The organism is Streptococcus oralis, from assembly GCF_016028255.1.
Classification (GTDB): domain Bacteria; phylum Bacillota; class Bacilli; order Lactobacillales; family Streptococcaceae; genus Streptococcus; species Streptococcus oralis_AC.
Genome location: NZ_CP065707.1, coordinates 115,343 through 173,013, shown reverse-complemented (window position 1 = coordinate 173,013; position 57,671 = coordinate 115,343). Strand labels below are relative to the sequence as shown.

Sequence of the window (57,671 nt, the reverse complement as noted above, 5' to 3'; positions counted from 1 at the left end):
GTCTTAGACAAGTCAGTTGCCTCCTTTGACGAAATTCCTGCAGAAGTGCAAGAAGAAATCAAGGCAGAATTGCTTAAATGGATGGTTTCTGGTGAAGATACCATTGCCTACTCAAGTGAGTCTAGCTATGCAGCTAACTTAGAAATGGCAACAAACGAGTACAAACCAAGCAACCGTGTCGTTGCGGAAGAAGAAGTGACTCGAGTGGAAACTCCAAGTGTTAAATCCATCGATGAAGTCGCAGTCTTCCTAAATGTCCCAGAAGAACAAACAATCAAAACCCTCTTCTACATGGCAGATGGTGAGCTTGTTGCAGCCCTTCTAGTTGGAAATGACCAACTCAATGAAGTCAAGTTGAAAAACCACTTGGGTGCAGATTTCTTTGATGTTGCGAGCGAGGAAGAAGTAGCAAATGTTATCTCAGCTGGCTTTGGTTCGCTTGGCCCAGTTGGTTTGCCAGAAAATGTGAAAATCATTGCAGACCGTAAGGTACAAGATGTTCGCAATGCTGTTGTGGGGGCCAACGAAGATGGTTACCACTTGACGGGTGTGAACCCAGGTCGTGATTTCACTGCAGAATACGTAGATATCCGCGAAGTTCGTGAGGGTGAAATTTCCCCAGACGGACAAGGAGTGCTTAACTTTGCGCGTGGTATCGAAATTGGTCACATCTTTAAACTCGGAACTCGTTATTCAGCAAGTATGGGCGCAGATGTTTTGGATGAAAATGGCCGTGCTGTGCCAATCATCATGGGTTGTTACGGTATCGGTGTTAGCCGTCTTCTCTCAGCAGTTATGGAGCAACACGCTCGCCTTTTTGTCAATAAAACACCAAAAGGTGAATACCGTTATGCTTGGGGAATCAACTTCCCTAAAGAATTGGCACCATTTGATGTCCACTTGATCACTGTCAATGTCAAAGACGAAGAAGCGCAAGCCTTGACAGATAAACTGGAAGCTAACTTGATGGATGCTGGTTACGAAGTCTTGACAGACGACCGTAACGAACGTGTCGGAGTGAAGTTTAGCGATAGCGACTTGATTGGTCTGCCAATCCGTATCACTGTTGGGAAGAAAGCAGCCGATGGCATCGTAGAAGTTAAGATTAAGGCGACTGGTGACACCATCGAAGTTCATGCAGACAACTTGCTCGAAACCCTTGAAATCCTCAGCAAGAAATAAAAACTATAATCAGAAGAAAAACAAGGCAAAAATGTAACTAGTTTTTACCTTGTTTTTTCTATATAATGGGAAAAATGAATAAACGAAGAGGTAAAGCTATGCTAAAATTTCCAAAGGATTTTGTCTGGGGTTCCTCCACTTCTGGACCACAGACAGAAGGGCGAGTGCCAGGTGACGGCAAGGGAGATAATCTCTGGGATTATTGGTATCAAGTAGAGCCAAACCGCTACTACAATGGAATTGGACCTGATAAAACATCGACCTTCTATGAAAACTGGGAAAAGGATATTGAGCTTTTGGTAGAGACTGGGCATACAGCCTTCCGAACTTCTATTCAGTGGTCTCGTATTTTCCCGCAAGGTCGTGGAGAGGTCAATCCGCAAGGGGTGGCTTTCTACCGTCAGGTTTTTGAGGCTATTAAGGCCAAGGGGATTCGTCTCTTAGTCAATCTCTATCACTTCGACCTGCCATTTGCCCTCCAAGAAGACGGCGATGGTTGGGAAAATAAGGAAACTGTCAAGGCTTATGAAGACTATGCTCGTTTTTGTTTTGAGACTTACGGTGACTTGGTAGACCAATGGATTACCTTCAATGAACCCATTGTACCCGTAGAGTTTGGTTATTTCTATGATGCCCACTATCCTCACAAGGTAGATGCCAATGCGGCGGTTAAGGTTGCCTATCATACGCAACTGGCTAGTAGTCTTGCGGTGAAGGCCTGTCATGAGATTTTGCCGGGTTCGAAGATTGGGGTTGTTCTTAACTTGACACCAGCTTACCCACGTAGCCAGCATCCTGCAGATGTCAAGGCCGCTCGCATTGCCGATCTCTTTCAAGCTCAATCTTTCCTAGATCCGTCTGTCTTGGGGACTTATCCAGAGGAATTGGTGGAAATTTTGTCTGAGCATGATTTGCTACCAGAGTACACTGTTGAAGAGTTAGAGCTTATTCGTGACCATACAGTGGACTTTCTTGGAGTCAACTATTACCAACCTTTGCGTGTCATGGCGCCACGTTTTGCCAAGCATCCAGACAGTCCGCTCTTGCCAGAACATTTTTACGAGCCTTATGTTATGCCTGGTCGTAAGATCAATCCCCACCGCGGTTGGGAAATCTATGAGCAAGGGATTTATGATATTGCCCAAAATATCAAGGAAAATTATGGTAATATTGAGTGGATGTTGACAGAGAATGGCATGGGTGTTGAAGGTGAAGACAAGTTCCGTGAGAATGGCATGATTCAAGACGACTATCGTATCGACTTTGTCAAAGGGCATCTGCGTGAACTTCACCGTGCCATTGAAGACGGGGCCAACTGTAAGGGTTACTTGATTTGGACCTTTCTTGATTGTTGGTCATGGCTCAATAGCTATAAAAACCGCTATGGTCTAGTTGAGCTTGACTTGGAAACGCAGGAACGCCACCTGAAGAAATCAGGCCACTGGTTCAAAGAGCTCAGCGACAATAATGGATTTTAAGAATAAAAGTGAGATGAAAATCATCTCACTTTTTAATATGTGACTACGAGTCAGTATAGTTTTATCTATTACAAGTATGATAAAATCTTTCCATCTAAGTCGCGAGGGAGATGGTACTGGCTATATATTTTCTTTAATTATGGTAAAATAGTAAGAGAATAATGTGAGGAAATTGAATGTCAAGTAAGTTTGAAATTTTAATGAATCAACTGGGAATCTCTGATCAGCTGCGACAGGATCCTGCTCTTGTTGATGCAAGTATTGAGCGTGTTGTGGTTCATAAAATTAGTAAGATTTGGGAATTTCATTTTGTATTTTCTAAAATTTTACCTATCGAAATATTTCTAGAGTTAAAGAAAGGGCTTAGTGAAGAATTTTCTAAGACTGGGAATAAAGCTGTTTTCGAAATCAAGGTGCTCTCTCAGGAATTTTCAAATGAACTCTTGCAGGCCTACTATAGGGAGGCTTTTTCTGAAGGTCCATGTGCTAGCCAAGGATTTAAGTCTCTTTATCAGAATTTGCAAGTTCGTGCGGAAGGAAATCAACTCTTTATTGAAGGTTCAGAGGCGATTGATAAGGAACACTTTAAGAAAAATCATCTTCCTAATTTAGCAAAGCAACTTGAAAAGTTTGGTTTTCCAGCTTTTGTATGCCAAATAGAAAAGAATGATGCCCTTACACAAGAGCAGGAGAAAGCCTTCCATACGGAGAATGAACAAATTGTACAGGCTGCCAATGAAGAGGCTTTGCGGGCTATGGAACAACTAGAACAAATGGCTCCTCCTCCAGTAGAAGAGAAACCAGCCTTCGATTTTCAGGCTAAAAAAGCTGCGGCTAAGCCAAAACTAGATAAGGCAGAAGTTACCCAGATGATCGACGTGACAACTGAGGAAAATCGTCTAGTCTTTGAAGGGGTCGTTTTTGATGTGGAACATAAAGTGACCAGAACTGGTCGCGTTTTGATCAATTTTAAAATGACGGACTACACTTCAAGTTTTTCAATGCAAAAATGGGTTAAGAATGAAGAAGAGGCTCAGAAGTTTGACATCATTAAGAAGAATTCTTGGCTCCGAGTTCGTGGAAATGTAGAGATGAATAACTTCACACGCGATTTGACCATGAACGTGCAGGATGTGCAGGAAGTTGTTCACTATGAGCGGAAGGATTTGATGCCAGAAGGTGAGCGTCGGATTGAGTTTCATGCTCATACCAATATGTCAACCATGGATGCTTTACCAGAGGTTGAAGAAATCGTTGCGACAGCTGCTAAGTGGGGACACAAGGCGGTTGCCATCACGGACCATGGGAATGTCCAGTCCTTCCCACATGGCTACAAGGCAGCTAAGAAAGCTGGAATTCAACTTATCTATGGAATGGAAGCCAATATCGTGGAGGACCGTGTCCCTATCGTTTACAACGAAGTGGAGATGGACTTGTCAGAAGCGACCTATGTAGTTTTTGACGTGGAAACGACGGGACTTTCAGCCATCTATAATGACTTGATTCAGGTTGCGGCCTCTAAGATGTACAAGGGGAATGTTATTGCCGAATTTGATGAATTTATCAATCCTGGGCATCCCTTGTCAGCCTTTACTACTGAGTTAACAGGTATTACAGATGATCATGTCAAAAATGCCAAACCACTGGAACAAGTTTTACAAGAATTCCAAGAGTTTTGCAAGGATACAGTCTTAGTTGCTCACAATGCGACCTTTGACGTTGGCTTTATGAATGCTAACTATGAGCGTCATGGTCTGCCTAAGATTAGCCAGCCAGTCATCGATACGCTGGAGTTTGCTAGAAATCTCTATCCTGAGTATAAACGCCATGGTTTGGGGCCTTTGACCAAGCGTTTTGGTGTAGCACTTGAACACCACCACATGGCTAATTACGATGCGGAAGCTACAGGTCGTCTGCTTTTCATCTTTATCAAAGAGGTAGCAGAAAAACATGGTGTGACCGATCTGGCTAGGTTAAATATTGATCTAATCAGTCCAGACTCTTATAAAAAAGCTCGAATCAAGCATGCGACTATTTATGTCAAGAATCAAGTTGGTTTAAAAAATATTTTTAAGCTGGTTTCTTTGTCTAACACCAAGTATTTTGAAGGGGTGCCACGGATTCCGAGAACGGTTCTAGATGCCCATCGGGAGGGTTTGATTTTGGGGTCGGCTTGCTCGGAGGGTGAAGTTTTTGACGCAGTCGTTTCCCAAGGTGTGGACGCGGCGGTTGAAGTGGCCAAGTATTATGACTTTATCGAGGTCATGCCACCAGCTATCTATGCTCCCTTGATTGCCAAGGAGCAGGTCAAGGATATGGAGGAACTCCAGACTATTATCAAAAGTTTGATAGAGGTTGGAGACCGTCTTGGTAAGCCTGTTCTAGCTACGGGAAATGTCCATTATATCGAACCGGAAGAAGAGATTTACCGTGAAATTATCGTACGTAGTTTGGGGCAAGGGGCTATGATTAACCGAACCATCGGTCATGGTGAACATGCCCAACCAGCTCCTCTTCCGAAAGCTCATTTTCGAACGACTAATGAGATGTTGGATGAATTTGCCTTCTTAGGCGAGGAACTGGCTCGTAAACTGGTTATTGAAAATACCAATGCCTTGGCAGATATCTTTGAACCCGTTGAGGTTGTAAAAGGTGACTTGTACACACCTTTCATCGATAAGGCTGAAGAAACGGTTGCTGAGTTGACCTATAAGAAAGCTTTTGAAATTTATGGAAATCCGTTGCCAGATATCGTTGATTTGCGGATTGAAAAAGAATTGACTTCTATTCTGGGGAATGGATTTGCCGTGATTTATCTGGCATCGCAGATGCTGGTGCAACGTTCCAATGAACGAGGCTACTTGGTTGGTTCTCGTGGGTCTGTTGGGTCCAGTTTTGTTGCGACTATGATTGGGATTACGGAGGTTAATCCTCTCTCTCCTCATTATATTTGTGGTCAGTGTCAGTACAGCGAGTTTATCACGGATGGTTCTTACGGTTCAGGTTTTGATATGCCCAATAAGGACTGTCCAAACTGTGGTCATAAACTCAGCAAAAATGGGCAGGATATTCCGTTTGAGACCTTCCTTGGTTTTGATGGGGACAAGGTTCCCGATATTGACTTGAACTTCTCGGGAGAAGACCAGCCTAGCGCCCACTTGGATGTGCGTGATATCTTTGGTGAGGAATATGCCTTCCGTGCAGGAACGGTTGGTACGGTAGCTGCTAAGACTGCCTATGGCTTTGTCAAGGGCTATGAGAGAGATTATGGCAAGTTCTATCGTGATGCAGAGGTGGAGCGGCTAGCTCAAGGTGCTGCTGGTGTCAAGCGGACAACGGGACAACACCCAGGGGGAATCGTTGTTATCCCTAACTACATGGATGTTTACGACTTTACGCCAGTCCAGTATCCAGCGGATGACGTGACGGCTGAATGGCAGACCACCCACTTTAACTTCCACGATATCGATGAGAATGTCCTCAAACTCGATGTGCTGGGGCATGATGATCCGACCATGATTCGAAAATTGCAGGACTTGTCTGGTATTGATCCTAATGAAATTCCTATGGATGATGAAGGTGTGATGGCCCTCTTTTCAGGGACTGATGTGCTAGGGGTGACTCCTGAACAAATCGGAACACCGACGGGTATGCTGGGGATTCCAGAGTTTGGAACCAACTTCGTACGTGGGATGGTAGATGAGACGCATCCGACAACTTTTGCAGAGTTGCTTCAGCTGTCTGGGTTGTCTCACGGTACCGATGTGTGGTTAGGAAATGCACAAGATTTGATCAAGCAAGGAATTGCAGACCTATCAACCGTTATTGGTTGTCGGGATGACATCATGGTTTACCTCATGCATGCTGGTCTCGAACCTAAGATGGCCTTTACCATCATGGAACGGGTACGTAAGGGTTTGTGGTTGAAGATTTCCGAAGAGGAGCGAAATGGCTATATCGAAGCTATGAAGGCCAATAAGGTGCCCGAGTGGTATATCGAGTCTTGTGGGAAAATCAAGTATATGTTCCCCAAAGCCCATGCGGCAGCCTACGTTATGATGGCCTTGCGTGTGGCCTACTTCAAGGTTCACCATCCGATTTATTATTACTGTGCTTACTTCTCTATCCGCGCCAAGGCCTTTGATATCAAGACCATGGGTGCCGGCTTGGATGCTATTAAGCGCAGAATGGAAGAAATCGCTGAAAAACGGAAGAACAATGAAGCCTCTAATGTGGAAATTGACCTCTATACAACTCTTGAGATTGTCAATGAAATGTGGGAACGTGGCTTTAAGTTTGGCAAACTCGATCTTTATCGTAGTCAGGCGACAGAGTTCCTCATTGATGGGGATACCCTCATTCCACCATTTGTAGCAATGGATGGTCTGGGAGAGAACGTTGCTAAGCAGTTGGTGCGTGCGCGTGAAGAGGGTGAGTTCCTCTCTAAGACAGAACTACGCAAGCGCGGTGGACTCTCATCAACCTTGGTTGAAAAGATGGATGAAATGGGGATTCTCGGAAATATGCCAGAGGATAACCAGTTGAGTTTGTTTGATGAGTTGTTTTAAAGGAGATGAGGAATAGTAAAATGAAACTAAGAATTTTTGCAGAAGATAAACCAGCTGAAAAGGTTTTTGACTATCAGTTAGAGCTGGCAGATGAAACAATTATTCTATCGACAGCACTCTTGTCTGGTGCCATTGCTTTAGCAGGATTGTTTTCTGCTTTGAAAGAAAAATAGAAAAGGAAGAATAGAATGGTTTTACCAAATTTTAAAGAAAATCTAGAAAAATATGCGAAATTGTTGGTTGCGAACGGAATTAACGTACAACCTGGTCACACCTTGGCTCTCTCTATCGATGTGGAGCAACGCGAGTTGGCTCACTTGATCGTCAAAGAAGCTTATGCTTTGGGTGCGCATGAGGTCATCGTTCAGTGGACAGATGATGTCATCAACCGTGAGAAATTCCTCCACGCGCCGATGGAGCGTCTAGACAATGTGCCAGAATACAAGATTGCTGAGATGAACTACCTCTTGGAAAACAAGGCTAGCCGTCTTGGTGTCCGTTCTTCTGATCCAGGTGCCTTGAACGGAGTAGACGCTGACAAGCTTTCGGCTTCTGCCAAAGCTATGGGACTTGCCATGAAGCCAATGCGTATCGCAACGCAATCCAACAAAGTTAGCTGGACTGTAGCAGCCGCTGCTGGACTTGAATGGGCTAAGAAAGTCTTTCCAAATGCCACAAGCGACGAAGAAGCAGTTGACCTCCTCTGGGACCAAATCTTCAAAACTTGCCGTGTCTACGAAGAAGATCCCGTTAAGGCTTGGGAAGAGCATGCAGCTATCCTCAAGAGCAAGGCAGAAATGCTAAATAAAGAACAATTCTCAGCCCTTCACTACACAGCGCCAGGGACAGATTTGACTCTTGGCTTGCCAAAGAACCACGTTTGGGAATCAGCTGGTGCTGTCAATGCACAGGACGAAGGATTCTTGCCAAATATGCCGACAGAAGAAGTCTTTACGGCCCCTGACTTCCGTCGTGCAGATGGTTATGTAACTTCTACAAAACCACTTAGCTATAACGGCAATATCATCGAAGGGATTAAAGTAACCTTCAAGGATGGTCAAATCGTGGATATTTCAGCTGAGAAGGGTGATCAGGTCATGAAAGACCTTGTCTTTGAAAATGCGGGCGCGCGTGCCTTGGGTGAATGTGCCTTGGTACCAGATCCAAGTCCAATTTCTCAATCAGGCATTACCTTCTTCAACACCCTTTTCGATGAGAATGCTTCAAACCACTTGGCTATCGGTGCAGCCTATGCGACTAGCGTCGTTGGTGGCGCAGAGATGAGCGAAGAAGAACTTGAAGCTGCGGGACTTAACCGTTCAGATGTTCACGTGGACTTTATGATTGGTTCTAATCAGATGGATATCGATGGTATCCGTGAGGATGGAACACGCGTACCCCTTTTCCGCAATGGAGATTGGGCAATTTAAGGAGTTACAATGCTAGGAAGTATGTTTGTTGGTCTCCTAGTGGGACTCTTGGCAGGTGCTTTGACCAATCGCGGAGAAAGTATGGGATGCTTTGGGAAGATGTTTCTCGGCTGGATTGGTGCCTTTCTGGGGCATCTGCTCTTTGGAACTTGGGGACCAATTTTAGCGGGAACAGCTGTTATTCCTGCCGTTTTGGGAGCCATGCTTGTCTTAGCTATCTTCTGGAGACGAGGAAGTTAAGTTCCTAAATCTGAAAAGAAAAGGAGGTTGGTCATTGTACCAGCCTCCTTTTGAGTATGATATAATAGTTCTATGAGATTAGATAAATTTTTAGTTGCCTGTGCTGTGGGGAGTCGGACAGAAGTCAAAAACTTGCTCAAGGCTGGACGCGTGACAGTAAATGGTAAAAAAGAAAAGTCAGCTAAATTGCAGATTAATGAAGAAAGAGATGAGATTCGCTTTGATGGCCAAGTGCTGGAGTATGAAGAGTTTGTCTACTACATGATGAACAAGCCCCAAGGAGTCATTTCAGCGACTGAGGATTCTAAACACAGAACAGTGTTGGACTTGTTGGATGATATTGCTCGGACCAAGGAAGTTTTTCCAGTAGGGCGCTTGGATATTGACACGCATGGCCTCCTGCTTTTGACCAATGACGGCCAGCTTGCCCATGCTCTTCTTTCGCCTAAACGTCATGTGGATAAGACTTATCTAGCTCAAGTCAAAGGTATTATGACCCAAGAAGATGTGGAGACATTTGCCAAGGGCATTCCGCTCAAGGACTTTACCTGCCAGCCGGCTAAGCTGGAGCTTGTGTCTATTGATAGAGAAAAGAATCAAAGTCTGGTTCGTGTGACCATTGCTGAAGGGAAGTTTCATCAAGTCAAACGCATGGTAGCTTACTGTGGCAAGGAAGTAATAGACCTGCAACGTTTGACGATGGGGACTCTAGTTTTGGATGAGAATTTGAAACGGGGAGAATGGCGTCGTTTGAGCAAGGAGGAAGTAGAAAACCTACTTGCAAGCGTAGGCTAGTTCAATATATGTTAGTAAAAAGGCGAGGAGAATGTCCCTGCCTTTTTCGTTTTTCAGTTGCTTCATTTGTGAAAAGAGTTATAATAGACAGTAGAATAAAAGGAGGAATCTATGAACGCGATTCAAGAATCATTTACTGATAAATTATTTGCCAACTATGAAGCAAATGTCAAATACCAAGCGATCGAAAACGCAGCTAGCCACAACGGAATTTTTGCAGCTCTAGAACGCCGTCAAAGCCATGTAGACAATACACCTGTTTTCTCGCTTGATTTGACCAAGGACAAGGTTACCAACCAGAAAGCCTCTGGTCGTTGCTGGATGTTTGCAGCCCTTAATACCTTCCGTCACAAACTCATCTCTCAATACAAGCTCGAAAACTTTGAACTGTCACAAGCCCACACCTTCTTCTGGGACAAGTATGAGAAATCAAACTGGTTCTTGGAGCAAGTCATTGCGACTGCAGACCAAGAATTGACGAGCCGCAAGGTTAGCTTCCTACTCCAAACACCTCAACAAGACGGTGGACAGTGGGATATGGTCGTTGCCCTCTTTGAGAAATACGGTGTCGTGCCTAAGTCTGTTTATCCCGAGTCTATCTCATCTAGCAACAGCCGTGAGCTAAATGCTATTCTCAACAAATTGCTTCGCCAAGATGCTCAAATCTTGCGTGATTTGTTGGCTTCTGGTGCAGACCAAGCGACTGTTCAAGCTAAGAAAGAAGACCTCTTGCAAGAAATCTTTAACTTCCTTGCCATGTCCTTGGGTCTTCCACCACGTCAGTTTGACTTTGCTTATCGTGACAAGGATGATAACTACCAAAGTGAAAAGGGCATCACACCACAAGAGTTTTACAAGAAATATGTCAATCTTCCTCTAGAAGATTATGTTTCGGTTATCAATGCTCCAACTACCGACAAACCTTACGGTAAATCTTATACAGTTGAGATGTTGGGAAATGTCGTCGGTAGCCGTGCAGTTCGTTATATCAACGTTCCAATGGAGCGCTTGAAAGAATTGGCGATTGCCCAAATGCAGACAGGAGAAACTGTTTGGTTTGGTTCAGATGTCGGCCAACTCAGCAACCGTAAAGCTGGAATCCTTGCGACAGATGTTTATGACTTTGAATCAAGCATGGACATTCAACTCACTCAAGACAAGGCTGGACGCTTGGACTACAGCGAAAGCTTGATGACCCACGCCATGGTCTTGACAGGTGTGGACTTGGATGAAAACGGCAAGTCAACCAAGTGGAAGGTTGAGAACTCTTGGGGAGACAAGGTCGGTACAGATGGTTACTTTGTTGCCTCAGACGCTTGGATGGACGAATACACTTACCAAATCGTTGTTCGTAAGGAATTGTTGACAGCAGAAGAACGAGCTGCCTATGAAGCAGAACCAATCGTGTTAGCACCATGGGATCCAATGGGTGCCTTGGCAGAATAAATCATAAAGAAAAGAGGTTAGGGAAATCCTAGCCTCTTTTTAAGTTCTTCTTAAAGTGGCGATAGATGATGCTTACCAAGGGAGTTCTTCTTATTTTAAGTCTTTAAGTGACAGAGGAAAGGATATGTGTTATTATAGTAGTACAAAAGGATATCGGAGTAGAAATGAAGTATTTAAGCAGTCAAGACATCAAGGATCGTCAACGAAATATTAGTGACATTAAACCTTATAAAACAACAAAGGAAATCGTCGTTTCAAATATCTTTACCTTCTTTAATGCCATGAACTTGGCTCTGGCAGTTCTGGTAGCCACAACCTTGCGATTTGAAAATATGCTCTTTTTAGGTGTGATTGCTATCAATACAGCCATCGGTATTTTCCAAGAAGTGCGTTCAAAAAATGCTCTGGAAAAGCTAAGTTTGCTTGGTAAAAGTAAGTATAGGGTCAACCGAGATGGTCAAACGATTGAGATTGATCCGGAGGACATAGTTCTAGGGGAGTATCTGCATCTCAATCTGGGTGATCAGGTGCCTGTCGATGCAGAAGTGCTTGAAGGGAATATTGAAGTGGATGAGTCTTTGCTGACTGGTGAGAGTGATTCGATCTTTAAAACGGTTGGTGATAAGCTGATGAGCGGAAGCAATGTCGTCAGCGGTACTTGTCTGGTTACGGCAACGGCTGTGGGTCCCGATAGCTACATCAATAAACTCGCAAAATCCAGCAAGGAATTTAAAAAATATCCTTCTCAACTACGCGATTACATGGATAAGATTCTAAAAATCGTCTCTATCTTGCTGGTGCCAGTTGCCATTCTGCTCTATGTCAGAGGTTTTAGTCTAGGGCGGTCTTATGTTGAGATTGTCTTAGGAAGTTCTGGAGCCTTGGTCGGCATGATTCCAGAGGGATTGATTCTCCTGGTCAGTGTGTCTCTGGCGGTAGCGGCCATGAAGCTGGCTAAAAAGAAGGTTCTGGTGCAGGAACTATACTGTGTGGAGACCTTGGCGCGTGTAGATGTTCTTTGTTTTGATAAGACAGGAACCATCACGACTGGTAATATGAAGGTCCGAGAAATGGATGCTAATTTAGCAGAGAAACTGTCTTCGTATCTGGCTTATTTTGAGGATGAAAATGCGACGTCGCGGGCTCTGAAGACTTACTTAACCTGTGAGAAAAAGTGGGACGTTCAAGAAGTTGGTGCCTTTTCAAGTAAAAACAAGTATTCCTTTGTTCAAGTAAAAGACGGTGGAACCTATTTCTTCGGGGCTTATGAGTTTCTCGGCTTTACCCAAGCGATGGATCCTTACTATGAACATCTAAAACAGCAAGGTTTTCGAATCTTATCGCTTGCTCATAGCAAGGACCAGATTACAAGCCCAGACGATATGGAACTATTAGGGCATGTCGTTCTGTCAGATGAGATCAAGGATAATACCAAGGAAACCTTTGACTATTTCGAGTCACAAGGTGTTGAAGTGAAGATTATCAGTGGGGATAATCATGTGGCTGTATATGGGGTTGCTCGTAAGGCAGGATTTAAAGAATCAGCGCGAGCAATTGATATGACCAAGGTGAGTGATGAGGACTTTGAAAGAGTGGTCTTGGAACATGACATCTTTGGTCGGGTGACACCTGAACAGAAAGAAAAGATGGTGACCGTTTTGCAAAATGCTGGTAAAACAGTTGCTATGAGTGGCGACGGGGTCAATGATGTTCTGGCTCTCAAGAAAGCAGATATTAGTTTTGCCATGAATGGTGCTACTAGCGCAGCTAAAAGCGTCTCCAATATCGTCTTTCTCACTGATGATTTTGCAGTATTTTATGATATCTTGATGGAAGGCCGCCGTGTCATCAATAACATCCAAAAAGTCGCCTCCCTCTTTCTAACAAAGACTTTCTTTTCCATTGTATTTGCGATTCTAAGTGTGATATTTGGTTTGGAATTTGCCTTTATCCCCATTCAGTTTACAATCATTTCAGCCATTACGATTGGGATTCCATCCTTCTTCCTGACTTTTGAGTCCAATAAAGAAAAGGTTAGCACACATTTTATGAGAGATATTCTAACCAACGCGGCGATTGGTGGTGGCATTCTAGTCGCTAGTGTTCTCTTGACGAACTTCTTTATCACTGTCCCAGGTCAGGTCAAATTTATTTGCTTCCTCCTTGCTTTGATCAATGGTCTGTGCCTGGTTGCCAAGGTCAGCCTTCCCTTTAATCGATACAAGCTACTCTTGCTCACGTTTTTGAGCCTTGCAGCCCTTGTTGGCGTACTTGCCAATACTTTTATCCTGCAAGGAGCTTTTGTGCCTTTAGAAGCCAATCAGATGCTCTATGTTGCCATTCTAGCAGTGGCGATTGGAGGTTTTCATTATCTGACTAGGAGAAAAAGTTGACACACAAAAAGAATCAGGGTTTAATCCTGATTCTTTTTATCTATATTCTCGATGGCTTGGATTACATGATACCGAAGAAACGAGCTGCGATACCTACTGCAAAGAGAGCAAGGATGATTGTGATTGGTGATACTTTTTTCTTAAGCAACCACATGCAGAGGAAAGTAAGGAGAAGTCCCATCAATCCTGGAATCAATGAGTTCAACTGGCCTTGGAGAGTTTGTGGTTGAATCTTATCTAGGCTCAATCCACCAAGTGCTTGACCAAGGATTCCTTTCAATTCAGCACCTGATACAGGTCCTTCTGGGAAGTTGATGTAAGCTCCTTCAGCCAATTGTTTACCTGGAAGGTTAACAGTAAAGTTGATAGATACCCAACGTTGTACAAGAACGGCAAGGATGAACATACCGAGGATAGAAGCTCCTTTGGTGATGTCCTTCAAGATACCACCAGACATGTCTTTAGTGATTTCAGATCCAGCTTTGTAACCGAACTCTTGTGTGTACCATAGGAAGGCCATACGGATAGCATTCCATCCGAAGAAGAAGAGAAGGGGACCAACAAGGTTACCAGATGCAGCAAGTGAAGCACCAAGGGCTCCAAGGATAGGACGAACTGTAAACCAGAAGACTGGGTCACCGATACCAGCAAGAGGTCCCATCATACCGATTTTAACCCCTTGGATAGCCGCGTCGTCGATTTCAACACCGTTAGCGCGTTCTTCTTCAAGAGCAAGAGTAACCCCCATGATTGGAGCAGCTACGTATGGATGAGTGTTAAAGAACTCAAGGTGACGCTCAAGAGCAGCCGCTTGGTCTTCTTTTTTAGTGTACAATTTTTTGATAGCTGGGATCAATGAGTAAGCCCAACCCAAGTTTTGCATACGTTCATAGTTCCAAGAACCTTGAAGGAATTGTGAACGCCACCAAACTTTTTGACGATCTGATTTTGATAATTGAATTTTTTCAGCCATGATTGTTCCCCTTTCTAGTAGTCTTCTAGGATATCACCGATTGGGTCGTTAGAAGTTGCAGCTCCGCCGCCACCGTTTCCACCTTGTTTTGAAAGGTTAAGGTAGATGAAGGCAAGGGCAACACCGATGACACCAAGGGCAATCAAAGTCAATTGAGAAATAGCTGCAAGAGCGAAACCGATAGCGAAGAATGGCCATACTTCACGAGTTGCCATCATGTTGATAACCATAGCGTAACCAACGGCAACGACCATAGCACCACCGACAGCCATACCACCATTCAACCATTCTGGCATTAGGCCAAGAGCGTCTTTAACAGCAGAAGCTGGGATAGCGATAAGGAAGGCTGCAGGGATCGCGATACGAAGACCCTGAAGAATAAGGGCAAAGTAGTGAGCGCGTTCAACAGCCGCAATGTTTCCATCTTTAGCAGCAGCGTCAGCAGAGTGAACCAAGGCAACTGAGATTGTACGAACAATCATTGTCAAGAATAGTCCAGCTACGGCAAGAGGGATAGCTGTTGCCGTTGCAACGGCGATACCTTCAGTAGTAAAGTTACCACCTTTGATCAAGATAATCGCTGCAGCAACAGATGCAAGAGCAGCGTCAGGAGCTACGGCAGCTCCGATGTTAGCCCAACCAAGGGCGATCATTTGAAGAGATCCACCAAGCATAACACCTGCTTCGAGGTTACCTGTTGCAAGTCCGATAAGGGTACATGCGACGATTGGTTGATGGAATTGGAATTGGTCGAGGATACCTTCAAGACCTGCAAGGAAGGCAACAACTACAACCAAGATAGCAGAAATGATTGAAATATCTGACATGGTTTTATTCCTTTTCTATTTAATTTTAATAAAGTGTAAAATCTTTCTTCCAAGAGTTCGAAAGAAGAAGATTCTAATTATTGAACGTTTGCTTTGTTAATCAAGTCAAACAAATCTTTTTTCGTGTCGTTTGGTACTTTACGTACGTCAAATTCAACACCGAGGTCACGCATTTTTTCAAAGGTTGCAACGTCTTCTTTGTCCATAGACAAAACGTTGTTAATCATTGTTTTACCTGTTGAGTGAGCCATAGAACCAACGTTAAGGGTCTTGATTGGCACGCCACCTTCGATAGCACGAAGTGCATCTTGCGGAGTTTCAAACAAGATAAGGGCATGAGTGTCACCGAAACGTGGGTCTTTTGCAACGTCAATCAATTTTTGGATTGGAACAACGTTGGCTTTTACTCCGTTAGGAGCTGCTTGTTTGATCAATTCTTTACGAAGATCGTCGTTTGCGACGTTGTCTGAAGCAACGATGATACGATTTGCTTTTGAATCTGGAGTCCAAGCAGTCGCAACCTGACCGTGAAGGAGACGAGTGTCAAGACGGGCAAGATTGATTTTCAGTTTACCGTCACCGATAACAGTTCCTTCTGGAATAGCAGCTTGGGCAGCAGGAGCAGCTGCAGCAGTGGCAACTTCCTCAACTGGGTTAAGCTCTTCTGGAAGAGCCTTGATGCCATCTTTGGCTTCTTTAATGATATTCGCAGCGACTTTTTCCACACCTGCATTAGCGTCCATAAGGCGCTCAGTGTAGGCTTGGATCAACATCGGCAAGTTAAGTCCAGTGATGATGGCAAACTTACGTTCTGGATTTTCTCCCATCACGCGGCTAGCTTGGTTGAATGGAGATCCACTCCAAAGGTCAGCCAATACTAGAACCTCATCTTCTGCGTCAAATGCAGCCACAGCGTTGTTGAATTTAGCGTAAAGATCATCTGGACCTTCATTTGGCATAAAGGTTACAACTTGAACCTTTTCTTGTTCACCAAAGATCATAGATCCAGACTGATGAATACCCGCAGCAAATTCGCCGTGGCTCGCAATAATGATTCCGATACTCATTATTGTCATTCCTCCTTTAAAATGTTTGACTATTTGTTTAAGAAAACTTTAAGCCTAACTTTAAGTATAAACCGTTTTCAAACAAAAATCAACCATTTCTTATAAATATGTATTGGTTTTCAATGAAAACTCGCTTACAAAATGTTAATATATAAACCTTTTGTAGAAATGTTTAAAAAGATAAGGGAGTAATTTAATATAAAAAAATGAAAACAGGCCGATTAATTGAAAAATTGTGAAAATCAAAAAAGCTAGCACAAGCTAACTTTTTGAGTGTCATAGGAACAAATCTTGTAGGGTATGGGCAACACCATCTTCATCGTTTGTCAGAGAGAGTTGTTCATCTGCATATGGTAGCAAATCGGGATTGGCATTTTTCATGGCATATCCCTTGCCTGCAAATGCCAACATTTCGGTATCATTATGCTCATCACCAAAGGCAATCAAATCTTGTCTGTCACGGTTCATAACATTGAGTAAGTATTCTAAGGCAAAGGCTTTGTTGACCCCTTTTGGTGTACATTCGAGAATGTTGAGGGGTCCTCCCCAGGTATTAATTGCTAGTTGGTGTTGGTAAAAACGATTCATCTCATCTGCTAGCGCGTATTTATCATCGACTCTTGTTTGCAAGAGGATACAGTTAGGGTCCTTGGTCACCAATTCAGATTTGAATTGATTTTCTGGTTGGAAATTTTCTACACCAAATAGTTTGGGATTGGCAATTTCTTCATTAGGAGCCGTGATATAAAATTTCTTGCGGTATTCTCCTGCAATAAAGTCGGCTTGGATATCCTCTTTGCGTTTGACCATGTCTAAGAGGTATTTTTTGTCCAAGGTCAAGCACTTTTCGTGTTCCCAAGTCTGCCCAGGTAGATGGGTAAGGGAACCGTTGAAGTTGATCATAGGTGTGTGCAACTCTAGTTCCTGATAAAATTCTTTTGCCATACGGTAAGGGCGCCCAGTAGTGATGATGACATGGTGGCCTTTTTCAGCAATTCGTTTAATTGTGTTTCGAGTAAAATCTGAAATCTTACTCTCTGAGTTGAGCAGGGTTCCGTCCAAATCGACTGCGATAATTTTTTTAGTCATATAAACCTTCCTAGTACATTCCAGATAAGATGTCTACTATTATATCAAAAAGAAAGAAGAAAAACAGACTCAAAACAAAAAATAAACATTTCATTTTGTTAAATAAATCAAACAAACATATTGAAAAGGTGAATGATAAATGATATAATACTCTCATTGTTCGTAAAAAACAAAAGGAGATTAAACATGGACAAACTATTTAAACTAAAAGAGCACGGGACAGATGTCCGTACAGAGGTGCTTGCTGGTTTAACAACATTCTTTGCAATGAGTTATATTCTCTTTGTAAACCCTCAAATGCTTTCACAAACAGGGATGCCTGTTCAAGGTGTGTTCTTGGCAACAATTATCGGTTCTGTAGTTGGTACTTTGATGATGGCCTTCTATGCTAATTTGCCATACGCACAAGCACCAGGTATGGGACTCAATGCCTTCTTCACATTTACGGTTGTGTTTGGGATGGGCTATACTTGGAAAGAAGCTCTTGGTATGGTCTTCATTTGTGGAATTATTTCACTGATTATCACTTTGACAAATGTTCGTAAAATGATCATCGAATCCATTCCTACAACACTTCGTTCAGCTATTTCGGCTGGTATTGGTGTTTTCCTTGCCTATGTTGGGATTAAGAATGCTGGTCTCTTGAAATTCTCAATTGACCCAGGTACTTATACTGTAGCAGGTGAAGGAGCAGACAAGGCTCAAGCTGCACTTACTGCAAACTCAGCAGCCGTTCCAGGATTGGTAGACTTCAATACTCCAGCAGTATTGGTGGCTCTTGCTGGTCTGGCTATTACCATCTTCTTTGTTGTTAAAGGCATCAAAGGTGGAATCATTCTTTCTATTTTAACAACGACTGTGCTTGCCATTGCTGTTGGTGTTGTGAAATTATCAGGGATTGACTTCGCTAGCAACAATCTTTCATCAGCAGTTAATGACCTTGGGACTTTGTTTGGTGCCGCTCTGGGCTCAGAAGGTTTAGGATCTTTGATTTCAAACACTTCACGTTTACCAGAAACCTTGATGGCTATTCTTGCCTTCTCACTAACGGATATTTTTGATACAATTGGTACTCTTATCGGTACTGGTGAAAAAGTTGGTATCGTTGCGACAAGTGGTGAAAACCATGAGTCAGTTAAATTGGACAAGGCTCTTTACTCTGACTTGGTGGCGACTTCAGTAGGTGCCATTGCAGGTACTTCAAACGTTACGACTTATGTTGAGTCTGCGGCGGGTATCGGCGCTGGTGGACGTACTGGTTTGACAGCCCTAGTAGTTGCGATCTGTTTTGCTCTCTCTAGCTTCTTTAGCCCACTTCTAGCGATTGTTCCGACAGCTGCAACAGCACCAATTTTGATCATCGTCGGAATCATGATGCTTTCTAACTTGAAAAACATTCCTTGGGATGATATGGCTGAGGCTGTTCCTGCCTTCTTTACATCGATCTTCATGGGATTCAGCTACTCAATCACTCAAGGGATTGCAGTTGGTTTCTTGACTTACACCTTGACAAAACTTGTCAAAGGTCAAGCCAAGGATGTGCACGTGATGATTTGGATTTTGGATGCCTTGTTTATCCTGAACTATATCAGCATGGCGCTATAAATGGTATAATATAGAAAGGGGGTCCTCCCCTTTTTATTATAAGGAGGTATATCATGAAGAAAAAAAGTATCTGGCAAGAAATTCTGGATAGAGGAATATGGGTGTTGATTTTTTTAATAGGATTGGTGTTATCCCAACTTCCTTTAATTTTATCTGCCCTTTTATTCGCTAGACAATTCCCACTCCTCCAGTCAGGACTCTTAGTGGCTTTGCTGTCGGTTGTTATTCTAACTGTTTTTATCTTTAGTGCGCGAAAAACAGAGATTGCGACCTTCAATCTTTCTTTTTTCAAGGCAAAAGATCTAGCCCGCTTGGTTTTGAGTTATTTGGTTATTTTCACAAGTAACTTATTCGGCTCTGCCTTGCTTCGTCTGATGAATGAATCTACGACCAGCAATCAATCAACTATTAATAATCTGGTTCAGAATAGCTCGCTGATTTCCAGTTTTTTCTTACTGGTTCTGATTGCTCCCATTTGTGAGGAAATATTGTGTCGTGGAATTATCCCTAAAAAGATCTTCCGTGGGAAGGAGAAGTTGGGTTATCTTGTAGGTGCAGTCGTCTTTGCCTTGCTCCACACACCGACCAATCTGCCTTCTCTCCTTATCTATGGAGGAATGTCGACAGTTTTAACTTGGACAGCCTACAGAACAGAACGTTTAGAGATGTCAATCTTGCTTCATATGATTGTCAATGGTATCGCCTTTTGTTTGCTGGCTTTACTGGTTTTGATTAGTCGAAATGTAGGCTTGCCTTTCTAAACCATTTCCTTACTTGGAAAAGATAAATGCTAGCGTATCCATCTTTTTCTTTTTATGGTAAAATAGAGAAATAATGTGGTGAAAAACCTTGAGGAGTGACCTTATGTCCAATAAAGCTAGTCAGGCAAAAACAGCTATTTGCGGAATTATCAATGTAACCCCAGATTCCTTTTCGGATGGTGGACAGTTTTTTGCTGTTGACCAGGCTCTTCAGCAAGCCCGTAAATTGATAGCTGAAGGAGCTAGCATGCTAGATATTGGTGGAGAATCAACTCGGCCGGGCAGTAGCTATGTTGAGATAGAAGAGGAAATCCAGCGTGTTGTTCCAGTGATTAAAGCTATCCGTGAGGAAAGTGATGTCCTCATTTCCATCGATACTTGGAAAAGTCAGGTAGCAGAGGCTGCTTTGAAAGCTGGTGCTAATCTGGTCAATGATATCACTGGTCTCATGGGAGATGAGAGAATGGCGGATGTGGTTGCTAAAGCTGGAGCGAAAGTGGTTATCATGTTTAATCCAGTCATGGCTAGACCTCAGCACCCTAGTTCGCTCATATTTCCTCGTTTTGGATTTGGGGATCCTTTTACAAATGAAGACTTGGCGTACTTTGAACAACTATCAGTAGAAGATTTGATGACCGCGTTCTTTGACCGCGCTCTAGCAAGAGCGGAGGAAGCTGGGATTGTACAAGAAAATATTCTGCTGGATCCAGGAATTGGCTTTGGTCTGACCAAGAAGGAAAATCTGCTCCTTCTACGGGATCTGGATAAACTACACCAGCAAGGCTATCCAATCTTTCTCGGTGTTTCGCGCAAGCGGTTTGTTATCAATATCCTTGAGGAAAATGGTTTTGAAGTCAATCCTGAGACGGAAGTCGGTTTCCGCAATCGGGACACCGCTTCGGCTCATGTGACCAGTATCGCTGCGAGACAGGGTGTCGAAGTGGTGCGCGTGCACGATGTAGCCAGTCACCGGATGGCAGTTGAAATTGCGTCAGCCATTCGTTTGGCAGATGATGCGGAAAATCTAGATTTAAAACAATATAAATAAGATGAAAGAAATTCAAAACAATCAGTGGATTGCTCACTACCGGACGGACCAACCGCATTTTGGTTTGGAACGAATGGTGGAACTATTAGCTTTGCGAGGCAATCCCCATCTCAAACTCAAGGTTATCCATATCGGCGGAACAAATGGTAAAGGTTCGACCATCGCTTTTTTGAAAAATATGTTGGAAAAGATGGGGTTGAAAGTTGGAGTTTTTAGCTCGCCCTATCTCATTCATTACACAGACCAGATTAGCATCAACGGGAAATCCATCCCAGAAGCTAGACTAGAAGCTCTAATGGCGGACTATGAGTTTTTGCTTGAGGGGGAGAAGGTCGCTGATTTACAAGGAACGACCGAGTTTGAGATTATCACAGCCATAGCTTATGATTATTTTGCCACTGAAAAAGTTGATGTGGCTATCATGGAAGTCGGCATGGGTGGACTCTTGGATAGTACTAATGTCTGTCAGCCGATTCTAACAGGAATTACGACCATTGGACTGGATCATGTGGCCCTACTTGGTGACACCTTGGAAGCCATAGCAGAGCAGAAAGCTGGTATTGTCAAACAAGGGATTCCTTTGGTGACAGGTTGCATTGCTCCAGAAGCCTTGGCTGTTATAGACCCTATTGCAGAAGCTAAAAATGCGCCGAGACTTGCCTATGGGAGTGATTATCAGGTTCATCATCAAGAAAGTGTGGTGACAGGCGAGGTCTTTGACTATACAAGCCCTGTCAGACAAGGTCGCTTTCAAACAGGTCTGCTTGGTTTGCACCAGATAGAGAATGCTGGGATGGCCATAGCTTTACTTGATACTTTTTGTCAAGAGGATGTGCGAGAATTAGCTAGCAATGACTTGGTTGCTCAAGCCATGGAGGAAACCAGATGGCCAGGGCGTTTGGAGGTCCTGTCTAGTGAACCTCTGATGATTTTAGATGGGGCTCACAATCCGCATGCTATCAAGGCTTTGTTGAATACTTTGCAAGAACGCTTTGCTGACTATCATAAAGAAATTCTCTTTACTTGTATCAAAACCAAGGCCTTGGAGGATATGTTGGATTTGCTAGAGTCGGTGCCAAATAGTCAACTGACTCTGACTTGTTTTGACGATAGTCGGGCGACTGATGAAAGCGTGCTGAAAGAGACAGCTAAGTCTAGAAAACTCAATTACCAAAGTTGGCAGGAGTTTTTAGATCAGAAATTGACAGATAAAAAAGAAGAGAAACAAACAGTTAGGATTGTCACAGGTTCCTTGTATTTCTTGAGCCAAGTGAGAGCCTACCTGATGGAGAGGAAGAACGAGAATGGATATACAAAAGATCGAAACGGCTGTAAAAATGATTATTGAGGCTGTCGGTGAGGATGCTAATCGCGAGGGATTGCAGGAAACACCTGCTCGTGTAGCCCGTATGTACCAAGAGATTTTTTCAGGTCTTGGTCAGACAGCGGAGGAACATCTATCAAAATCCTTTGAGATTATTGATGACAATATGGTGGTAGAAAAGGATATTTTTTTCCACACTATGTGTGAACACCACTTTCTGCCCTTTTATGGGAGAGCGCACATTGCCTATATTCCAGATGGTCGTGTGGCAGGCTTGTCTAAACTAGCCCGTACGGTTGAAGTTTATTCTAAAAAACCACAGATTCAAGAACGGTTGAATATCGAAGTGGCCGATGCCTTGATGAACTATCTGGGGGCTAAAGGAGCCTTTGTTGTCATTGAGGCCGAGCATATGTGTATGAGCATGCGTGGTGTCAGAAAGCCAGGCACGGCAACCTTGACAACTGTAGCGCGAGGTGTGTTTGAGGCCGATAAGGATCTCCGAGACCAGGCTTATCGTTTAATGGGACTATAAAAAGAATCCGCTTCATGCGGATTTTTCTAGAAAGGACTAGTTATGGATCAACTGCAGATTAAAGATTTGGAAATTTTTGCCTATCATGGTCTTTTTCCAAGTGAGAAAGAATTGGGGCAGAAGTTTGTTATTTCCGCAAGCTTATCTTATGATATGACCAAGGCGGCTACAGAATTGGATTTGACAGCTTCTGTCCATTACGGAGAATTGTGTCAGCAGTGGACGACTTGGTTTCAGGAAAGCACTGAGGACTTGATTGAAACGGTAGCCTACAAACTAGTTGAACGTACCTTTGAGACCTATCCTCTTGTCCAAGAGATTGAGTTGGAACTAAAAAAACCATGGGCTCCCGTGCATTTACCATTGGATACCTGCTCGGTGACCATTCACCGTCGTAAGCAGCGAGCCTTTATCGCCCTAGGAAGCAATATGGGGGATAAGCAAGCAAACTTGGAACAAGCTATCGACAAACTGCGAGTTCGTGGTATCCATATTCTCAAAGAGTCCAGTGTCTTGACGACGGAGCCTTGGGGCGGTGTAGAACAAGCTAGTTTTGCTAATCAGGTGATTGAAGTAGAAACATGGCTTCCAGCACCAGTCTTGTTAGAAACTTTGTTAGCCATTGAGTCAGAAATGGGACGGGTTCGAGAGGTGCATTGGGGGCCTCGTTTGATTGATTTGGACCTACTCTTTGTAGAAGACCAAGTCATTTATACAGACGACCTCATCTTACCACATCCCTATATAGCAGAACGCCTCTTTGTCCTTGAGTCTCTGCAAGAAATAGCTCCCCATTTTATTCATCCAGTACTCAAACAGCCGATACGCTACTTGTATCAAGAATTGAACAAATAGAAAAAACTCTAGTTCCTCAGCAGTTTGCGCTGAGAAGCTAGAGTTTTTAAAATAGGTCATTTTCTTCAGGAAGGAGGATGGTTTCTTTCCCGTCCATGTCTAAAACAAGGACCCGAGGAGGGTAAAGAGGGTCGAAGGGATGATTAAAATCAAAGTCGATACTAGTCGGCAGGTGCTGACTAGAGAAATGGAAGGTAATGGTCCCCTCGTTGTTTAGTAGTTGAAATTCAAGTTCCTCTTCTAATTCAAAGACGTTTTTCAAAAAATGATCGATAATAAACCATAAAGAGTCGATAACATCGTCAGGCAAGCTGGTCACAACGCCAAAACTGGCCGAACGTCTCTGAGTATTTGTAAAAGCCATAAACATTCCCTCCCTCCTTTTATTTTTCCTTATCATACAGCAAAACATCCCAAAAATCAAGAAATCGTACTCACTTTTTCAAAATGGGAATAGGTTGTGAAATTTTTTCAAAGTTTCTCTAAAAAATACTTGAAAGTGTTTACAATAAGTGATAAAATGGAGTAAGCAGATGTATGAAAGCGAAATTTTCAATATAGAAAGGAAACAGAATGAACACAGATGATACAGTAACGATTTATGATGTTGCCCGTGAAGCTGGGGTTTCAATGGCAACTGTTAGCCGTGTAGTGAATGGCAATAAGAACGTCAAAGAGAACACTCGTAAAAAAGTTCTAGAGGTGATTGATCGTCTTGACTACCGTCCAAATGCGGTAGCGCGTGGTTTGGCCAGCAAGAAAACCACTACAGTTGGTGTTGTGATTCCAAATATCACTAATGGCTATTTTTCAACCCTAGCCAAGGGGATTGATGATATTGCAGAGATGTATAAGTACAATATCGTCCTAGCCAATAGTGATGAAGACGATGAAAAAGAAGTTTCAGTAGTTAATACTCTCTTTTCAAAACAGGTTGACGGGATCATTTTTATGGGCTATCACTTGACTGAAAAGATTCGTTCAGAATTCTCTCGTTCACGGACACCAGTTGTCCTTGCAGGAACGGTGGATATCGAACACCAGTTGCCAAGTGTTAATATTGACTACAAACAAGCAACGATTGATGCAGTAACTCATTTGCTTCAGGAAAATGAAAAGATTGCCTTTGTCAGTGGGCCACTTGTTGATGATATCAATGGTAAAATTCGATTGATTGGTTACAAGGAAGCTTTGAAAAAGGCAGGAATCCCTTATAGCGAGGGCTTGGTATTTGAGTCTAAATACAGCTATAATGATGGCTATGCCTTGGCAGAGCGCTTGGTTTCTTCACAGGCTACAGCCGCGGTTGTGACAGGTGATGAATTGGCTGCGGGTGTGTTAAATGGCTTGGCAGATCACGGTATTTCTGTACCAGAAGAGTTTGAAATCATCACGACAGATGATTCTCAGATTGCACGATTCACTCGTCCAAATCTGACAACGATTGCCCAACCTCTTTATGATCTAGGTGCTATCAGCATGCGTATGTTGACCAAAATCATGCACAAGGAAGAGTTGGAAGAACGTGAAGTTCTCTTGCCTCACGGTTTAACAGAACGTCGTTCAACACGCAAACGTAAATAGTAAAAACAGGAAATCGTGAAGATTTCCTGTTTTTGCATTCTAGAGAAGAGGCTTATCCTTCCATATAGTCTTTCAGTGCCTGCCCTTTTAGTCCAGCATTGAGAGCAATGAGAAGTTTCAGTCGAGCTTTTTGAGCATTGAGTTCTTTAACAAAGAAAACACCAGCTTGTTGCAACTGCACCCCTCCACCTTGGTAGGCGTAGACAGGTTCAGCAATACCGTTAAAACAACGTGAGACCAAGGCGACTGGGATGCCTTTTCGGAGGAGATTTTCTAATTTTTGAGCTGTTTCTTTGGGAATATTACCTGCTCCAAAGGCCTGAATGACTAAGCCATCCAGTTGTTCCAAGTCTAACATATCGATCAGCTCGTCTGTCATACCTGCATAGGCTGAGATGATGGGAACCAGACCTTGAATATGCTCGAGATTAAATCGGACACGAGGTTCAGCCGTTTTGAAGTAGAGGATTTCTTGCTTCATGATGAGGCCAAGTGGTCCATGTGTTGGGGTTTGAAAGGTACCGACGTTGGTCGTATGGGTTTTGGTAACATACTTGGCCGCGTGGATTTCATCATTCATGACGACCAGGACACCCTTGTCGGCTGCTTTGTCATCGCTGGCAACTCGTAAAGCACTCAGATAGTTGTATACACCGTCGCTACCGAGTTCGTTGGAACTACGCATAGCTCCAGTTAGAACGATGGGCATGTGTGGGATTTCCATGGTATCAAGGAAGTAGGCAGTTTCCTCTAGCGTATCTGTCCCATGTGTGATGACAACCCCATCGTAGTGGTCTGCTTCCTCTTTGATTTTATGATAGAGTGCAAGCATATGCTTGGGTTTGATATGGGGACTCGGTAGGTTAAAAAAGTCTAGGGCATGAACCTCAATCCCTTCAAGCGGATTGGAAACATGGTTCATGGGATTTTCCTGGCTAGTTACAACGGCTCCAGTGGCGTCAGCTTGCATGGAAATAGTCCCACCTGTATGTAAAACAAGGATTTTCTTAGGCATGATTTACTCACTCTCTCTGAAATGTGGTATAATCATTGTAACACAAAAGGGGAGAATGGGATAGGATGGAAGTCAAAGCTGTTTTTTTTGATATCGATGGAACGCTAGTCAACGATCGTAAGAGTGTTTTGAAATCCACTAAGGACGCGATTAGGATTGTGAAAGAACAAGGGGTGCTTGTTGGAGTGGCGACAGGACGGGGGCCTTTCTTTGTCAAGGAATTGATGGAGGATTTAGATCTGGATTTTGCAATAACTTATAACGGACAATATATCTTTAATAAAGAAAAAGTCTTATTTGCTAGCCCGATTGCCAAGTCAAGTCTGCGTCAACTGATTGCTTATGCTAAAAAGGAGCGTAAAGAAATCGCTCTTGGAACCGAGCATGCCGTTGTTGGTTCGAAAATTATGTCATTTGGTCTTGGCTCCTTTTCACAACTGGTTAGTCGCTTTATCCCGACTGTGTTGACAAGAACTGTTAGCCACTCTTTTAATCGAATGGTTAGCAAGGCAGTTCCTCAAAAGGAAAACGACTTGCTTAACTTGATTAATCAACCAATTTACCAAGTTTTGATGCTGATGACGCCTGAGGAATCTGAGAAAACTGCAAGTGATTTTGAAGATTTAAAATTGACTCGAAGCAATCCTTTTGCAGCAGATATCATCAACCAAGGAAATTCCAAACTAGAAGGCATTCGCCGAGTCGGGAAAGAATATGGCTTTGATCTCAACCAAGTCATGGCCTTCGGAGATTCAGATAACGACCTGGAAATGTTGGCGGGTGTTGGTATGTCGGTCGCTATGGGAAATGGCAGTAGCAGCGTCAAAGAAGTTGCTAAGCACATCACAGCAAGTAACCAACAAGATGGCATCCACAAGGCGCTTGAACATTTTGGGGTCTTGGCTTCAGAAAAAGTTTTTGTCAGTCGGGACTACCACTTTAATAAGGTCAAAACCTTCCACCACATGATGGATGAACGAACTCAAGAAGAGCCACAGGCATGGGATATTGAAGGTGCAACCCACCGCGCAGACTTTAAAATTGAAGAATTAGTAGAGTTTGTCCGCGCGGCAAGTTCTTCGGAGGAAGAATTCCAGCAGTCACTTGCAAGCATGCATGCGGCACTTGATAAGGCGGCCGAAAAGGTGAGGCAAAAAACGCCTGCCCAAAAAGATCTAACCGGGCAGGTTGATGCCTTAATCGATACACTGTATTTTACTTACGGCAGTTTTGCCCTTATGGGAGTGGATCCAGAACGCATCTTTGATATTGTGCATGAGGCAAACATGGGGAAGGTTTTTCCTGATGGAAAAGCCCATTTTGATCCAGTTACACATAAAATCTTAAAACCGGATGACTGGGAAGAAAAATATGCTCCAGAACCTGCTATCAGAAAGGAACTGCAGCGTCAGCTCAAGGCTTATGAGCGACATAAAGAGAGAAATAAGTAAGAAAAAAGGGAGCCTAGCAGGCTCCTTTTGTGTTCCTATAATGTTTTTTCTTGTTCTCTCACGACCAGCAAATCAACTTTTGCGTGGCGGAGGATGTATTCAGATGAAGAGCCAACCAAGAGGCGTTCAAAGGCATTAAGACCTGTTGCACCGACGAGAATCAAGTCAACATTTTCTGCGTCTGGAATAGTACGAGCAAGGAGAGTTTTTGGATTTCCCATTTCGATGACGGTATGAATATCGGTTACACCCGCATCTTTTGCACGTTTTTCGTACTCTTTCATCAAACTTTCAGCGTCGACTTGGAGTTCTTCGTAAACTTCAGCATCAAAGGTGGACACGCTTTGAAGAGCGCGTGTGTCAATAACATGGGCAATGGTGAGCTTGGAATCATTGCGTAGAGCAGTGTAAACACCTTTAACAAAAGCCAAGTCTGCCTCTTTAGAACCATCAATTGCAACCATAACATTTTGGTAACGTTGTGCCATAATGAAACCTCCTGAAATTTTCTTACTTTTATTGTAATCCTTTTCACTAAAGAAGTAAAGTAAAAATCATATTTAAATAAATATTATCGGAGATTCAATTTGGTGGAGATATGTTAAAATAAAAGAAAACGGGATAGTAGAAAACACAGCGAGGGGATGAGAAAGTATGAAAGAGTCTGTTCAAGCTTCTAAAAAAATAAGCCTTCTTTATCATGGAATTATCCTTGCGTCACTTGTAGGAGAAGTAGTGATGCTTTGGCAGCTGGAAAGAGTCGTGCCTGTTCTCTATCCAGGTTTTGTTGGTTTTCTTCTCTTTCACTTAGTCTACCACATCATTTTATTTGTGATTGCAAAGAGAAGTGGTCGCTTGGACTATTTGGTCACGTGGGGGCTCTTTCTCATGTTTAATCTTTTGTATGATTCCTTTTTAGCATTAGTCTTTCTAGGTTTGTCTTTTGGTATGTGAGAAAATGCTTCTGTATTCTAGTTGTTTAGACGGTGAGAACCTAGTCGTTGTGAGTTTTTTCTTTGTTTGCTCATTTCAGGAAACTTGTCGCAATCCCTTTCTAGTGGTATAATGTTACTATCTCGATGAATTGAGGAAACAAGATGAAAGAATATAACAAGTCTAGTAAGTTAGAGCATGTTGCCTATGATATCCGTGGCCCTGTTTTGGAAGAAGCTATGCGGATGCGAGCAAACGGAGAAAAGATTTTACGCCTGAATACAGGAAATCCAGCAGAATTTGGCTTTACAGCGCCAGATGAGGTCATTCATGACTTGATTATGAATGCGCGTGATAGCGAAGGATATTCTGACTCCAAAGGGATTTTCTCAGCACGTAAGGCCATCATGCAGTATTGCCAACTGAAGAACTTCCCCAATGTGGACATTGATGATATCTACCTTGGAAATGGTGTCAGTGAGCTGATTGTTATGTCCATGCAGGGGCTTTTGGATAATGGCGATGAGGTCTTGGTGCCTATGCCAGACTATCCTCTCTGGACGGCTGCTGTCAGTCTAGCTGGGGGAAATGCGGTTCACTATATCTGTGATGAAGCTGCAGAATGGTACCCAGATATTGATGATATCAAGTCAAAAATTACTTCCAATACAAAGGCAATCGTCCTTATCAATCCGAACAACCCAACTGGAGCCCTTTATCCTAAGGAACTCTTGTTGGAGATTATTGAGATTGCCCGTCAAAACGATTTGATCATCTTTGCGGATGAGATTTATGACCGCATGGTGATGGATGGGCATGTGCATACGCCTGTGGCGAGCTTGGCACCAGATGTTTTCTGTGTCAGCATGAATGGTCTGTCAAAATCGCATCGTATCGCTGGTTTTCGTGTAGGTTGGATGGTCTTGTCTGGTCCTAAGCACCATGTTAAGGGCTATATCGAAGGTCTCAATATGCTGTCCAATATGCGCCTTTGCTCTAACGTTTTGGCCCAGCAAGTCGTACAAACATCACTAGGTGGGCACCAGTCAGTGGACGAATTGCTTCTTCCAGGTGGACGTATCTACGAGCAAAGAAACTTCATTTACAATGCCATTCAAGATATTCCCGGTTTGTCTGCGGTCAAACCAAAGGCAGGTCTTTATATTTTCCCTAAAATCGATCGCAATATGTACCGTATCGATGATGATGAACAGTTCGTTCTTGATTTCTTGAAGCAGGAAAAGATTCTCTTGGTTCATGGTCGCGGTTTTAACTGGAGGGAGCCAGACCATTTCCGTATCGTTTACCTCCCACGTGTGGACGAATTGGCGCAAATCCAAGAAAAGATGACTCGTTTCTTAAAACAGTATCGTAGATAAGGGCTTTCATAGGAAAAGCTCGAAAACATTTGCTTGGAACTATTGACAAAAGTGGCAGAATCAGATAGAATAGTAAAGTATGTTTAGTAACTGATCACTTTATAGCCGGCTAAACGAATACAAAATCTATGAGGAGGTATTCATCGTGAAACGTACTTATCAACCAAGTAAACTTCGTCGTGCGCGCAAACACGGATTCCGTAACCGTATGTCAACTAAAAACGGTCGTCGCGTATTGGCAGCTCGTCGTCGTAAAGGACGCAAAGTTTTGGCTGCATAATCCAAACGAATTCAACAAAGAAGTCAGTAGGAACTCGAGTCTACTGGCTTTTCTTTTTCCTATAATATCAGTCTGTAAATACTTTATATTTTTTCTGAAATAATGTATAATGTTTCATATACTATAAAAATGGAGAACAGTTATGAAGAAATCAAAAGCCCTCCTACTAGGGGCTGGAATTTTGAGTGCAAGCTTCTTGATGGTGGCTTGTAGTTCGGCACAATCAAATACAGATAAAACCTACTCATATGTATTTGCTAGCAATCCAGATACATTAGACTATATCACTTCGACACGTGGTTCGACTTCTAGCATTACGACAAACTTGATCGATGGTTTGTTTGAAAATGATAAGTATGGGAACCTCGTCCCTTCTATGGCGGAGTCATGGAAAGTATCAAAGGATGGCTTGACCTATACCTATAAAATCCGAAAGGGAGTTAAGTGGTATACCTCTGAAGGAGAAGAATACGCTGAAGTGACAGCTCATGACTTTGTGACGGGTCTCAAGTATGCGGCGGATAAAAAGGCTGAAAACTTGTATTTGGTACAAGACTCCATCAAAGGTTTGGCAGACTATGTTGAGGGGAAAACATCTGACTTTGAGACTGTTGGAGTCAAGGCAGTGGACGACTATACTCTCCAATACACCTTGAACAAACCAGAGTCTTATTGGAATTCAAAGACAACAGGGGGGATTTTGAGCCCTGTCAATGAAGCCTTTTTGAAATCTAAGGGAGATGACTTTGGAAGTGTTACCCCATCTAGTATTCTGTCAAATGGGCCATACTTGTTCAAGTCTTTCACATCAAAATCTTTAATTGAGTTTGAAAAGAACCCTAATTACTGGGATAAGGACAATGTGAAGATTGAGAAAGTAAAACTTTCCTTCTATGATGGTTCAGACCAAGATAGTTTGGCTCGAGGATTCTTAGAGGGCAACTACACAGACGGACGTATCTTCCCGACAAGTTCTGTGTTTGACCAGTTGAAAAAAGGGAATGAGGATAAAATTACTTATACTCCTCAAAATGCTGTGACTTTCTACTATCTTTTCAATGTCAACCGTCAAAGTTACAATCAAACCATGAAACAGACGGATAAAGAAAAGGCGGATTCTCGTGCAGCTATGCAAAATAAGGACTTCCGTCAGGCGATTAACTTTGCCTTTGACCGTCATGCCTATGCCGCACAGACAAATGGAGAAGATGGAGCTGATCGTATCCTTCGAAACACAGTCACACCAAGTAACTTTGTTCAAATCGGTGGGAAAAACTTCGGAGATGCTGTCAATGAAAAGATAGTCAACTACGGTTCAGAGTGGGCTAATGTCAATCTAAACGATGCTCAGCCTGCCTTCTTGAATGCTGATAAAGCCAAGGCAGAATTTGCCAAAGCCAAAGAAAGTTTGCAGGCAGAAGGTGTGACCTTCCCTATCCATTTAGACATGCCGGTGGATCAGACTGCTAAGTTGGACGTACAGCAAGCCAGTTCTTTCAAACAGACAGTTGAAGAGACACTTGGATCAGACAATATTGTTATCGATGTGATTCAACTTTCTCCAGACGAGAAAGACAATGCAACCTTCTTTGCCAATACAGCCGAACAAAAGGACTACGACATCGATATCTCAGGTTGGAGTGGAGATTACTCTGATCCCAAGACCTATCTTGACCTCTTGGATCCAGACTCTGGTTCTCAGTTAAAAAATCTTGGCTTGACTCCAGGAAAAGACAATGATGTCAAGGAAAAAATCGGTCTCTCTACCTACAAGAAGTTGTTGGATGAGGCAGATAAAGAAGTTGAAAACACTCAGGTTCGCTATGAGAAATTTGCCGAAGTTCAAGCTTGGCTAACAGATAGTGCTCTCTTTCTGCCAGTTCAAAGCGGAGGAGCTAATCCAATCTTCCGTAAGACTGTACCGTTCACAGGAGCCTTCTCATTTGTTGGACACAAAGGGGATGCGGACAACTACAAATACCTTGAGTTGCAAAAAGATCCCGTGACTGCGAAACAGTACCAAGAACTTTATGAAAAATGGCAAAAAGAAAAAACTGAGTCCAATAAAAAAGCTCAAGAAGATCTAGCTAACCACATTCAATAATATTCCTAGTCATGCTTTTTAGTTAAGCATAGTGGCTGGATTCAGAAAAAGGCCCCACCAGACGCTTTTTGGTTCTGGTAGGGCCTTTTCTTTATTCTTTTAAGTGATAGGAGTAGCTAGCGACAACGACGTCTTCATGCCATCTGAGAGCGTATTTTAGTTTGAGGCTCATTTGATTGTGCAGGATATTTTGCCAAGGTTTATTAGGGATAAACTGTGGGACAAGGACTGTAACGGTGTAGTTTTTTTGCTTAGCTTCTTGGGCGATTCGTTTGACATACTTAACACTAGGGGTAATGATGTCACGGTAGCTGGTATTGATATTCTTCAGAGTGATATTTGGGAAGTAGTCGGCAAATTCTTGGAGAATTTCTTGGTCTTTTTCGGCCGTTTCTTTAGTAGAAATGTGCATGGCTAACACTTCGTCACCGATACTTTGAGCGTAGTTAATTGCTCCGACACTTACTCGAGTAACATTCCCTACTAGAACAAGGACAAGGTTGCCGTCATAAGTGCGCTTTTCAATTCCTTCGTAGAGTCGTAGCTGTTTTGCCACTTTTTGGTAATGGTTGTGAATGGACAAAAAGAGGAAAGTTAGAACTAGGATAATTGGGAAGAATGGCCAGATATCACCCAGTCTGAAGAGGAGTAAAATGAGGACAATGGCATAACAAATGATGGCCCCAAGGATATTAGCGAAGGCAGATTTTAAGAAGTTTACTCCTTTTTCCTTTTTCCAATGGCGAATCATCCCAGTCTGAGAAAGGGCAAAGGGAACGAAGACCCCGATAGTATAAAGAGGAATCAAGCGTTCAGTATTCCCATTAAAAATGAGAAGAAGGATCATAGCCCCAAAGGCCAGAGTTAAGATACCGTTGGAGTAGCCAAGGCGATCCCCTTTTTCCATAAAGAGATGGGGCATGTACTTGTTTTTTGCCATATTGTAGGACAGCATAGGGAAGGCTGAAAAGCCGGTATTTGCTGCTACGGCTAAAATTAAGGCTGTTGAGAACTGGAAGAGATAGTAGCTAGCATGACCAAAGAATGAATCACCAAGAATGCCCTTGGCCATTTGTGAAAGGATGGTTTCTCCGTGTTGAGGCATAATCCCCATCCAGTAGTTTAGGAAGGTAATGCCTGCAAAAAGAAAACCTAAAATCAAGGACATGATGGTCAAGGTCTGAGCAGCATTCTTTTCTTTCGGAGTTTTGAAAAATGGTACCGCATTTGAAATAGCCTCAACCCCTGTCAGAGAGGCAGAGCCACTGGTAAAGGCTCTCAATAGGAGAACGATGGAAAGGCTCGGAACAGTTTGTCCAATGGTTGAAGTCGCCTGATAGTTTAGGGAACCTGTAAACAGTTGAAAGAACCCATAAAGCAAGAGAAAGACGGTACTGAAGATAAAGAGGTAGACGGGAATCATCAGAGAGCTGGCAGATTCTTTTAATCCTCTTAAATTCAAGAGCATGAGCAGGCAGACTAGGAAAATAGAGATATGAAGATTGTAGGGATGGAGGGCAGGTATGGCTGCAGTAATAGCATCAGCTCCAGACGCAACGGATACGGCTACTGTCAGCATATAGTCAACAAGGAGGCTACCACCAGCAATCAAGCCTAGTTCAGGAGAGAGATTTTCCCGAGTGACCATATAAGCCCCACCACCTTGAGGATAGGCGTGAATAATTTGACGATAGGAAATGGTCAAACTAGCGAGGAGTAAGAGGACAAAAATACCGATAGGGAGGCTCCACCAAATAGCGAGAGGAGAGAGACTGACTAAAACGAGAATGACTTGTTCAGGTCCATAGGCAATAGAAGACAGGGCATCACTGGATAACATTGCAAGTGCCTGCATTTTTCCCAACAATCCCCCTTCGCCGTCTGTGAGAGACTTGAGTGGTCGACCGATAAAGGTATATTTTAATTTTCTAAACATTTTCTTTTCCTTTGCTGAAAATTTCAATAAGTGTTATTATACTGCTTTGAAAAAGGGCAGTCAAGGGAGAATGATTGGTATTAGAATATTTTTACAAGCCGAGGGATGCTATTTTTGGTATAATAGATGGAAGAAAATGAGGTTAGAAGAGATGATTTTTGATACGCACACACATTTAAATGTAGAAGAATTTGCAGGACGTGAGGCAGAAGAAATCGCCTTGGCTGCTGAGATGGGTGTGACACAGATGAATATTGTTGGTTTTGACAAGCCGACCATTGAACGTGCCCTAGAGTTGGCAGATGAGTATGAGCAGCTCTACGCAACTATTGGCTGGCATCCGACGGAAGCAGGGACTTACACAGATGAGGTCGAAGCTTACTTGCTTGAAAAACTAAAACATCCCAAGGTTGTTGCCTTGGGGGAGATTGGTCTGGACTACCATTGGATGACAGCACCTAAGGAAGTGCAGGAGCAGGTTTTCCGTCGTCAGATTCAGCTGTCTAAGGATTTGAATTTGCCTTTTGTGGTCCATACCCGTGATGCGTTAGAAGATACCTATGAGATTATAAAGAGTGAGGGTGTAGGCCCTCGAGGCGGTATCATGCATTCTTATTCGGGTTCTTTGGAAATGGCAGAGCGCTTTATCGAGCTAGGGATGATGATTTCCTTTTCTGGAGTCGTTACTTTTAAGAAAGCGACGGATATCCAAGAAGCTGCTAGAGAACTTCCTTTGGATAAAATACTTGTTGAGACAGATGCGCCCTACTTGGCACCTGTTCCTAAACGTGGTCGTGAAAACAAAACAGCCTACACCCGCTATGTAGTGGACTTTATCGCCGACTTGCGTGGGATGACGACAGAAGAATTAGCTGCTGTGACAAGTGCTAATGCAGAGCGTATTTTTGGATTGGAAAAGCGATCATGAAAGAAAAAATTTCCCAAGTCATCGTAGTCGAAGGACGGGATGATACGGCCAATCTCAAACGTTACTTTGACGTAGAGACCTATGAGACACGAGGATCGGCTATCAATGATCAAGATATAGAGCGGATCCAACGCCTGCATGAACTGCATGGAGTCATTGTCTTTACAGATCCTGACTTTAACGGTGAGCGCATTCGGCGCATGATTATGACGGCCATTCCGACAGTTCAGCATGCCTTTCTCAAGCGAGATGAGGCTGTTCCCAAATCTAAGTCCAAGGGACGTTCTCTGGGAATCGAACACGCCAGCTATGAAGACCTAAAAACAGCGCTGGCTCAAGTGACAGAGCAGTTTGAAACAGAGAACGAGTTTGATATATCTCGTAGTGACTTGATTCGTCTTGGTTTCCTAGCGGGAGCAGACAGTCGTAAGCGCCGAGAGTATTTGGGCGAACAGCTCCGTATCGGCTATTCCAACGGCAAGCAGTTACTCAAGCGCTTAGAGTTGTTTGGAGTGACCTTGGCAGAAGTGGAAGAGGTTATGAAAAGTTATGATAATGGCCAGATAGCCCAAAAATATAAAGGGAATGTGTTACAATAGAGGTACTTAGATTTATTTTGATAGCGTTCAAATAGAAACTTATAAGGAAAGAGCGAAATGAAAATCCGAATTGATAGAGATTCTGTGTGTATGGGGGATGATGTTTTTTCTCATCAGATGGATCTTGATATCCCGGAGGATATGACAGTTGAGGAGCTTTGTAGTTTTCTTCAAAAGGACAGATATTTGCCTAGATTGGATACAGAGTGGCTTCTCCGACATGGTGGGCAGACAATAACAAGCTATTATACAGAAACAAAAGAACTGACGAATCCCAGTATCTATTTAAAAGACCTGATTCATCAGAGTTCTAGAGGAAATGAATTTGTTTGGATATATCGCCGTTCCTAATAGAAAAGAGAATAAATGATTTTCTTAAAAGATAATGAATGAAAATTAGAAAAATATGCATTGACTTTTTGACAACAAGAGGTGATCTAAACAGTTGGCCCTGTTTGGAGTGACTTTGACGGAAGGTAAAGCCTTCATAAAAATGGTGAAAGGAAACGATATGGCAAATAGAAGTTATATTTACTTAAAAAACGGAGATGAAGCCCGTATTCTAACAGAGGGAATTTACACAATACCTTATTTTTGGCAATTGTTTTGGGATGAAGAAGATTTAAAAGCTCCTATTGCTCTCTGGGAAACAGCAGAAAAACTCGAAGAAGATGAAGAGGAAGCAGAAAAGTTTTACCAAGAGCAGAATGTAGATATCTTACTTTCTATTGAAAAATTCCAGCAAAATGCCCTCCAAAATCGGTCTTTTTTAGAAGAAAATACCCCGCAAGCCTTGCAACTATATGATGCCTTTGTTCGTTATATTCTTGCAAACGTCAAAGATGGTGATGTGCTTGGATTTGATGTTTTGGATGTAGTTTTTATGGATCAAGTGTCTGTAGTTTCTGATAAACTGTTAAAAAATATCCGAGCTATTCAGGAAAATCAACCAAAAGATTTGGATTTTTCTCTAACGGATAAGAACTTAATTGGCCTTGCTATGGGTTTTCCTGATTATTATGCTTCAGAATTATTGCCAGAAGACAATATTCTAGATTCGGTTGCCTATCAGGATGAATTGAAGAAAATGAACCCCCAAGAAGATAAGAAAGCGCTTGATATGACTGGATCCGATTCAAACAAGCATCGTATTCATTTTGTGTTTTGGATTGTATTGGTACTAGGAATTATGTGGGTTCTATATATTGTTTTTAGCTAATAAATAGAAAAGAGAATAGATGAGAATTGCAGATTATAGCGTGACCAAGGCAGTGCTGGAGCGTCACGGTTTTACTTTTAAAAAGTCCTTTGGGCAGAATTTCCTGACGGATACCAATATCCTTCAAAAGATCGTGGATACGGCTGAGATTGATGACCAGGTCAATGTCATTGAGATCGGGCCAGGGATTGGTGCCTTGACGGAGTTTTTGGCTGAGCGTGCAGCTCAAGTTATGGCCTTTGAGATTGACCACCGTTTGGTACCGATTTTGGCAGATACCTTGCGTGATTTTGACAATGTGACCGTAGTCAACGAGGACATTCTCAAGGTTGACTTGGCAAAACATATCCAGAATTTCAAAAATCCTGAACTGCCAATCAAGGTAGTAGCCAACTTGCCTTACTACATTACGACGCCTATTCTCATGCACCTGATTGAAAGTGGCATTCCTTTTAGCGAGTTTGTGGTCATGATGCAAAAAGAGGTGGCGGATCGTATCTCAGCACAGCCAAATACCAAGGCCTACGGTAGTTTGTCTATTGCTGTGCAGTATTACATGACAGCCAAGGTGGCCTTTATCGTGCCTCGGACGGTTTTTGTGCCAGCGCCAAATGTGGATTCGGCTATCCTGAAAATGGTACGTCGTCCAGAACCAGCTGTTGCAGTGGAAGACGAGAGCTTCTTCTTTAAGGTTTCTAAGGCTAGTTTCACTCACCGCCGTAAGACCTTGTGGAATAACCTGACAGGTTACTTTGGTAAGACTGAGGAAGTCAAGGACAAGCTGACCAAGGCTTTGGATCAAGCAGGTTTGTCACCAAGTGTACGTGGTGAAGCTCTCAGCTTGGCAGAATTTGCCAGCCTAGCAGACGCACTTAAAGGACAAGGACTCTAGGATGCAGGGACAAATCATTAAAGCCTTGGCGGGCTTCTACTATGTAGAGAGTGAGGGGGAAGTTTACCAGACGCGTGCGCGCGGGAATTTCCGTAAAAAAGGCCACACACCCTATGTTGGGGACTGGGTAGACTTTTCTGCGGAGGAAAACTCAGAAGGTTACATTCTCAAGATACACGAAAGGAAAAACAGTCTGGTCCGTCCGCCTATTGTCAATATTGACCAAGCCGTTGTCATTATGTCAGTTAAAGAACCTGACTTTAATAGCAATTTGCTGGATCGGTTCCTGGTTCTCTTGGAACATAAGGGCATCCATCCCATTGTCTATATTTCTAAAATGGATTTGTTGGAAGATAGGAAAGAACTGGATTTTTATGAACAGACTTATGGTGACATTGGCTATGACTTTGTGACTAGTAAGGAAGAGCTTTTGCCTCTTTTGACAGCCAAGGTTACGGTCTTTATGGGGCAGACAGGTGTTGGGAAGTCAACCCTTCTTAATAAAATCGCACCGGACCTCAATCTAGAGACGGGAGAAATTTCTGATAGTTTAGGTCGTGGTCGCCATACTACTCGAGCCGTTAGTTTTTACAATCTCAATGGAGGTAAAATCGCGGACACGCCGGGATTTTCATCACTGGATTATGAAGTGTCAACGGCTGAAGCCCTCAATCAGGCCTTTCCAGAGATTGCCAGTGTCAGTCGAGATTGTAAGTTCCGTACTTGTACCCATACCCATGAGCCGTCTTGTGCAGTCAAGCCAGCTGTCGAAGAGGGAGTTGTTGCAACCTTCCGTTTTGACAACTACCTGCAATTCCTCAGTGAAATTGAAAATCGCAGAGAAACTTATAAAAAAGTCAGCAAAAAAATTCCAAAATAAGGAGAAACCTATGTCTCAATACAAGATTGCTCCGTCAATTCTGGCAGCAGATTATGCCAACTTTGAACGTGAAATCAAACGCTTAGAAGCAACTGGGGCAGAATATGCCCATATCGATATCATGGATGGTCACTTTGTGCCACAAATCAGTTTTGGTGCAGGTGTGGTTGAAGCTCTTCGCCCCCATAGCAAGATGGTCTTTGACTGCCACTTGATGGTAGCAAATCCTGAACACCACTTAGAAGATTTTGCGCGTGCAGGTGCAGACATTATCAGTATCCATGTAGAAGCAACACCTCATATCCATGGTGCTCTTCAAAAGATTCGTTCTCTAGGTGTCAAACCTTCTGTTGTCATTAACCCTGGTACGCCGGTTGAAACTATCAAACACGTACTTCACCTAGTTGACCAAGTTTTGGTGATGACGGTTAACCCTGGCTTCGGCGGGCAAGCCTTTCTACCTGAAACCATGGATAAGATTCATGAGTTGGTTGTCCTTCGTGAGGAAAAAGGTTTGAACTTTGAGATCGAAGTGGATGGTGGGATTGATGATCAAACCATTTCTCAGGCTAAAGAAGCTGGTGCTACAATTTTTGTAGCAGGGTCTTATGTCTTTAAGGGAGATGTCAATGAACGAGTGCAAAATCTCAGAAAACAATTGGACTAGGGTTGCCGTTTTTGCAGGCGGAGATCGCGGTCATTATCGGACAAATTTTGACTGCTTTGTCGGTGTGGATCGAGGTTCGCTCTGGGTCTTGGAAGAAGACCTTCCTCTGACTCTAGCAGTTGGGGATTTTGATTCTGTCACTGCAGACGAACGTCAGTTGATTCAAAAACGTGCCCAGCGCTTTATCCAAGCCCAGCCAGAAAAGGATGATACAGATCTGGAACTGGCTCTCTTGACCATCTTTGAGCAAAATCCTCAGGCTCAGGTCACTATTTTCGGTGCCCTAGGTGGTCGCATTGACCACATGCTGGCCAATGTTTTTCTACCTAGCAATCCCAAGTTAGCACCCTATATGCGCCAGATAGAAATTGAAGATGGGCAAAACTTGCTTGCCTATTGCCCAGAAGGGACCAGTCAGCTAGAACCCCGTTCGGACTATGACTATCTAGCCTTTATGCCGGTTCGGGATAGCCAGTTGACCATTCTCGGTGCCAAGTATGAGCTGACTGAGGAGAATTTTTTCTTTAAAAAAGTGTACGCTTCTAACGAATATATAGATAGGGAAGTTTCGGTAACTTGCCCAGATGGCTATGTCGTCGTGCTGCACAGCAAGGACAGGAGGTAGGATGGAGACTGTATTATTACTATTATTAATTGCCAATCTAGCTGGACTCTTTCTCATTTGGCAAAGGCAGGATAAGCAGGAGAAACACCTAAGCAAGAGTTTGGAGGATCAGGCAGACAATCTTTCAGATCAACTGGATTATCGCTTTGAGCAAGCTAGACAAGCCAGTCAGCTAGATCAAAAAGATTTGGAAGTGGCTGTCAGTGACCGTTTGCAGGAAGTGCGAATGGAGTTGCATCAAGGCTTGACTCAAGTCCGTCAAGAAATGACAGATAATCTCCTCCAAACCAGAGACAAGACCGACCAACGTCTCCAAGCCTTGCAGGAATCAAATGAGCAACGTCTAGAACAAATGCGCCAAACGGTCGAGGAAAAGTTGGAAAAGACCTTGCAGACACGCTTGCAGGCTTCCTTCGAGACAGTTTCCAAGCAACTGGAGTCTGTCAATCGTGGTCTGGGAGAAATGCAGACAGTTGCCCGTGATGTCGGAGCTCTCAATAAGGTTCTCTCTGGAACCAAGACACGAGGAATTCTAGGAGAATTGCAACTGGGGCAAATCATCGAAGACATCATGACACCAGCCCAGTACGAACGAGAATTTGCAACGGTTGAAAACTCTAGCGAGCGAGTAGAGTACGCTATCAAGTTGCCTGGACAAGGTGACCAGGAATATGTCTATTTGCCGATTGACTCCAAGTTTCCACTGGCGGATTATTACCGCTTAGAAGAAGCTTATGAAGCAGGAGATAAGGACGAAATCGAACGTTGTCGCAAGTCACTCCTAGCAAGCGTCAAGCGCTTTGCCAAGGATATCAAGAGCAAGTACCTGGCGCCACCTCGGACAACCAATTTTGGTGTTTTGTTTGTTCCGACAGAAGGCCTTTATTCAGAGATTGTTCGCAATCCGGTCTTCTTTGATGATTTGAGACGGGAGGAGCAGATTATTGTTGCTGGTCCAAGTACCCTATCAGCCCTGCTTAACTCTCTATCAGTTGGCTTCAAAACTCTCAATATCCAAAAGAGTGCTGATCATATCAGCAAGACCCTTGCCAGTGTTAAGACCGAGTTTGGCAAGTTCGGGGGAATTTTGGTTAAGGCACAAAAACATCTCCAACATGCCTCTGGCAATATTGATGAATTATTAAACCGTCGTACTACAGCTATCGAGCGGACGCTCCGTCACATTGAGTTATCAGAAGGTGAGCCTGCGCTTGATCTACTCCATTTCCAAGAAGATGAGGAAGAATATGAAGATTAGTCACATGAAAAAAGATGAGCTGTTTGAAGGTTTTTACCTGATCAAGTCAGCTGACCTGAGACAGACGCGTGCTGGGAAAAACTACCTAGCCTTTACCTTTCAAGACGATAGTGGCGAGATTGAAGGGAAACTCTGGGATGCCCAACCTCATAACGTTGAGACCTTTACCGCAGGGAAAGTTGTCCACATGCAGGGGCGCAGAGAAGTTTATAACAACACTCCACAAGTTAATCAAATTACTCTCCGCTTGCCTCAGCCTGGGGAACCCAATGATCCAGCTGACTTCAAGGTCAAGTCACCAGTTGATGTCAAGGAAATCCGTGACTACATGTCGCAAATGATTTTCAAGATTGAAAATCCTGTCTGGCAACGTATCGTTCGCAGTCTTTACACCAAGTACGATAAGGAATTCTATTCCTATCCAGCTGCCAAGACCAACCACCATGCCTTTGAGACGGGTTTGGCCTATCATACAGCGACCATGGTGCGCTTGGCAGATGCTATTAGTGAGATCTATCCTCAGCTCAACAAGAGCCTCCTCTATGCAGGAATTATGCTACATGACTTGGCCAAAGTCATTGAGTTGACGGGACCAGATCAGACGGAGTACACAGTGCGAGGCAATCTCATCGGCCATATCGCCCTCATCGATAGCGAAATTACTAAGACAGTCATGGAACTAGGTATCGATGATACTAGAGAAGAAGTGGTGCTACTGCGCCATGTCATCCTCAGTCACCATGGCTTGCTGGAGTATGGAAGTCCAGTCCGTCCACGCATTATGGAGGCAGAGATTATCCATATGATTGACAATCTAGATGCCAGCATGATGATGATGTCAACAGCTCTGGCTTTGGTGGATAAAGGAGAGATGACCAATAAAATCTTCGCTATGGACAATCGTTCCTTCTATAAACCAGATTTAGATTAATAATTTAAGAAAAACGAGCATTTTTTACGCAATAATGTTCGTTTTTTTATGTGAATGTGGTATAATGGATAAAATATCAAAATTAAATGGAATGGTAAATAAAAATGAAATTAAGAAGAAGTGATCGGATGGTTGTCATTTCCAACTATTTGATTAATAATCCATACAAACTAACCAGTCTCAACACCTTTGCAGAAAAGTACGAATCTGCTAAATCATCGATTTCAGAGGACATCGTGATTATCAAGCGTGCCTTTGAGGAAATCGAAATCGGTCATATTCAGACTGTGACTGGAGCAGGTGGAGGTGTTATCTTTACACCATCAATCTCGAGTCATGAAGCCAAAGAAATGATCGCAGACTTGCGTGATAAACTTTCAGAAAGCGACCGTATCTTGCCAGGTGGCTACATCTACCTATCTGATTTGCTCAGTACGCCTGCCATTTTGAAAAATATTGGGCGTATCATTGCCAAGAGCTTTATGGACCAAAAAATCGATGCCGTTATGACAGTAGCGACTAAAGGGGTTCCGCTTGCAAATGCAGTTGCCAATGTCCTCAACGTTCCATTTGTCATTGTGCGACGTGACTTGAAAATCACTGAAGGTTCAACGGTCAGCGTCAACTATGTATCAGGTTCAAGCGGTGACCGTATTGAGAAAATGTTCCTTTCAAAACGCAGCCTCAAGGCAGGCAGTCGTGTCTTGATTGTGGATGACTTCCTAAAAGGTGGTGGAACTGTCAATGGGATGATTAGTCTCTTGCGTGAGTTCGACTCTGAACTAGCTGGCGTCGCAGTCTTTGCAGACAATGCCCAAGAAGAACGTGAAAAGCAGTTCGATTACAAGTCACTCTTGAAAGTAACCAATATTGATGTCAAGAACCAATCCATCGATGTTGAGATTGGAAATATCTTTGACGAAGACAAATAAGAGATAGAACTAAAGGTTGGAACGATTGTCCCAGCCTTTCTTTGCAAACAGAATAGAAGGATGCTTATGAAAACACCATTTATTAGCCGAGAAGATTTAGAAACGATTGTTGCAGAGTTCCCAACTCCCTTTCACTTGTATGACGAGAAGGGGATTCGCGAAAAAGCAAGAGCGGTCAACCAAGCTTTTTCCTGGAACGAGGGCTTTAAGGAATATTTTGCAGTCAAGGCCACTCCAACCCCAGCCATCTTGAAAATCCTCAAAGAGGAAGGTTGTGGTGTGGACTGTTCCAGTTATGTGGAGCTCCTGATGAGTCATAAACTGGATTTTCCCGGTTCTGAGATCATGTTCTCATCAAACAATACTCCAGACCAAGAGTACGCTTATGCGCGTGAATTGGGCGCAACCATTAACTTGGATGCTCTTGAAGATGTTGAGCATCTAGAGCGAGCTGCAGGTATCCCAGAAATCATTTCCTGTCGTTACAATCCAGGCGGAGTCTTTGAGTTAGGAACAGACATCATGGACAATCCTGGGGAGGCCAAGTTTGGTATGACCAAGGATCAACTCTTTGAATCCTTTGCTGTTTTGAAGGAAAAAGGAGCCAAGACTTTTGGGATTCACTCTTTCCTAGCATCCAATACCGTGACCCATCTCTACTACCCAGAGTTAGCCCGCCAGCTCTTTGAATTAGCTGTGGAAATCAAAGAAAAATTGGGGATTTCACTGGACTTTATTAACCTTTCTGGCGGAATCGGTGTCAACTACCGTCCAGATCAGGAGCCAAATGACATTGCTGTGATTGGTGAAGAGGTGCGTAAGGTGTATGAGGAAGTCCTTACACCTGCAGGGCTTGGACAGGTCAAGATTTTCACTGAATTGGGCCGTTTTATGTTGGCGCCTCACGGAGTTCTTGTCACAAAAATCACTCATAAAAAGAAAACCTACCGCACCTATCTGGGTGTGGATGCATCAGCAGTCAACCTCATGCGCCCAGCCATGTATGGAGCCTACCACCATATCACCAATCTGACCCATCCAGACGGACCAGTTGAGGTGGTAGATGTGGTCGGTTCACTCTGCGAAAACAATGATAAATTTGCAGTGAATCGCGAACTGCCTCATACAGAAATCGGTGATTTGCTGGTGATTCATGATACAGGTGCACATGGATTCTCCATGGGTTACCAGTACAATGCCAAACTACGCTCGGCAGAAATCCTCTATACCGAAGAAGGAAAAGCCCGCCAAATCCGCCGTGCAGAGCGCCCTGAGGACTATTTCGCAACCTTGTATGGTTTTGATTTTGAACCCGATCATTAAAAAAATGAAAATGAAAGTGAAAAACAGATTGCTTTCTAAAAAATAGACAAAAATCTTGTTTTTCCCTCAAGTCGTGATATAATAAAACTATAAAACGGTTTCAAGGAAGGTGACGATATGTCTGAAGAAACAATTGACTATGGACAAGTGACAGGAATGGTGCATTCGACAGAGAGTTTTGGGGCGGTAGATGGTCCTGGGATTCGTTTTATTGTCTTTTTGCAAGGTTGTCACATGCGTTGCCAGTACTGCCATAACCCGGACACATGGGCTATGGAGACCAATAAATCACGCGAACGGACAGTAGACGATGTCTTGACAGAAGCCCTTCGTTATCGTGGTTTCTGGGGAGACAAGGGTGGTATCACTGTCAGTGGTGGAGAAGCTCTCTTACAGATTGATTTCCTAATTGCCCTCTTTACCAAGGCCAAGGAAAAAGGAATCCACTGCACCTTGGACACCTGTGCCCTTCCATTCCGTAATAAACCACGTTATCTCGAAAAGTTTAATAAACTCATGGCTGTGACAGATTTGGTTCTCTTGGATATCAAGGAAATCAACGAAGAACAGCACAAGATTGTAACCAGTCAAACCAATAAGAACATTTTGGCCTGTGCCCGATACCTATCAGATATTGGAAAACCTGTTTGGATTCGCCACGTATTGGTTCCAGGCTTGACAGATAGAGATGAGGACTTGATCGAACTCGGTAAGTTTGTCAAGACCCTCAAAAATGTTGATAAGTTTGAAATTCTTCCTTATCATACTATGGGTGAGTTCAAATGGCGTGAATTGGGAATTCCTTATTCGCTCGAAGGGGTAAAACCTCCAACAGCAGATCGCGTTAAGAATGCCAAGGAATTGATGGATACAGAAAGTTACCAAGACTACATGAAACGTGTTCATGGATAAAAAGGTGCCTGATGGAGACATCGGGCTTTTGTGATGCAAAAAGACTTAGCCTTTCAGCTAAGCCTTTTGAGTCTTATCTAGATCGTTGTTTGCCAGAGTTGCGGTTTTTCTTTTTCTTATTGGTCGTGATCGCTTGAGTCTGCTTAGGAGTCACGTCTTTTCTTGCACCTGCAGAAGGGCTGACTTTCGGAGGGTTCTTTTCGTATTCTTCACGTACTTTTTGACGAAGTTTTGGACGAACGACATAGTTGACGATAAACTGTTGGAGAATCATCATGAAACCACCGACAACCCAGTATAGTGTCACACTGGCTGGTGAGAAGAGGGAGAAGATAACAATCATGAGTGGGCTCATATAGATCATTTTCTTAAGTTGTTCTCTTTGCATCTCGTCTTCTACTCCATGAAGCGAGAGGAGAGATTGGATGTAGTAAAGAATACCTGCAAAGGCTACGAGGAGCATGCTTGGTGAGCCAAGATCAATTCCCAAGAAGTTAGAACCAGCAACTCCTTCAGTGTGTTGGGCAGCAAAGAAGATAGCAGAGAAGAAAGGCATTTGGAGCAAGATAGGGAAACATCCGACGCCTCCTAGCATGCTGATACCATGTTCTTTTTGGGCGGCAAAGAGAGCTTGTTGAGCCTCAAGTTTTTCTTCTTGAGTTGTTGCTTCTTTGAGACGTGTTTGATGTGGTTCAAGCACGTGTTTGAGGGCGTTCATCTTTTCAGAGTGAAGCGTCGCTTTCCACGATTGGTAGATACCGAGTGGCAAGATAATCAAACGCACGATAATGGTGACGATGATAATCCCCATCCCAAAACCAAGTCCCATATCATTAGCAAAGTATTTGATGGCCTCTGCCATAGGCGCTCCGATGGTGTTCCAGATAAATCCAGTCGGTTCTCCAGTCGTTTTATCAACAGAAACACAGCCTGTCAAGATAAGTAGCATAGCAACTCCCATAGCAGAGAGGGCAAAACGTTTAATAGATTTCAATGTTTTCATTCCTTCTTTAAAAATTATACCTTTCTATTCTACTGTTTTTTTGTAAAATATACAATAGTTCTGGAGACCTAATTTGCGACTTTGAAGTCTGAATAGGATGAAAAATTACTCATTTGCACATCTAGATAGGTGACTTTTGAGAAAGGTGTAGGGCCTTTTCGGATTTCTTGGATAAATTTTGCCATAGTGGCAGAGGAGTCTGTCTGAGCGAGAATTTCCACTGTACCATCGTCGTTATTCCAGACACGACCAGTGATGCCACCAATTTCAAGCGCTAGAGTATAAACGCCCCAGCGAAAACCAACACCCTGCACTCTACCTTGGGCAATCATTCTAACCTTTTGCATACTAACCCCCTTTAATTGTGTTATAATGTTTCTATGACTATTATAACCTCAAAAGCCAATTCTGTGGTGAAAAATGCCAAGAAATTGCATCAAAAAAAATATCGAAAGTTTGCCTATTTGATTGAAGGTTGGCACTTGTTTGAAGAAGCTGTTCAAGCTGGGGTGAGGTTTGAGAAAATCTTTGCTCTGGAAAGTCACCGAGATCAGTTAGCTGCTTTTCCTCAAACTATCTGGGTTTCAGAGGAGATTTTGCGGGACTTAGCAGATACGCAAACCCCTCAAGGGATTGTTGCAGTGATTCAAAAAGAAGAAGTGGGACAGCCTGATCTTCGTCAGGGAAAGTTTCTATTTTTAGAAGATGTTCAAGATCCTGGTAATGTGGGCACCATGATTCGGACGGCGGATGCTGCAGGTTTTACAGGGGTCATTGTTTCAGACAAGTCAGCGGATATATACAGTCTTAAGACCCTGCGTTCCATGCAAGGAAGTCATTTTCACTTGCCCATCTATCGTATGCCTGTTGCCACCTTTGTAGAAGAGGCAAAGAGGAGCAATTTGCCCATTCTGGCAACGACCTTATCGAGAGATTCAAAGGATTATCGTGAGCTTTCTCCCCTAGAAGACTTTGTTTTAGTCATGGGAAATGAAGGGCAAGGGATTAGTTCTGTCATGGCTGAGAGTGCTGATCAGCTGGTTCATATTGGAATGAAAGGCCGAGCAGAGAGTCTCAATGTTGCCATTGCGGCAGGTGTTTTGATGTTTTATTTCAGCTAATTTATAAAAACTTTGTTATAATCAAGACATATTTATAGAAAAAGGAGAATCAGAATGAATCAAACAATTATTCAAGAACGTTCAGGTCTCAATCAATTTTACGCTAAGGTTTATGCCTTTGTGGGACTTGGGATTGGCCTATCAGCTCTCGTGTCAGCTTTGATGTTGACAGTCTTTCAGTCCCAATTAGTCTACTTTTTAATGCATGGCCGTCTCTGGTTGATGATTGCAACTTTTGCAGAACTTGGTCTGGTCTTTGTTGCAAGTAGTATGGCTGCAAAAAATAGTCCAGCAGCTCTCCCAGTATTTTTAATTTATTCTGTTTTAAATGGCTTTACGCTGAGTTTTGTCGTAGCCTTCTATACACCGGGAACCGTCTTGTCAGCCTTTGTATCCAGCGCCCTTCTCTTCTTTGTCATGGCGGCAATCGGGATTTTCACCAAGAAAGATTTGAGTGGAATGGGCCGAGCTTTGATGGCTGCGCTTGTCGGGTTAATTATTGCTATGGTCGTGAATATTTTCTTGGCTAGTGGCTTCTTTGACTACATGATTAGCGTAGCCATGGTCTTGGTTTTCTCTGGTTTGATTGCTTGGGACAACCAAAAGATTCGCTATGTTTATGAGCAGTCACGAGGGCAAGTAGCGACAGGTTGGGTCATTTCAATGGCACTCAGTATTTACCTAGACTTTATCAACCTCTTCCTTAGCATCTTACGCATCTTTGGTCGAAACGATTAAAAGTCTATAGAGTCAGTGTTCCAAAGAGTACTGACTTTTTCTTATTTACCCTTTTCTTTTCTTGGAAATAGGTGTATAATGCTTTTAATTAATTTTTTGAGGAGTAGCCTATGAAGAAAAGTTTTATCCAGCAACAAGAAGAAATTTCCTTTGTCAAAAACACTTTTACCCAGTATTTGAAAGATAAGTTAGAAGTTGTCGAAGTTCAAGGTCCTATCTTGAGTAGGGTCGGCGATGGGATGCAGGATAACCTTTCAGGTGTTGAAAATGCAGTAACTGTGAAGGTCTTGCAAATTCCAGATGAAACCTACGAGGTCGTTCATTCACTTGCTAAATGGAAACGCCATACCTTGGCTCGTTTTAGTTTCGGTGAGGGTGAGGGTCTATTTGTTCACATGAAGGCCCTTCGTCCAGACGAAGATTCGTTGGATGCGACCCACTCTGTTTATGTGGACCAGTGGGACTGGGAGAAGGTGATTCCAAATGGTCAACGCAATATCGCCTATCTCAAAGAAACTGTTGAAAAGATTTACAAGGCTATCCGTCTGACAGAGCTAGCCGTAGAAGCCCGCTACGATATCGAATCCATCTTGCCAAAACAAATCACCTTCATCCATACAGAAGAGTTGGTGGAACGCTATCCAGATTTGACACCGAAAGAGCGTGAAAATGCAATCTGTAAAGAGTTCGGTGCAGTCTTCTTGATTGGTATTGGTGGTGAGTTGCCTGACGGGAAACCTCATGATGGCCGTGCACCTGACTACGATGACTGGACAACAGAGTCTGAGAATGGCTACAAAGGGTTGAATGGCGATATTCTAGTTTGGAACGAATCTCTTGGTTGTGCCTTTGAACTTTCTTCTATGGGGATTCGGGTAGATGAAGATACACTTCGTCGCCAAGTGGCTCTTACAGGAGACGAAGATCGTCTGGAGTTGGAATGGCATAAAGCCCTGCTTAACGGCCTTTTCCCACTGACAATCGGTGGGGGTATCGGACAGTCTCGGATGGCCATGTTCCTTCTTCGCAAGAAACACATCGGAGAGGTTCAGACCAGTGTTTGGCCGCAAGAAGTCCGCGACACTTACGAAAATATCTTGTAGGGAATCGAACCGTAAGGTTCGGTTTTCTTTCTCTTTTTTTCCATAATTTGGTATAATAAACGGTATGAAAATCGTATCAGGAATCTACAGAGGGCGTCCCCTCAAGACGCTAGAAGGCAAGACGACTAGGCCGACATCAGATAAGGTGCGTGGAGCTATCTTTAACATGATTGGTCCTTATTTTGAGGGTGGTCATGTCTTGGATCTTTATGCAGGCAGTGGCGGTCTGTCTATTGAAGCTGTGTCAAGAGGCATGTCCCATGCTGTTTTAGTAGAACGGGATCGAAAGGCACAAGCTGTCATCACTGAAAATATCCAGATGACCAAGGAAGTTTCTAAATTTCAGCTCTTAAAGATGGAAGCTGAACGGGCCTTGGAGCAAGTGACAGGTCCCTTTGATCTGGTCTTTTTAGACCCTCCCTATGCAAAAGAACAAATCGTTGCAGATATCGAAAAAATGGCAGAAAGGAATCTCTTCTCCCAAGAGGTCATGGTCGTCTGCGAAACCGATAAGTCTGTAGAACTCCCAGAAGAAATCGCCTGCTTAGGCATCTGGAAGGAAAAAATATATGGGATTAGTAAGGTGACAGTTTATGTCAGATAAAATTGGATTATTTACAGGATCATTTGATCCGATGACAAATGGACATCTGGATATCATTGAACGTGCCAGCAAACTCTTTGATAAGCTCTATGTCGGGGTTTTCTACAATCCCCACAAACAAGGTTTTCTCCCTGTTGAAAATCGCAAACGAGCAGTTGAAAAAGCCCTAGCGCATTTAGAAAATGTAGAGGTCATGGCTTCTCATGACCAATTAGTTGTTGATGTTGCAAGAAAACTGGGAGCTAAAACTCTTGTCCGTGGCTTGCGGAATGCCGCAGACTTGCAATATGAGGCTAGTTTTGATTACTACAATCATCAACTGGCTCCAGAGATTGAGACTGTCTACCTACATAGTCGCCCAGAGCATCTCTATATCAGCTCGTCAGCCATGAGAGAGCTCCTGAAGTTTGGTCAGGAGATTCGGCAATATGTCCCAAACAGTGTTGTGGAGGAATTAGAACATGAAGAAAAAAACTAGATGGCCCTTATATGTCATCCTAGCACTAGTATTGACTTTTTTAGCCTTTGTAGTACCTTTACCATACTACATAGAAGTTCCAGGTGGAGCGGAAGATATTCGTCAAGTTTTGAAAGTCAATGAAACAGAAGATACAGAAGCAGGGGCCTACCAGTTTGTAACAGTCGGTATTCGGCATGCAACCCTGTCGCATCTTGTCTATGCTTGGCTGACTCCATTTACGGATATTAGAAGCGCTCAGGAGACAACGGGTGGTTCTACTGATGCAGAGTTTATGCGGATCAATCAGTTCTACATGCAAACATCCCAAAATATGGCCAAGTATCAAGGTTTGAAGACGGCTGGTAAAGATATCGAACTCAAGTATCTAGGAGTTTATGTCTTAACTGTGACGGATAATTCAACTTTTAAGGGTATTCTGAATATTGCAGACACGGTGACGGCTGTTAATGACAAAACATTTGACAGTTCAAAAGACTTGATTGATTATGTCAACTCTCAAAAACTAGGCGATCCAGTCAAGGTAACCTACGAAGAAGACGGAAGAGTCAAGACTGCTGAAGGTAAAATTATCACTCTCGAAAACGGAAAAAACGGGATTGGAATTGGTCTGATTGACCGTACGGAAGTGACCAGTGATGTTCCAATTCGCTTTTCAACAGCTGGTATTGGCGGGCCAAGTGCCGGTCTCATGTTTAGCTTAGCTATCTACACCCAGATAGCAGATCCAGGACTTCGTAATGGTCGCATCGTTGCGGGAACGGGAACCATTGATCGCGATGGGAATGTTGGCGACATCGGTGGAATTGACAAAAAAGTGGTGGCAGCCTCTCGTCAGGGAGCCAACATCTTTTTTGCTCCTGACAATCCAGTCACCGAGGAAGCGAAAAAAGCAGATCCCAATGCGAAAAGCAACTATGAAACAGCCTTAGAAACTGCTAAAACGATCAAAACAGAGATGAAAATCGTTCCCGTTAAGACCTTGCAGGATGCGATCGATTACCTTAAAAACAATCCCTAATTCGTAGAAAAATCGAAAACTAGCGCGCAAGCGGATAAGATGGTATAATAGTCAAATGGTTCAATTATTATTCACTCTAAGTAGTCATATACTCTTTATTTATTTGAGTTTTTACCTTTTAAAGGATCTTGTGAGATGGGAAAAGGTTTTAAAAGTGACCGCTACTAACACAAAAAAGGTTCGTTTGTTGGTAGGCTTCTTTAGTATTGTAATGGGCTACATCTTGAGTTCATTCTTTATCAGTTTGTACCAACTGTGGCAAGAAGCGCTTATAGGACTGTTATAAAATCAAAAGTAAAGGAAAAACTATGGAAAAAATTGTGGTTCAAGGCGGAGATAATCGTCTGGTCGGGAGTGTGACCATCGAGGGAGCAAAGAATGCCGTCTTGCCCTTGTTGGCAGCGACTATTCTAGCAAGCAAGGGTAAGACAGTCTTGCAGAATGTTCCAATCTTGTCAGATGTTTTCACCATGAATCAAGTGGTTCGAGGTCTGAATGCCAAGGTGGACTTTGATGAGGAAGCACATGTTGTCGAAGTCGATGCGACTGGAGATATCACGGAGGAAGCTCCGTATAAGTATGTCAGCAAGATGCGGGCATCCATTGTTGTCTTGGGACCAATCCTTGCTCGCGTAGGCCACGCCAAGGTATCCATGCCAGGGGGATGTACCATCGGGAGTCGTCCAATTGATCTCCACCTCAAGGGCTTGGAAGCTATGGGAGCTAAGATCAGCCAGACAGCTGGTTACATCGAAGCCAAGGCGGAACGCCTGCACGGCGCTCATATCTACATGGACTTTCCTAGTGTCGGCGCAACACAAAATCTGATGATGGCAGCAACTCTAGCTGATGGTGTGACAGTGATAGAAAATGCTGCGCGTGAGCCGGAAATTGTTGACCTTGCTATCCTTCTTAATGAAATGGGGGCTAAGGTCAAGGGAGCTGGTACTGAAACAATCACAGTGACTGGTGTCGAGGAACTCCATGGAACAACTCATAATGTGGTACAGGACCGTATCGAAGCTGGAACCTTTATGGTGGCGGCAGCCATGACAGGTGGCGATGTCCTCATTCGAGATGCGGTCTGGGAACATAATCGTCCCTTGATTGCCAAACTATTGGAAATGGGAGTTGAGGTGACAGAGGAGTCGGAAGGTATTCGTGTCCGTTCTCAGCTGGAAAATCTTAAAGCTGTTCATGTAAAAACCTTGCCACATCCAGGATTTCCAACAGATATGCAGGCTCAATTTACAGCCTTGATGACTGTCGCAAAAGGGGAATCCACCATGTTGGAAACGGTGTTTGAGAATCGTTTCCAACATCTGGAGGAAATGCGTCGGATGGGCTTGCGTTCGGAGATTATCCGTGATACAGCTCGCATTGTTGGGGGACAGGCTTTACAGGGGGCAGAAGTTCTATCAACGGACCTTCGCGCTAGTGCTGCTTTGATTCTGACAGGTTTGGTAGCGCAAGGAGAGACAGTTGTCGGTAAATTAGTCCACCTTGATAGAGGTTACTACCGCTTCCATGAGAAGTTAGCTCAGCTAGGAGCAAAGATTCAGCGGATTGAGGTTAAGGATGAAGAATAAAAACATACGTTATGTACTCCGTCGCTTACTGTTGATTTTTATCGTACTCTTGCTGGGATTCCTCGCCTTAGGAATCGGCTTGATGATCGGCTATGGCATCTTAGGAAAGGGACAGGATCCATGGGCAATCTTGTCTCCAGCAAAGTGGCAGGAATTGATTAGCAAATTTACAGGAAATTAGGCTGGGAGACCAGTCTTTTTCTAAAGAAATAAGGAGAAAAATGAACAAAAAAACGAGACAGGCTCTGATAGGGCTACTCATATTCTTACTATTATCTGCTGGTAGCTATTATATCAAGCAGATGCAGTTGACATCAAACACGCCTAAAACCAAAGTTAGTCAGAAAAAACAAGCTTCAGAAGCTCCTAGTCAGGAGTTGGCTGAAAGTGTCTTAACTGAGTCAATCAAAAACCAAATCAAGGGTGATCTCGAGTGGAATGGAGCAGGGGCCTTCATTGTCAATGGCAATAAAACCAATCTAGATGCCAAGGTTTCTAGCAAACCCTATGCGGATAATAAAACAAAACCAGTCGGGAAAGAGACAGTCCCAACTGTTGCCAATGCCATCTTATCCAAAGCCACTCGTCAGTATAAGAATCGTGAAGAGACTGGAAATGGATCTACCTCTTGGACGCCACCAGGGTGGCATCAGGTCAAGAATCTAAAGGGGACCTATACACATGCAGTTGACAGAGGACACCTGCTGGGCTATGCCTTAATAGGTGGTTTGGATGGTTTTGATGCCTCTACCAGCAATCCCAAGAACATTGCAGTCCAGACAGCTTGGGCGAATCAAGCGCAAGCTGAGGATTCGACAGGTCAGAACTACTATGAGAGTTTGGTCAGAAAAGCCTTGGACCAGAATAAGAGAGTCCGTTATCGGGTGACGCTTCACTATGCGACAAATGAGGATCTAGTTCCATCCGCTTCACAAATCGAAGCCAAGTCTTCGGATGGTGAATTGGAATTCAATGTCCTGATCCCCAATGTTCAAAAGGGAATCCAGCTTGATTACCGAACAGGTCAAGTCACAGTGACAAACTAGAAACAATCTACAAAAGAACAAAAATCGCTCCTTTGTTTATCATACGATAAGGGAGCGATTGTATAAATTGGAAAATAATGTGATTCCTACGCTAATTTGTGATATAATGGAACACAAGATACTATTTTAGGAGAAGGACTATGGAAGACCCGAGCAGTCAGGATTTGTTACTGCAATTTGTACTTTTAGTTGTATTGACCTTTTTAAATGCCTTTTTCTCAGCTACAGAAATGGCTATGGTGTCACTAAATCGTGCCCGAGTAGAGCAAAAAGCGGAAGAAGGAGATAAACGTTATATCCGTTTGTTAAAGGTACTTGAAAACCCTAATCACTTTTTATCAACGATTCAAGTCGGTATCACCTTAATCACGATCTTGTCAGGGGCCAAATTGGCGGATACCCTTGGACAAGTGATCGCATCTTGGATGGGAAGCGGAGAGACGGCTTACGCCATTGCAAGTTTCCTCTCTTTGGCATTCTTGACCTATATCTCCATTGTTTTTGGTGAACTCTATCCTAAGCGGATTGCCCTCAATCTGAAAGATGCTTTGGCGATTCGAACAGCACCAATTATTATTGGTCTTGGAAAGATTGTAAGTCCCTTTGTCTGGCTGTTATCTGCTTCAACTAATTTGTTGAGCCGTGTGACGCCAATGACCTTTGATGATGCTGATGAAAAGATGACACGTGATGAAATAGAGTACATGCTCACCAATAGTGAAGAAACACTGGATGCAGATGAGATTGAAATGCTACAGGGGATCTTCTCTTTAGATGAGCTGATGGCTCGTGAGCTGATGGTGCCCCGAACCGACGCCTTCATGGTGGATATTCAGGATGACAGCCAAACGATTATCCAAAGTATTTTGAAGCAAAATTTCTCACGTATCCCTGTTTATGATGGGGATAAGGACAATGTGATTGGTTTGATTCATACCAAGCGTTTGCTAAACGCCGCCTATGCAGATGGCTTTGAAAATATTGTCTGGAAGCGAATCCTCCAAACGCCACTATTTGTGCCTGAGACCATCTTTGTGGATGACCTCCTTAAAGAGCTTCGAAATACCCAAAATCAAATGGCAATCTTACTAGACGAATACGGTGGTATGGCTGGTTTGGTAACTCTGGAAGACCTCCTAGAGGAAATCGTTGGCGAAATTGATGACGAAACGGACAGAGCAGAAATCGAAGTCCATCAAATCGGTGAAGATACCTATATTGCACAGGGAACCATGAATCTTAATGACTTCAACGACTACTTTGGCGTTGAACTAGAAAGCGATGATGTGGATACTATCGCCGGTTATTATTTGACGGGTGTTGGTACGATTCCAACAACTGAGAAAATTAGTTATGAACTGGTCAGTCAAAACAAGCAGATTGTCTTGACCAATGATAAGGTAAAAAATGGACGTGTTACCAAGGTAAAAGTTCAAATCACCGAAATAGAACCCGAAGAAGAAACCGAGTAAAACAGTGATTTTCGTCACTGTTTTTTTATTCGCCCTAAATTCGCCCCCAAAATTTTTTCAAAGTTATCCTTATTTATCCGAAGAAAAAAACAAAAAAGCCCGATTTACGGGCTTTTCATTCGGTTAATTCCTGTTATTTCAGGTACTGAAAGGCGGTAGACGGATTTGAACCGACGATCAAGCTTTTGCAGAGCCGTGCCTTACCACTTGGCTATACCGCCTCAACGTTTAATATTATACCTTGAAAATGATTCTACGTCAATAGTTTCTTAATCGAAAATCCAATTTAGAAGATTGCCCTTTCTGATTGGATGGAAAAATGGGGAGAGAAAATCTGAAAATCAGGCTTTATAGAGCCTTAACCTCCCTTTTGATTCTATAGATAGCAAACAAAGAATAGAAAAATTTGATAAATGAAAGTTTTTTGTGGTTACACGCCTAAATATTCTGAAAATTCGTTTACTTTTTGAGAAATCTATGGTATAATTGGCAATAAGCCTAAATTTTTTAAGAGGAGTTACATACATGAAAAAAAGTAGAGTATTTGTTACAGCAGGGATTGCTTTGCTGGCAACTGGCGTTCTCGCTGCTTGTGGTTCTTCAAAATCATCTGATTCAACAGCTCCAAAATCCTATGGTTATGTTTATTCAGCTGACCCAGAAACATTGGATTACCTCATTTCAGGGAAACAAAGTACCAAAATTGCCACTTCAAATGGTATCGATGGTCTCTTTACAAATGATAAATATGGGAATTTGACTCCTGCAGTTGCAGAAGACTGGTCAGTCTCAAAAGATGGGTTGACTTATACCTACAAGATTCGTAAAGGTGTCAAATGGATGACATCAGATGGCGAAGAGTATGCTGAAGTGACAGCTAAAGACTTCGTAAATGGCTTGAAACACGCAGCTGATAACAAGTCTGAAGCACTTTATCTAGCAGAAGATTCAGTTAAAGGTCTAGCTGACTATAAAGCTGGAAACAATAAAGACTTTTCTTCAGTAGGTGTGAAAGCAGTTGACGATTATACACTTGAGTATACTTTGAACAAACCCGAACCATACTGGAACTCTAAGATGGCTTATTCAATCTTCTGGCCATTGAACGAAGAATTTGAAAAATCAAAAGGATCTGACTTTGCTAAAGCGACTGACCCTACATCATTGCTTTACAATGGACCATTCTTGCTGAAAGGTTTGACTGCTAAGTCTTCTATCGAGTTCGCTAAAAATGAACAATACTGGGATAAAGACAATGTTCATCTTGATAAAGTAACACTTGCTTACTATGATGGTTCAGACCAAGAGTCTATTGAACGTAACTTTACAAGTGGAGCTTATAGCTATGCCCGTCTTTACCCAACAAGTTCAAACTACTCTAAAGTAGAAGAAACCTACAAGGAAAATATCTTCTACACCCCATCAGGACCTGGTGTTGGTGGTTTGGGTGTGAATATTGACCGCCAAGGTTACAAATACACTTCTAAGACAACTGACGAAGAGAAGACTTCTACTAAGAAAGCCCTTCTTAACAAGGACTTCCGTCAAGCCTTGAACTTTGCCTTTGACCGTACGTCTTACTCAGCTCAAGTAAATGGTAAAGAAGGTGCTCCTCGTGCCGTTCGTAACCTCTTTGTAAAACCTGACTTTGTCTCTGCTGGCGAAAAAACTTTCGGTGACTTGGTGACTGATAAGATGGCTACTTACGGTGATGAATGGAAGAACGTAAACTTTGCTGATGGTCAAGATGGACTCTTCAACGCCGATAAAGCCAAAGCTGAATTTGCGAAAGCCAAAACAGCATTGGAAGCAGAAGGTGTAAAATTCCCTATCCATTTGGATGTCCCAGTAGACCAAACAGCTAAAAACTATATCGCACGTATTCAATCCTTCAAACAATCCGTTGAAACAGTGCTTGGTGAAGGCAATGTAGTCATCGATATCCAACAAGTTTCTAAAGATGAGTTTACTAATATTACCTACTATGCGGCGAATGCAGCAGCAGAAGATTGGGATCTCTCAGGAGCAGTTG

56 protein-coding genes and 1 tRNA gene (2 of these 57 running past the window's edge) are annotated in these 57,671 nt (G+C 43.1%); 46 read left to right on the top strand and 11 right to left on the bottom strand.

Annotated elements, in window-relative coordinates:
* The 9 genes from I6G42_RS00795 to I6G42_RS00755 all read left to right on the top strand — a co-directional run.
* A protein-coding gene (locus I6G42_RS00795) for a proline--tRNA ligase (RefSeq protein WP_038804615.1) crosses the window boundary here: on the top strand, positions 1–1,182 show its 3' portion. 672 nt of this gene lie to the left of the window's left edge; the window shows 1,182 of its 1,854 coding nt (coding positions 673–1,854); the start codon falls outside the window, past its left edge; its stop codon occupies positions 1,180–1,182.
* 98 nt (positions 1,183–1,280) lie between these two features.
* On the top strand, positions 1,281–2,660 hold the full coding sequence (locus I6G42_RS00790; RefSeq protein WP_038804614.1) for a glycoside hydrolase family 1 protein: 1,380 nt from the start codon (positions 1,281–1,283) through the stop codon (positions 2,658–2,660).
* A 176-nt stretch (positions 2,661–2,836) separates the two neighbouring features.
* On the top strand, positions 2,837–7,228 hold the full coding sequence (locus I6G42_RS00785; RefSeq protein ID WP_038804613.1) for a PolC-type DNA polymerase III: 4,392 nt from the start codon (positions 2,837–2,839) through the stop codon (positions 7,226–7,228).
* A 20-nt stretch (positions 7,229–7,248) separates the two neighbouring features.
* Complete coding sequence (locus I6G42_RS00780; RefSeq protein ID WP_000776617.1) at positions 7,249–7,401, top strand: hypothetical protein; 153 nt, start codon at positions 7,249–7,251, stop codon at positions 7,399–7,401.
* A 15-nt stretch (positions 7,402–7,416) separates the two neighbouring features.
* The gene (locus I6G42_RS00775) at positions 7,417–8,658 is read left to right on the top strand and encodes an aminopeptidase (RefSeq protein WP_038804612.1); all 1,242 of its coding nucleotides are present in this window, start codon (positions 7,417–7,419) and stop codon (positions 8,656–8,658) included.
* 9 nt (positions 8,659–8,667) lie between these two features.
* Positions 8,668–8,898, top strand: a complete 231-nt coding sequence (locus I6G42_RS00770) for a GlsB/YeaQ/YmgE family stress response membrane protein (protein WP_000901576.1) — start codon at positions 8,668–8,670, stop codon at positions 8,896–8,898.
* A gap of 72 nt (positions 8,899–8,970) precedes the next feature.
* Entirely contained in the window at positions 8,971–9,693 is a 723-nt protein-coding gene (locus tag I6G42_RS00765) for a pseudouridine synthase (protein ID WP_038804611.1), read from the top strand.
* A gap of 111 nt (positions 9,694–9,804) precedes the next feature.
* Complete coding sequence (gene pepC / locus I6G42_RS00760; RefSeq protein ID WP_038804609.1) at positions 9,805–11,139, top strand: aminopeptidase C; 1,335 nt, start codon at positions 9,805–9,807, stop codon at positions 11,137–11,139.
* A gap of 164 nt (positions 11,140–11,303) precedes the next feature.
* Entirely contained in the window at positions 11,304–13,532 is a 2,229-nt protein-coding gene (locus tag I6G42_RS00755; RefSeq protein ID WP_038804608.1) for an HAD-IC family P-type ATPase, read from the top strand.
* A 61-nt stretch (positions 13,533–13,593) separates the two neighbouring features.
* Here I6G42_RS00755 and I6G42_RS00750 read toward each other — a convergent pair whose 3' ends face one another.
* The 4 genes from I6G42_RS00750 to I6G42_RS00735 all read right to left on the bottom strand — a co-directional run bounded on the left by I6G42_RS00750 (position 13,594) and on the right by I6G42_RS00735 (position 17,488).
* Positions 13,594–14,505 (bottom strand): PTS system mannose/fructose/sorbose family transporter subunit IID, encoded by a 912-nt coding sequence (locus I6G42_RS00750; RefSeq protein WP_038804607.1) that lies wholly within the window; start codon positions 14,503–14,505, stop codon positions 13,594–13,596.
* 14 nt (positions 14,506–14,519) lie between these two features.
* Positions 14,520–15,332, bottom strand: a complete 813-nt coding sequence (locus tag I6G42_RS00745) for a PTS mannose/fructose/sorbose transporter subunit IIC (RefSeq protein ID WP_001280319.1) — start codon at positions 15,330–15,332, stop codon at positions 14,520–14,522.
* A 77-nt stretch (positions 15,333–15,409) separates the two neighbouring features.
* A complete protein-coding gene (locus I6G42_RS00740) occupies positions 15,410–16,399 on the bottom strand; it encodes a PTS sugar transporter subunit IIB (protein WP_038804606.1) in 990 nt (329 codons plus the stop codon).
* A gap of 276 nt (positions 16,400–16,675) precedes the next feature.
* Positions 16,676–17,488 carry a Cof-type HAD-IIB family hydrolase gene (locus tag I6G42_RS00735; protein ID WP_000162368.1) on the bottom strand — a complete coding sequence of 271 codons (813 nt, stop codon included), beginning with the start codon at positions 17,486–17,488 and terminating at the stop codon, positions 16,676–16,678.
* A 186-nt stretch (positions 17,489–17,674) separates the two neighbouring features.
* Between I6G42_RS00735 and I6G42_RS00730 the strand changes: the two genes are divergently transcribed.
* The 6 genes from I6G42_RS00730 to folK all read left to right on the top strand — a co-directional run bounded on the left by I6G42_RS00730 (position 17,675) and on the right by folK (position 23,616).
* Positions 17,675–19,093 (top strand): NCS2 family permease, encoded by a 1,419-nt coding sequence (locus tag I6G42_RS00730; RefSeq protein WP_038804605.1) that lies wholly within the window; start codon positions 17,675–17,677, stop codon positions 19,091–19,093.
* A 53-nt stretch (positions 19,094–19,146) separates the two neighbouring features.
* On the top strand, positions 19,147–19,854 hold the full coding sequence (locus I6G42_RS00725) for a CPBP family intramembrane glutamic endopeptidase (protein WP_038804604.1): 708 nt from the start codon (positions 19,147–19,149) through the stop codon (positions 19,852–19,854).
* A 103-nt stretch (positions 19,855–19,957) separates the two neighbouring features.
* Entirely contained in the window at positions 19,958–20,902 is a 945-nt protein-coding gene (gene folP / locus I6G42_RS00720) for a dihydropteroate synthase (RefSeq protein ID WP_038804603.1), read from the top strand.
* A gap of 1 nt (position 20,903) precedes the next feature.
* Positions 20,904–22,250 (top strand): bifunctional folylpolyglutamate synthase/dihydrofolate synthase, encoded by a 1,347-nt coding sequence (locus I6G42_RS00715; RefSeq protein ID WP_038804602.1) that lies wholly within the window; start codon positions 20,904–20,906, stop codon positions 22,248–22,250.
* Positions 22,207–22,761 carry a GTP cyclohydrolase I FolE gene (folE, locus tag I6G42_RS00710; protein WP_038804601.1) on the top strand — a complete coding sequence of 185 codons (555 nt, stop codon included), beginning with the start codon at positions 22,207–22,209 and terminating at the stop codon, positions 22,759–22,761. Before I6G42_RS00715 ends, folE begins: the two co-directional genes overlap by 44 nt.
* Before the next feature lie 42 nt (positions 22,762–22,803).
* Positions 22,804–23,616, top strand: a complete 813-nt coding sequence (gene folK / locus I6G42_RS00705) for a 2-amino-4-hydroxy-6-hydroxymethyldihydropteridine diphosphokinase (protein ID WP_038804600.1) — start codon at positions 22,804–22,806, stop codon at positions 23,614–23,616.
* Positions 23,617–23,662: 46 nt separating this feature from the next.
* Here the strand turns inward: folK and I6G42_RS00700 are convergent, their stop codons facing one another.
* The gene (locus tag I6G42_RS00700) at positions 23,663–23,980 is read right to left on the bottom strand and encodes a DUF960 domain-containing protein (protein WP_000886039.1); all 318 of its coding nucleotides are present in this window, start codon (positions 23,978–23,980) and stop codon (positions 23,663–23,665) included.
* Positions 23,981–24,189: 209 nt separating this feature from the next.
* Here I6G42_RS00700 and ccpA point away from each other — a divergent pair, with 209 nt between their 5' ends.
* Positions 24,190–25,200, top strand: a complete 1,011-nt coding sequence (ccpA, locus tag I6G42_RS00695; protein WP_038804599.1) for a catabolite control protein A — start codon at positions 24,190–24,192, stop codon at positions 25,198–25,200.
* 52 nt (positions 25,201–25,252) lie between these two features.
* Here the strand turns inward: ccpA and I6G42_RS00690 are convergent, their stop codons facing one another.
* Positions 25,253–26,215 (bottom strand): asparaginase, encoded by a 963-nt coding sequence (locus tag I6G42_RS00690; RefSeq protein ID WP_038804598.1) that lies wholly within the window; start codon positions 26,213–26,215, stop codon positions 25,253–25,255.
* Between the two features lie 65 nt (positions 26,216–26,280).
* On the opposite strand from I6G42_RS00690, the gene I6G42_RS00685 reads away from it, so the two are divergent.
* Positions 26,281–27,666, top strand: a complete 1,386-nt coding sequence (locus tag I6G42_RS00685) for a Cof-type HAD-IIB family hydrolase (protein WP_038804597.1) — start codon at positions 26,281–26,283, stop codon at positions 27,664–27,666.
* Between the two features lie 35 nt (positions 27,667–27,701).
* On the opposite strand, the gene I6G42_RS00680 is transcribed toward I6G42_RS00685, so the two are convergent.
* Positions 27,702–28,154, bottom strand: a complete 453-nt coding sequence (locus I6G42_RS00680) for a universal stress protein (protein ID WP_000079159.1) — start codon at positions 28,152–28,154, stop codon at positions 27,702–27,704.
* Positions 28,155–28,320: 166 nt separating this feature from the next.
* Here I6G42_RS00680 and I6G42_RS00675 point away from each other — a divergent pair, with 166 nt between their 5' ends.
* The 4 genes from I6G42_RS00675 (at position 28,321) to I6G42_RS00660 (ending at position 32,362) form a co-directional block, all read left to right on the top strand.
* Positions 28,321–28,620, top strand: coding sequence for a hypothetical protein (locus I6G42_RS00675; protein WP_038804595.1), 300 nt, complete (start codon positions 28,321–28,323; stop codon positions 28,618–28,620).
* Positions 28,621–28,763: 143 nt separating this feature from the next.
* Positions 28,764–29,978 carry a pyridoxal phosphate-dependent aminotransferase gene (locus I6G42_RS00670; protein WP_038804594.1) on the top strand — a complete coding sequence of 405 codons (1,215 nt, stop codon included), beginning with the start codon at positions 28,764–28,766 and terminating at the stop codon, positions 29,976–29,978.
* Positions 29,979–30,123: 145 nt separating this feature from the next.
* Positions 30,124–30,258 carry a 50S ribosomal protein L34 gene (gene rpmH / locus I6G42_RS00665; RefSeq protein WP_000831905.1) on the top strand — a complete coding sequence of 45 codons (135 nt, stop codon included), beginning with the start codon at positions 30,124–30,126 and terminating at the stop codon, positions 30,256–30,258.
* A 142-nt stretch (positions 30,259–30,400) separates the two neighbouring features.
* The gene (locus I6G42_RS00660) at positions 30,401–32,362 is read left to right on the top strand and encodes a peptide ABC transporter substrate-binding protein (RefSeq protein WP_038804593.1); all 1,962 of its coding nucleotides are present in this window, start codon (positions 30,401–30,403) and stop codon (positions 32,360–32,362) included.
* 91 nt (positions 32,363–32,453) lie between these two features.
* On the opposite strand, the gene I6G42_RS00655 is transcribed toward I6G42_RS00660, so the two are convergent.
* The gene (locus I6G42_RS00655) at positions 32,454–34,298 is read right to left on the bottom strand and encodes an APC family permease (protein ID WP_038804592.1); all 1,845 of its coding nucleotides are present in this window, start codon (positions 34,296–34,298) and stop codon (positions 32,454–32,456) included.
* Positions 34,299–34,449: 151 nt separating this feature from the next.
* Between I6G42_RS00655 and I6G42_RS00650 the strand changes: the two genes are divergently transcribed.
* From I6G42_RS00650 to pflA, 13 genes are all read left to right on the top strand, one after another.
* The gene (locus tag I6G42_RS00650) at positions 34,450–35,226 is read left to right on the top strand and encodes a TatD family hydrolase (protein ID WP_038804591.1); all 777 of its coding nucleotides are present in this window, start codon (positions 34,450–34,452) and stop codon (positions 35,224–35,226) included.
* Positions 35,223–35,825 carry a ribonuclease M5 gene (gene rnmV / locus I6G42_RS00645; RefSeq protein ID WP_038804590.1) on the top strand — a complete coding sequence of 201 codons (603 nt, stop codon included), beginning with the start codon at positions 35,223–35,225 and terminating at the stop codon, positions 35,823–35,825. The genes I6G42_RS00650 and rnmV overlap by 4 nt, the downstream gene beginning before the upstream one ends.
* Before the next feature lie 57 nt (positions 35,826–35,882).
* Entirely contained in the window at positions 35,883–36,176 is a 294-nt protein-coding gene (locus tag I6G42_RS00640; protein ID WP_038804589.1) for a hypothetical protein, read from the top strand.
* A 160-nt stretch (positions 36,177–36,336) separates the two neighbouring features.
* Complete coding sequence (locus I6G42_RS00635) at positions 36,337–37,044, top strand: hypothetical protein (RefSeq protein WP_038804801.1); 708 nt, start codon at positions 36,337–36,339, stop codon at positions 37,042–37,044.
* A 19-nt stretch (positions 37,045–37,063) separates the two neighbouring features.
* Entirely contained in the window at positions 37,064–37,936 is an 873-nt protein-coding gene (gene rsmA / locus I6G42_RS00630) for a 16S rRNA (adenine(1518)-N(6)/adenine(1519)-N(6))-dimethyltransferase RsmA (protein ID WP_038804588.1), read from the top strand.
* 1 nt (position 37,937) lies between these two features.
* Positions 37,938–38,816, top strand: a complete 879-nt coding sequence (gene rsgA / locus I6G42_RS00625; protein ID WP_038804587.1) for a ribosome small subunit-dependent GTPase A — start codon at positions 37,938–37,940, stop codon at positions 38,814–38,816.
* A 10-nt stretch (positions 38,817–38,826) separates the two neighbouring features.
* Entirely contained in the window at positions 38,827–39,483 is a 657-nt protein-coding gene (gene rpe / locus I6G42_RS00620) for a ribulose-phosphate 3-epimerase (RefSeq protein WP_038804586.1), read from the top strand.
* On the top strand, positions 39,446–40,108 hold the full coding sequence (locus I6G42_RS00615; protein ID WP_038804585.1) for a thiamine diphosphokinase: 663 nt from the start codon (positions 39,446–39,448) through the stop codon (positions 40,106–40,108). Before rpe ends, I6G42_RS00615 begins: the two co-directional genes overlap by 38 nt.
* Position 40,109: 1 nt before the next feature.
* Entirely contained in the window at positions 40,110–41,366 is a 1,257-nt protein-coding gene (gene rmuC, locus I6G42_RS00610; RefSeq protein ID WP_038804584.1) for a DNA recombination protein RmuC, read from the top strand.
* The gene (locus I6G42_RS00605; RefSeq protein WP_038804583.1) at positions 41,356–42,297 is read left to right on the top strand and encodes a 3'-5' exoribonuclease YhaM family protein; all 942 of its coding nucleotides are present in this window, start codon (positions 41,356–41,358) and stop codon (positions 42,295–42,297) included. The genes rmuC and I6G42_RS00605 overlap by 11 nt, the downstream gene beginning before the upstream one ends.
* A gap of 104 nt (positions 42,298–42,401) precedes the next feature.
* On the top strand, positions 42,402–43,229 hold the full coding sequence (purR, locus tag I6G42_RS00600) for a pur operon repressor (RefSeq protein WP_002874197.1): 828 nt from the start codon (positions 42,402–42,404) through the stop codon (positions 43,227–43,229).
* Between the two features lie 66 nt (positions 43,230–43,295).
* The gene (locus I6G42_RS00595) at positions 43,296–44,552 is read left to right on the top strand and encodes a diaminopimelate decarboxylase (RefSeq protein ID WP_038804581.1); all 1,257 of its coding nucleotides are present in this window, start codon (positions 43,296–43,298) and stop codon (positions 44,550–44,552) included.
* 117 nt (positions 44,553–44,669) lie between these two features.
* The gene (pflA, locus tag I6G42_RS00590) at positions 44,670–45,464 is read left to right on the top strand and encodes a pyruvate formate-lyase-activating protein (protein WP_038804580.1); all 795 of its coding nucleotides are present in this window, start codon (positions 44,670–44,672) and stop codon (positions 45,462–45,464) included.
* Between the two features lie 73 nt (positions 45,465–45,537).
* On the opposite strand, the gene yidC is transcribed toward pflA, so the two are convergent.
* Together yidC and I6G42_RS00580 are read right to left on the bottom strand one after the other, a co-directional pair.
* A complete protein-coding gene (gene yidC, locus I6G42_RS00585; protein ID WP_038804799.1) occupies positions 45,538–46,458 on the bottom strand; it encodes a membrane protein insertase YidC in 921 nt (306 codons plus the stop codon).
* A gap of 77 nt (positions 46,459–46,535) precedes the next feature.
* Positions 46,536–46,814 carry an acylphosphatase gene (locus tag I6G42_RS00580; protein ID WP_038804579.1) on the bottom strand — a complete coding sequence of 93 codons (279 nt, stop codon included), beginning with the start codon at positions 46,812–46,814 and terminating at the stop codon, positions 46,536–46,538.
* A 33-nt stretch (positions 46,815–46,847) separates the two neighbouring features.
* On the opposite strand from I6G42_RS00580, the gene I6G42_RS00575 reads away from it, so the two are divergent.
* From I6G42_RS00575 to I6G42_RS00525, 11 genes are all read left to right on the top strand, one after another.
* Positions 46,848–47,588, top strand: a complete 741-nt coding sequence (locus I6G42_RS00575; RefSeq protein ID WP_038804577.1) for a TrmH family RNA methyltransferase — start codon at positions 46,848–46,850, stop codon at positions 47,586–47,588.
* Between the two features lie 54 nt (positions 47,589–47,642).
* Positions 47,643–48,326: a Bax inhibitor-1/YccA family protein gene (locus I6G42_RS00570; protein ID WP_038804576.1), complete on the top strand. Its 684-nt coding sequence runs from the start codon at positions 47,643–47,645 to the stop codon at positions 48,324–48,326.
* 110 nt (positions 48,327–48,436) lie between these two features.
* Entirely contained in the window at positions 48,437–49,429 is a 993-nt protein-coding gene (asnA, locus tag I6G42_RS00565; protein WP_038804575.1) for an aspartate--ammonia ligase, read from the top strand.
* A gap of 64 nt (positions 49,430–49,493) precedes the next feature.
* Positions 49,494–50,033 (top strand): 16S rRNA (guanine(966)-N(2))-methyltransferase RsmD, encoded by a 540-nt coding sequence (gene rsmD / locus I6G42_RS00560; protein WP_038804574.1) that lies wholly within the window; start codon positions 49,494–49,496, stop codon positions 50,031–50,033.
* Positions 50,023–50,511 (top strand): pantetheine-phosphate adenylyltransferase, encoded by a 489-nt coding sequence (gene coaD, locus I6G42_RS00555; protein WP_038804573.1) that lies wholly within the window; start codon positions 50,023–50,025, stop codon positions 50,509–50,511. The genes rsmD and coaD overlap by 11 nt, the downstream gene beginning before the upstream one ends.
* Positions 50,495–51,532, top strand: coding sequence for a SepM family pheromone-processing serine protease (locus I6G42_RS00550; protein WP_038804572.1), 1,038 nt, complete (start codon positions 50,495–50,497; stop codon positions 51,530–51,532). Before coaD ends, I6G42_RS00550 begins: the two co-directional genes overlap by 17 nt.
* Positions 51,533–51,587: 55 nt before the next feature.
* A complete protein-coding gene (locus tag I6G42_RS00545) occupies positions 51,588–51,818 on the top strand; it encodes a DUF1146 family protein (RefSeq protein WP_080563327.1) in 231 nt (76 codons plus the stop codon).
* Between the two features lie 22 nt (positions 51,819–51,840).
* The gene (murA, locus tag I6G42_RS00540) at positions 51,841–53,121 is read left to right on the top strand and encodes a UDP-N-acetylglucosamine 1-carboxyvinyltransferase (RefSeq protein ID WP_038804571.1); all 1,281 of its coding nucleotides are present in this window, start codon (positions 51,841–51,843) and stop codon (positions 53,119–53,121) included.
* On the top strand, positions 53,111–53,302 hold the full coding sequence (locus I6G42_RS00535; RefSeq protein WP_000791880.1) for a DNA-directed RNA polymerase subunit beta: 192 nt from the start codon (positions 53,111–53,113) through the stop codon (positions 53,300–53,302). The genes murA and I6G42_RS00535 overlap by 11 nt, the downstream gene beginning before the upstream one ends.
* Before the next feature lie 40 nt (positions 53,303–53,342).
* Positions 53,343–54,167: a DNA/RNA non-specific endonuclease gene (locus tag I6G42_RS00530; RefSeq protein WP_038804570.1), complete on the top strand. Its 825-nt coding sequence runs from the start codon at positions 53,343–53,345 to the stop codon at positions 54,165–54,167.
* A 140-nt stretch (positions 54,168–54,307) separates the two neighbouring features.
* Positions 54,308–55,639, top strand: coding sequence for a hemolysin family protein (locus tag I6G42_RS00525; RefSeq protein WP_038804569.1), 1,332 nt, complete (start codon positions 54,308–54,310; stop codon positions 55,637–55,639).
* A 150-nt stretch (positions 55,640–55,789) separates the two neighbouring features.
* Here I6G42_RS00525 and I6G42_RS00520 read toward each other — a convergent pair.
* Positions 55,790–55,860, bottom strand: a tRNA-Cys gene (locus I6G42_RS00520).
* Positions 55,861–56,164: 304 nt separating this feature from the next.
* Here I6G42_RS00520 and I6G42_RS00515 point away from each other — a divergent pair.
* Positions 56,165–57,671, top strand: the 5' portion of a protein-coding gene (locus I6G42_RS00515; RefSeq protein WP_038804568.1) for a peptide ABC transporter substrate-binding protein. It continues 473 nt past the right edge of the window; 1,507 of the gene's 1,980 nt are visible here — the first part of the coding sequence; its start codon is at positions 56,165–56,167; its stop codon lies beyond the right edge, outside the window.

Coding starts and splice junctions, on each gene's coding strand:
- I6G42_RS00790 (WP_038804614.1), top strand. CDS start 1,281: ATGCTAAAATTTCCAAAGGATTTTGTCTGGGGTTCCTCCACTTCTGGA.
- I6G42_RS00785 (WP_038804613.1), top strand. CDS start 2,837: ATGTCAAGTAAGTTTGAAATTTTAATGAATCAACTGGGAATCTCTGAT.
- I6G42_RS00780 (WP_000776617.1), top strand. CDS start 7,249: ATGAAACTAAGAATTTTTGCAGAAGATAAACCAGCTGAAAAGGTTTTT.
- I6G42_RS00775 (WP_038804612.1), top strand. CDS start 7,417: ATGGTTTTACCAAATTTTAAAGAAAATCTAGAAAAATATGCGAAATTG.
- I6G42_RS00770 (WP_000901576.1), top strand. CDS start 8,668: ATGCTAGGAAGTATGTTTGTTGGTCTCCTAGTGGGACTCTTGGCAGGT.
- I6G42_RS00765 (WP_038804611.1), top strand. CDS start 8,971: ATGAGATTAGATAAATTTTTAGTTGCCTGTGCTGTGGGGAGTCGGACA.
- pepC (WP_038804609.1), top strand. CDS start 9,805: ATGAACGCGATTCAAGAATCATTTACTGATAAATTATTTGCCAACTAT.
- I6G42_RS00755 (WP_038804608.1), top strand. CDS start 11,304: ATGAAGTATTTAAGCAGTCAAGACATCAAGGATCGTCAACGAAATATT.
- I6G42_RS00750 (WP_038804607.1), bottom strand. CDS start 14,505: ATGGCTGAAAAAATTCAATTATCAAAATCAGATCGTCAAAAAGTTTGG.
- I6G42_RS00745 (WP_001280319.1), bottom strand. CDS start 15,332: ATGTCAGATATTTCAATCATTTCTGCTATCTTGGTTGTAGTTGTTGCC.
- I6G42_RS00740 (WP_038804606.1), bottom strand. CDS start 16,399: ATGAGTATCGGAATCATTATTGCGAGCCACGGCGAATTTGCTGCGGGT.
- I6G42_RS00735 (WP_000162368.1), bottom strand. CDS start 17,488: ATGACTAAAAAAATTATCGCAGTCGATTTGGACGGAACCCTGCTCAAC.
- I6G42_RS00730 (WP_038804605.1), top strand. CDS start 17,675: ATGGACAAACTATTTAAACTAAAAGAGCACGGGACAGATGTCCGTACA.
- I6G42_RS00725 (WP_038804604.1), top strand. CDS start 19,147: ATGAAGAAAAAAAGTATCTGGCAAGAAATTCTGGATAGAGGAATATGG.
- folP (WP_038804603.1), top strand. CDS start 19,958: ATGTCCAATAAAGCTAGTCAGGCAAAAACAGCTATTTGCGGAATTATC.
- I6G42_RS00715 (WP_038804602.1), top strand. CDS start 20,904: ATGAAAGAAATTCAAAACAATCAGTGGATTGCTCACTACCGGACGGAC.
- folE (WP_038804601.1), top strand. CDS start 22,207: ATGGATATACAAAAGATCGAAACGGCTGTAAAAATGATTATTGAGGCT.
- folK (WP_038804600.1), top strand. CDS start 22,804: ATGGATCAACTGCAGATTAAAGATTTGGAAATTTTTGCCTATCATGGT.
- I6G42_RS00700 (WP_000886039.1), bottom strand. CDS start 23,980: ATGGCTTTTACAAATACTCAGAGACGTTCGGCCAGTTTTGGCGTTGTG.
- ccpA (WP_038804599.1), top strand. CDS start 24,190: ATGAACACAGATGATACAGTAACGATTTATGATGTTGCCCGTGAAGCT.
- I6G42_RS00690 (WP_038804598.1), bottom strand. CDS start 26,215: ATGCCTAAGAAAATCCTTGTTTTACATACAGGTGGGACTATTTCCATG.
- I6G42_RS00685 (WP_038804597.1), top strand. CDS start 26,281: ATGGAAGTCAAAGCTGTTTTTTTTGATATCGATGGAACGCTAGTCAAC.
- I6G42_RS00680 (WP_000079159.1), bottom strand. CDS start 28,154: ATGGCACAACGTTACCAAAATGTTATGGTTGCAATTGATGGTTCTAAA.
- I6G42_RS00675 (WP_038804595.1), top strand. CDS start 28,321: ATGAAAGAGTCTGTTCAAGCTTCTAAAAAAATAAGCCTTCTTTATCAT.
- I6G42_RS00670 (WP_038804594.1), top strand. CDS start 28,764: ATGAAAGAATATAACAAGTCTAGTAAGTTAGAGCATGTTGCCTATGAT.
- I6G42_RS00660 (WP_038804593.1), top strand. CDS start 30,401: ATGAAGAAATCAAAAGCCCTCCTACTAGGGGCTGGAATTTTGAGTGCA.
- I6G42_RS00655 (WP_038804592.1), bottom strand. CDS start 34,298: ATGTTTAGAAAATTAAAATATACCTTTATCGGTCGACCACTCAAGTCT.
- I6G42_RS00650 (WP_038804591.1), top strand. CDS start 34,450: ATGATTTTTGATACGCACACACATTTAAATGTAGAAGAATTTGCAGGA.
- rnmV (WP_038804590.1), top strand. CDS start 35,223: ATGAAAGAAAAAATTTCCCAAGTCATCGTAGTCGAAGGACGGGATGAT.
- I6G42_RS00640 (WP_038804589.1), top strand. CDS start 35,883: ATGAAAATCCGAATTGATAGAGATTCTGTGTGTATGGGGGATGATGTT.
- I6G42_RS00635 (WP_038804801.1), top strand. CDS start 36,337: ATGGCAAATAGAAGTTATATTTACTTAAAAAACGGAGATGAAGCCCGT.
- rsmA (WP_038804588.1), top strand. CDS start 37,064: ATGAGAATTGCAGATTATAGCGTGACCAAGGCAGTGCTGGAGCGTCAC.
- rsgA (WP_038804587.1), top strand. CDS start 37,938: ATGCAGGGACAAATCATTAAAGCCTTGGCGGGCTTCTACTATGTAGAG.
- rpe (WP_038804586.1), top strand. CDS start 38,827: ATGTCTCAATACAAGATTGCTCCGTCAATTCTGGCAGCAGATTATGCC.
- I6G42_RS00615 (WP_038804585.1), top strand. CDS start 39,446: ATGAACGAGTGCAAAATCTCAGAAAACAATTGGACTAGGGTTGCCGTT.
- rmuC (WP_038804584.1), top strand. CDS start 40,110: ATGGAGACTGTATTATTACTATTATTAATTGCCAATCTAGCTGGACTC.
- I6G42_RS00605 (WP_038804583.1), top strand. CDS start 41,356: ATGAAGATTAGTCACATGAAAAAAGATGAGCTGTTTGAAGGTTTTTAC.
- purR (WP_002874197.1), top strand. CDS start 42,402: ATGAAATTAAGAAGAAGTGATCGGATGGTTGTCATTTCCAACTATTTG.
- I6G42_RS00595 (WP_038804581.1), top strand. CDS start 43,296: ATGAAAACACCATTTATTAGCCGAGAAGATTTAGAAACGATTGTTGCA.
- pflA (WP_038804580.1), top strand. CDS start 44,670: ATGTCTGAAGAAACAATTGACTATGGACAAGTGACAGGAATGGTGCAT.
- I6G42_RS00580 (WP_038804579.1), bottom strand. CDS start 46,814: ATGCAAAAGGTTAGAATGATTGCCCAAGGTAGAGTGCAGGGTGTTGGT.
- I6G42_RS00575 (WP_038804577.1), top strand. CDS start 46,848: ATGACTATTATAACCTCAAAAGCCAATTCTGTGGTGAAAAATGCCAAG.
- I6G42_RS00570 (WP_038804576.1), top strand. CDS start 47,643: ATGAATCAAACAATTATTCAAGAACGTTCAGGTCTCAATCAATTTTAC.
- asnA (WP_038804575.1), top strand. CDS start 48,437: ATGAAGAAAAGTTTTATCCAGCAACAAGAAGAAATTTCCTTTGTCAAA.
- rsmD (WP_038804574.1), top strand. CDS start 49,494: ATGAAAATCGTATCAGGAATCTACAGAGGGCGTCCCCTCAAGACGCTA.
- coaD (WP_038804573.1), top strand. CDS start 50,023: ATGTCAGATAAAATTGGATTATTTACAGGATCATTTGATCCGATGACA.
- I6G42_RS00550 (WP_038804572.1), top strand. CDS start 50,495: ATGAAGAAAAAAACTAGATGGCCCTTATATGTCATCCTAGCACTAGTA.
- I6G42_RS00545 (WP_080563327.1), top strand. CDS start 51,588: ATGGTTCAATTATTATTCACTCTAAGTAGTCATATACTCTTTATTTAT.
- murA (WP_038804571.1), top strand. CDS start 51,841: ATGGAAAAAATTGTGGTTCAAGGCGGAGATAATCGTCTGGTCGGGAGT.
- I6G42_RS00535 (WP_000791880.1), top strand. CDS start 53,111: ATGAAGAATAAAAACATACGTTATGTACTCCGTCGCTTACTGTTGATT.
- I6G42_RS00530 (WP_038804570.1), top strand. CDS start 53,343: ATGAACAAAAAAACGAGACAGGCTCTGATAGGGCTACTCATATTCTTA.
- I6G42_RS00525 (WP_038804569.1), top strand. CDS start 54,308: ATGGAAGACCCGAGCAGTCAGGATTTGTTACTGCAATTTGTACTTTTA.